Source organism: Streptomyces aureocirculatus (assembly GCF_000720475.1).
In the GTDB taxonomy this organism is placed as follows: domain Bacteria; phylum Actinomycetota; class Actinomycetes; order Streptomycetales; family Streptomycetaceae; genus Streptomyces; species Streptomyces aureocirculatus.
Genome location: NZ_JOAP01000003.1, coordinates 57,672 through 115,342 on the forward strand (window position 1 = coordinate 57,672; position 57,671 = coordinate 115,342).

General features: G+C 71.1%; 50 protein-coding genes, 3 tRNA genes and 1 pseudogene (2 of these 54 cut by a window edge). 26 read left to right on the plus strand and 28 right to left on the minus strand.

Annotated features, from left to right (window positions below; genetic code table 11):
• Positions 1–491, plus strand: the 3' end of a protein-coding gene (locus IG78_RS0103375; RefSeq protein WP_030559612.1) for an argininosuccinate synthase-related protein. It extends 760 nt beyond the left edge of the window; 491 of the gene's 1,251 nt are visible here — the last part of the coding sequence; the start codon falls outside the window, past its left edge; it ends in the stop codon at positions 489–491.
• Positions 485–2,224: an ATP-grasp domain-containing protein gene (locus IG78_RS0103380; protein ID WP_030559614.1), complete on the plus strand. Its 1,740-nt coding sequence runs from the start codon at positions 485–487 to the stop codon at positions 2,222–2,224. Before IG78_RS0103375 ends, IG78_RS0103380 begins: the two co-directional genes overlap by 7 nt.
• A gap of 120 nt (positions 2,225–2,344) precedes the next feature.
• Here IG78_RS0103380 and IG78_RS0103385 read toward each other — a convergent pair.
• Positions 2,345–2,431: transfer RNA gene (locus IG78_RS0103385), tRNA-Leu, on the minus strand.
• A 426-nt stretch (positions 2,432–2,857) separates the two neighbouring features.
• Between IG78_RS0103385 and IG78_RS0103390 the strand changes: the two genes are divergently transcribed.
• The 6 genes from IG78_RS0103390 to pknB all read left to right on the plus strand — a co-directional run bounded on the left by IG78_RS0103390 (position 2,858) and on the right by pknB (position 11,252).
• Complete coding sequence (locus IG78_RS0103390; RefSeq protein WP_030559615.1) at positions 2,858–3,748, plus strand: FHA domain-containing protein; 891 nt, start codon at positions 2,858–2,860, stop codon at positions 3,746–3,748.
• Between the two features lie 10 nt (positions 3,749–3,758).
• Entirely contained in the window at positions 3,759–4,268 is a 510-nt protein-coding gene (locus IG78_RS0103395; protein ID WP_030559617.1) for an FHA domain-containing protein FhaB/FipA, read from the plus strand.
• Between the two features lie 75 nt (positions 4,269–4,343).
• Positions 4,344–6,080, plus strand: a complete 1,737-nt coding sequence (locus IG78_RS0103400; RefSeq protein ID WP_030559618.1) for a Stp1/IreP family PP2C-type Ser/Thr phosphatase — start codon at positions 4,344–4,346, stop codon at positions 6,078–6,080.
• Positions 6,081–6,106: 26 nt separating this feature from the next.
• On the plus strand, positions 6,107–7,537 hold the full coding sequence (locus tag IG78_RS0103405) for an FtsW/RodA/SpoVE family cell cycle protein (RefSeq protein WP_030559619.1): 1,431 nt from the start codon (positions 6,107–6,109) through the stop codon (positions 7,535–7,537).
• Positions 7,534–8,997 (plus strand): peptidoglycan D,D-transpeptidase FtsI family protein, encoded by a 1,464-nt coding sequence (locus IG78_RS0103410; protein ID WP_030559621.1) that lies wholly within the window; start codon positions 7,534–7,536, stop codon positions 8,995–8,997. Before IG78_RS0103405 ends, IG78_RS0103410 begins: the two co-directional genes overlap by 4 nt.
• Positions 8,998–9,167: 170 nt before the next feature.
• Positions 9,168–11,252: a Stk1 family PASTA domain-containing Ser/Thr kinase gene (pknB, locus tag IG78_RS0103415; RefSeq protein WP_030559622.1), complete on the plus strand. Its 2,085-nt coding sequence runs from the start codon at positions 9,168–9,170 to the stop codon at positions 11,250–11,252.
• 78 nt (positions 11,253–11,330) lie between these two features.
• Here the strand turns inward: pknB and IG78_RS0103420 are convergent, their stop codons facing one another.
• From IG78_RS0103420 to IG78_RS0103445, 6 genes are read right to left on the minus strand one after another with little or no spacing between them, the layout of a single operon-like run.
• Positions 11,331–12,089: a class E sortase gene (locus tag IG78_RS0103420; protein ID WP_030559623.1), complete on the minus strand. Its 759-nt coding sequence runs from the start codon at positions 12,087–12,089 to the stop codon at positions 11,331–11,333.
• 26 nt (positions 12,090–12,115) lie between these two features.
• Entirely contained in the window at positions 12,116–13,297 is a 1,182-nt protein-coding gene (locus tag IG78_RS0103425) for a class E sortase (RefSeq protein WP_404827661.1), read from the minus strand.
• Positions 13,294–13,944, minus strand: coding sequence for an aminodeoxychorismate/anthranilate synthase component II (locus IG78_RS0103430; protein WP_030559626.1), 651 nt, complete (start codon positions 13,942–13,944; stop codon positions 13,294–13,296). Before IG78_RS0103430 ends, IG78_RS0103425 begins: the two co-directional genes overlap by 4 nt.
• On the minus strand, positions 13,941–14,102 hold the full coding sequence (locus IG78_RS0103435; RefSeq protein WP_107054808.1) for a hypothetical protein: 162 nt from the start codon (positions 14,100–14,102) through the stop codon (positions 13,941–13,943). Before IG78_RS0103435 ends, IG78_RS0103430 begins: the two co-directional genes overlap by 4 nt.
• A gap of 31 nt (positions 14,103–14,133) precedes the next feature.
• Complete coding sequence (locus IG78_RS0103440; RefSeq protein ID WP_030559628.1) at positions 14,134–14,832, minus strand: class E sortase; 699 nt, start codon at positions 14,830–14,832, stop codon at positions 14,134–14,136.
• A gap of 26 nt (positions 14,833–14,858) precedes the next feature.
• On the minus strand, positions 14,859–15,632 hold the full coding sequence (locus tag IG78_RS0103445) for a DUF881 domain-containing protein (protein WP_037685026.1): 774 nt from the start codon (positions 15,630–15,632) through the stop codon (positions 14,859–14,861).
• Positions 15,633–15,783: 151 nt separating this feature from the next.
• On the opposite strand from IG78_RS0103445, the gene crgA reads away from it, so the two are divergent.
• Positions 15,784–16,041, plus strand: coding sequence for a cell division protein CrgA (gene crgA / locus IG78_RS0103450; protein ID WP_030559631.1), 258 nt, complete (start codon positions 15,784–15,786; stop codon positions 16,039–16,041).
• Between the two features lie 320 nt (positions 16,042–16,361).
• Here crgA and IG78_RS0103455 read toward each other — a convergent pair whose 3' ends face one another.
• Together IG78_RS0103455 and IG78_RS0103460 are read right to left on the minus strand one after the other, a co-directional pair.
• Positions 16,362–17,258, minus strand: coding sequence for a rhomboid family intramembrane serine protease (locus tag IG78_RS0103455; protein ID WP_030559633.1), 897 nt, complete (start codon positions 17,256–17,258; stop codon positions 16,362–16,364).
• A gap of 139 nt (positions 17,259–17,397) precedes the next feature.
• A complete protein-coding gene (locus tag IG78_RS0103460) occupies positions 17,398–17,931 on the minus strand; it encodes a peptidylprolyl isomerase (protein WP_030559634.1) in 534 nt (177 codons plus the stop codon).
• 235 nt (positions 17,932–18,166) lie between these two features.
• Between IG78_RS0103460 and IG78_RS0103465 the strand changes: the two genes are divergently transcribed.
• Positions 18,167–18,886 carry a DUF5324 family protein gene (locus tag IG78_RS0103465; protein WP_030559635.1) on the plus strand — a complete coding sequence of 240 codons (720 nt, stop codon included), beginning with the start codon at positions 18,167–18,169 and terminating at the stop codon, positions 18,884–18,886.
• 277 nt (positions 18,887–19,163) lie between these two features.
• Here IG78_RS0103465 and IG78_RS0103470 read toward each other — a convergent pair whose 3' ends face one another.
• The gene (locus tag IG78_RS0103470; RefSeq protein WP_030559637.1) at positions 19,164–20,048 is read right to left on the minus strand and encodes an ANTAR domain-containing protein; all 885 of its coding nucleotides are present in this window, start codon (positions 20,046–20,048) and stop codon (positions 19,164–19,166) included.
• Positions 20,049–20,274: 226 nt separating this feature from the next.
• Here IG78_RS0103470 and IG78_RS0103475 point away from each other — a divergent pair, with 226 nt between their 5' ends.
• Together IG78_RS0103475 and IG78_RS0103480 are read left to right on the plus strand one after the other, a co-directional pair.
• A complete protein-coding gene (locus IG78_RS0103475) occupies positions 20,275–21,015 on the plus strand; it encodes a M23 family metallopeptidase (protein ID WP_225881963.1) in 741 nt (246 codons plus the stop codon).
• A gap of 284 nt (positions 21,016–21,299) precedes the next feature.
• Positions 21,300–21,578, plus strand: coding sequence for a chaplin (locus tag IG78_RS0103480; RefSeq protein WP_030559640.1), 279 nt, complete (start codon positions 21,300–21,302; stop codon positions 21,576–21,578).
• 85 nt (positions 21,579–21,663) lie between these two features.
• Here IG78_RS0103480 and IG78_RS0103485 read toward each other — a convergent pair whose 3' ends face one another.
• The 5 genes from IG78_RS0103485 to IG78_RS0103505 form a co-directional block, all read right to left on the minus strand.
• Entirely contained in the window at positions 21,664–22,533 is an 870-nt protein-coding gene (locus IG78_RS0103485) for a tyrosinase family protein (protein ID WP_030559641.1), read from the minus strand.
• A gap of 118 nt (positions 22,534–22,651) precedes the next feature.
• Complete coding sequence (locus IG78_RS41670; RefSeq protein ID WP_063760694.1) at positions 22,652–23,050, minus strand: tyrosinase family oxidase copper chaperone; 399 nt, start codon at positions 23,048–23,050, stop codon at positions 22,652–22,654.
• Positions 23,051–23,176: 126 nt separating this feature from the next.
• Complete coding sequence (locus tag IG78_RS0103495; RefSeq protein WP_030559644.1) at positions 23,177–23,833, minus strand: vitamin K epoxide reductase family protein; 657 nt, start codon at positions 23,831–23,833, stop codon at positions 23,177–23,179.
• Positions 23,833–24,336 carry a DUF5949 family protein gene (locus tag IG78_RS0103500; RefSeq protein WP_030559645.1) on the minus strand — a complete coding sequence of 168 codons (504 nt, stop codon included), beginning with the start codon at positions 24,334–24,336 and terminating at the stop codon, positions 23,833–23,835. Before IG78_RS0103500 ends, IG78_RS0103495 begins: the two co-directional genes overlap by 1 nt.
• 206 nt (positions 24,337–24,542) lie before the next feature.
• On the minus strand, positions 24,543–24,830 hold the full coding sequence (locus tag IG78_RS0103505) for a hypothetical protein (protein ID WP_030559646.1): 288 nt from the start codon (positions 24,828–24,830) through the stop codon (positions 24,543–24,545).
• 573 nt (positions 24,831–25,403) lie between these two features.
• On the opposite strand from IG78_RS0103505, the gene IG78_RS0103510 reads away from it, so the two are divergent.
• The 8 genes from IG78_RS0103510 (at position 25,404) to IG78_RS0103545 (ending at position 35,736) form a co-directional block, all read left to right on the plus strand.
• Positions 25,404–26,570: a glycosyltransferase family 4 protein gene (locus tag IG78_RS0103510; protein WP_030559648.1), complete on the plus strand. Its 1,167-nt coding sequence runs from the start codon at positions 25,404–25,406 to the stop codon at positions 26,568–26,570.
• Positions 26,567–28,387, plus strand: a complete 1,821-nt coding sequence (locus IG78_RS51010; protein ID WP_051852338.1) for a sugar transferase — start codon at positions 26,567–26,569, stop codon at positions 28,385–28,387. Before IG78_RS0103510 ends, IG78_RS51010 begins: the two co-directional genes overlap by 4 nt.
• 146 nt (positions 28,388–28,533) lie before the next feature.
• Complete coding sequence (locus tag IG78_RS0103520; protein WP_430738977.1) at positions 28,534–29,898, plus strand: O-antigen ligase family protein; 1,365 nt, start codon at positions 28,534–28,536, stop codon at positions 29,896–29,898.
• Positions 29,895–31,814: a lipid II flippase MurJ gene (locus IG78_RS41675; RefSeq protein WP_063760695.1), complete on the plus strand. Its 1,920-nt coding sequence runs from the start codon at positions 29,895–29,897 to the stop codon at positions 31,812–31,814. Before IG78_RS0103520 ends, IG78_RS41675 begins: the two co-directional genes overlap by 4 nt.
• Positions 31,804–32,622: a polysaccharide deacetylase family protein gene (locus IG78_RS0103530; protein ID WP_404827662.1), complete on the plus strand. Its 819-nt coding sequence runs from the start codon at positions 31,804–31,806 to the stop codon at positions 32,620–32,622. The genes IG78_RS41675 and IG78_RS0103530 overlap by 11 nt, the downstream gene beginning before the upstream one ends.
• On the plus strand, positions 32,619–33,767 hold the full coding sequence (locus IG78_RS0103535; RefSeq protein ID WP_030559654.1) for a glycosyltransferase: 1,149 nt from the start codon (positions 32,619–32,621) through the stop codon (positions 33,765–33,767). The genes IG78_RS0103530 and IG78_RS0103535 overlap by 4 nt, the downstream gene beginning before the upstream one ends.
• 257 nt (positions 33,768–34,024) lie before the next feature.
• On the plus strand, positions 34,025–34,615 hold the full coding sequence (locus IG78_RS0103540) for a YveK family protein (protein WP_037685073.1): 591 nt from the start codon (positions 34,025–34,027) through the stop codon (positions 34,613–34,615).
• Positions 34,612–35,736, plus strand: coding sequence for a GNAT family N-acetyltransferase (locus IG78_RS0103545; protein ID WP_404827663.1), 1,125 nt, complete (start codon positions 34,612–34,614; stop codon positions 35,734–35,736). The genes IG78_RS0103540 and IG78_RS0103545 overlap by 4 nt, the downstream gene beginning before the upstream one ends.
• Positions 35,737–35,812: 76 nt before the next feature.
• On the opposite strand, the gene IG78_RS0103550 is transcribed toward IG78_RS0103545, so the two are convergent.
• Positions 35,813–37,063 carry a glycoside hydrolase family 26 protein gene (locus IG78_RS0103550; protein WP_199813229.1) on the minus strand — a complete coding sequence of 417 codons (1,251 nt, stop codon included), beginning with the start codon at positions 37,061–37,063 and terminating at the stop codon, positions 35,813–35,815.
• Between the two features lie 272 nt (positions 37,064–37,335).
• Between IG78_RS0103550 and IG78_RS0103555 the strand changes: the two genes are divergently transcribed.
• From IG78_RS0103555 to IG78_RS0103570, 3 genes are all read left to right on the plus strand, one after another.
• The gene (locus tag IG78_RS0103555) at positions 37,336–37,845 is read left to right on the plus strand and encodes a DUF5949 family protein (protein WP_030559659.1); all 510 of its coding nucleotides are present in this window, start codon (positions 37,336–37,338) and stop codon (positions 37,843–37,845) included.
• 783 nt (positions 37,846–38,628) lie between these two features.
• The gene (locus IG78_RS0103565; protein WP_030559661.1) at positions 38,629–38,913 is read left to right on the plus strand and encodes a hypothetical protein; all 285 of its coding nucleotides are present in this window, start codon (positions 38,629–38,631) and stop codon (positions 38,911–38,913) included.
• Between the two features lie 307 nt (positions 38,914–39,220).
• Positions 39,221–39,424, plus strand: a complete 204-nt coding sequence (locus IG78_RS0103570) for a hypothetical protein (RefSeq protein WP_030559662.1) — start codon at positions 39,221–39,223, stop codon at positions 39,422–39,424.
• Positions 39,425–39,753: 329 nt separating this feature from the next.
• Here IG78_RS0103570 and IG78_RS0103575 read toward each other — a convergent pair.
• Positions 39,754–39,826, minus strand: a tRNA-Ala gene (locus IG78_RS0103575).
• A gap of 187 nt (positions 39,827–40,013) precedes the next feature.
• Between IG78_RS0103575 and IG78_RS0103580 the strand changes: the two genes are divergently transcribed.
• On the plus strand, positions 40,014–40,562 hold the full coding sequence (locus IG78_RS0103580; protein WP_030559663.1) for a helix-turn-helix domain-containing protein: 549 nt from the start codon (positions 40,014–40,016) through the stop codon (positions 40,560–40,562).
• Positions 40,563–40,609: 47 nt separating this feature from the next.
• Positions 40,610–41,896, plus strand: a pseudogene (locus tag IG78_RS52560) (serine/threonine-protein kinase); the annotation flags it as partial.
• Between the two features lie 776 nt (positions 41,897–42,672).
• On the opposite strand, the gene IG78_RS0103590 reads toward IG78_RS52560, so the two are convergent.
• Entirely contained in the window at positions 42,673–44,184 is a 1,512-nt protein-coding gene (locus IG78_RS0103590) for a hypothetical protein (protein ID WP_030559666.1), read from the minus strand.
• Positions 44,185–44,444: 260 nt separating this feature from the next.
• Positions 44,445–44,573 (minus strand): DLW-39 family protein, encoded by a 129-nt coding sequence (locus tag IG78_RS50480; RefSeq protein WP_003999697.1) that lies wholly within the window; start codon positions 44,571–44,573, stop codon positions 44,445–44,447.
• 243 nt (positions 44,574–44,816) lie between these two features.
• On the opposite strand from IG78_RS50480, the gene IG78_RS0103600 reads away from it, so the two are divergent.
• Positions 44,817–45,155, plus strand: a complete 339-nt coding sequence (locus IG78_RS0103600) for a DUF6344 domain-containing protein (RefSeq protein ID WP_030559667.1) — start codon at positions 44,817–44,819, stop codon at positions 45,153–45,155.
• 296 nt (positions 45,156–45,451) lie between these two features.
• Here IG78_RS0103600 and IG78_RS0103605 read toward each other — a convergent pair.
• From IG78_RS0103605 to dnaA, 9 genes are all read right to left on the minus strand, one after another.
• Positions 45,452–45,528: transfer RNA gene (locus IG78_RS0103605), tRNA-Ile, on the minus strand.
• Between the two features lie 98 nt (positions 45,529–45,626).
• Positions 45,627–46,301 (minus strand): DUF3566 domain-containing protein, encoded by a 675-nt coding sequence (locus tag IG78_RS0103610; RefSeq protein WP_078964784.1) that lies wholly within the window; start codon positions 46,299–46,301, stop codon positions 45,627–45,629.
• 18 nt (positions 46,302–46,319) lie between these two features.
• Positions 46,320–48,914, minus strand: a complete 2,595-nt coding sequence (gene gyrA, locus IG78_RS0103615) for a DNA gyrase subunit A (RefSeq protein ID WP_030559670.1) — start codon at positions 48,912–48,914, stop codon at positions 46,320–46,322.
• A gap of 56 nt (positions 48,915–48,970) precedes the next feature.
• On the minus strand, positions 48,971–51,079 hold the full coding sequence (gene gyrB, locus IG78_RS0103620) for a DNA topoisomerase (ATP-hydrolyzing) subunit B (RefSeq protein ID WP_030559672.1): 2,109 nt from the start codon (positions 51,077–51,079) through the stop codon (positions 48,971–48,973).
• A gap of 285 nt (positions 51,080–51,364) precedes the next feature.
• Complete coding sequence (locus IG78_RS0103625; protein WP_078964785.1) at positions 51,365–52,120, minus strand: DciA family protein; 756 nt, start codon at positions 52,118–52,120, stop codon at positions 51,365–51,367.
• On the minus strand, positions 52,117–53,241 hold the full coding sequence (gene recF, locus IG78_RS0103630; RefSeq protein ID WP_030559675.1) for a DNA replication/repair protein RecF: 1,125 nt from the start codon (positions 53,239–53,241) through the stop codon (positions 52,117–52,119). Before recF ends, IG78_RS0103625 begins: the two co-directional genes overlap by 4 nt.
• 88 nt (positions 53,242–53,329) lie before the next feature.
• Positions 53,330–54,214: a phosphogluconate dehydrogenase (NAD(+)-dependent, decarboxylating) gene (gene gnd / locus IG78_RS0103635; RefSeq protein WP_030559677.1), complete on the minus strand. Its 885-nt coding sequence runs from the start codon at positions 54,212–54,214 to the stop codon at positions 53,330–53,332.
• 107 nt (positions 54,215–54,321) lie between these two features.
• On the minus strand, positions 54,322–55,452 hold the full coding sequence (dnaN, locus tag IG78_RS0103640; RefSeq protein WP_030559678.1) for a DNA polymerase III subunit beta: 1,131 nt from the start codon (positions 55,450–55,452) through the stop codon (positions 54,322–54,324).
• 806 nt (positions 55,453–56,258) lie between these two features.
• On the minus strand, positions 56,259–57,671 hold the 3' portion of the coding sequence (gene dnaA, locus IG78_RS0103645) for a chromosomal replication initiator protein DnaA (RefSeq protein ID WP_030559679.1). 744 nt of this gene lie beyond the right edge of the window; 1,413 of the gene's 2,157 nt are visible here — the last part of the coding sequence; its start codon lies beyond the right edge, outside the window; it ends in the stop codon at positions 56,259–56,261.

The window sequence follows — 57,671 nt, forward strand, 5'->3', positions numbered from 1 at the left end:
CCCTCACCGACGTCATCGCGCGCCTGAACACAGCCGTGGGCGCCCACGGTCTCGGCAGGTACACGGGCCTGGAGCACCTGCCCGGCGGCGTCAAGGTCCTTGAGGTGCGCGAGATGCCGGCGGCCTGGCTGCTGCTCGCCTCGCGCCGCCACCTGGAGACCGCGGTGCTCGACGCCGAGGTGCTCAGGGAGAAGCTGCACATGGAGCAGCTCTGGGTCCGCGAGGCGCTCGAAGGGCGCTGGTTCGGCGAACTCCGCGCCGCCTGCCAGGCGTTCGTCACCGAGGCCGTGGCGCCCGTCACCGGCTCGGTGACCTGGCGGCTCGACGGCGCGAGGACCACGACCACCGCCATCGTCGCGGACGCCCCCCGCTACGTACGCGACCGGGAGCACTGGGAGCGGGCCTCCATCAGGGACGAGCTCTCGCACCTGGGCGAGGGTTCGCAGACCGCGTACACCGCGTACACCGCAGATAGGGACATGCAGTGGTAGACCCCGCAGAAGCCCCCGCCCATCTCGACCCGGCCGCCAGCCCCGCCCACCCGGACCGGCGCCTCGTCCTCATCGACGCGAGCGTGGCCGCGGCACGCACCGCGCACTCCTTGCCGTACCAGACGTTCTTCGTGCAGCGGTCCGGCTCCCCCGTACAGGACCTAGTCGACGACCACTCCGGGTACTACACGGCGGACTACACGGCGGACTTCGCGGAGGACTTCGCGGAGGACGGCGCGGGGGACGGCGCGGAGGACTCGGTACCAAAGGCGTTCACCGACTTCGTGACGCAGGTGCTGCGCCCGCTCGCGCCCATGGCGGTGGTCGGTCTCTCCCCGGCGGGGCGGCGAGCCGCGGCGATGGCGAACTCCCTGCTCGGGACGGCCGGTGTCCCGCCCGAGGACCTGGAGCGCCTGACGGAGCCCGCACCGGAAGCCCCAGCGGGAGCCGCACCGGAAGCCGCACCGCCCTCCGCCCCGACCGGCCTCCTCGGCAGCACCGGGACCCGGACGCCGAACCGGACATCGAAGCCCGCCGCCCTGTTCATCAACCACCACTCCTACGCGCACTTCCACCGCGGCGGCCGCCACTTCCTGCCGACGTCGGAGCTGGACGTCCACCTGGTGACCCGCAACCAGTTCCACGGGGGCGTGCGCGGGCTCACGGAGAACCCCGTCGCTCAGGTCGCCATGTGCGACCCGGAGGAGGAGGACCGCTGGCGCGCCGTCTGCGAGTGGACGCTGCGCAACCACCCCGTCGGCCGGGTCGTCGCCGTGCACGAGCGGGCGGTGCTGCTCGCGGCGGAGATGCGCTCGAAGTTCGGGCTGCCGGGGATGGACTTCGAGACGGCGACCCTCTTCCGCGACAAGCTGCGCATGAAGGAGGCGGTGCACGCCTCCGGGGCGGCCGAGGTGCCCGTTTTCTCCGCGCTGGACAGCCCGGACGACCTCCTGAACGTGGACTGGAGCACCGGCCGCAAGGTCATCAAGAGCCGCTGGGGCCTGGCGGCCAAGGACCTGTTCATGGTCGACACCCTGGACGAGGCCCGCGGCGTCGTCGCGGGCCTCGACCTGTCCGGTGCGCACTACGGCATCGAGGAGTTCGTCACGGGCCAGATCTACCACTGCGACTCCGTGGTGCGGGACGGCGAGATCCGCTTCAGCAGCGTCGGCCGCTATCTGACCGACCCCGCCGGGTACCGGCCCGGCGGCATCTTCGGCACCGTCCTGGTGCGCGAGGGCGAGCTGGCCAAGCGCATCACCGAACTCAGCGCCTCCGTGCTCTCCGCGCTGGGGATCAAGGACGGCACCACACATCTGGAGCTGTTCCACACGCCCGCGGACGAACTGATCTTCTGCGAGGTCGCGGGCCGCCCGCCGGGCGGCGTCATCCCGCCGGTCATCGAGTGGCAGTACGGCTTCAACATCGTCGAGGCGCAGATCCGCCTCGACGCGGGCCTGGACGTCTCCCTGGGCACGGACTCGGCGGCGCCGGGCGGCGGCACCTGCGGTTTCCTCGCGTTCTACCCGGGCGGCGGCGAGAGCCGCGCCATCACCCCCGGGCGCCTGGCGGAGCTGGGCGTCGTCGAGCACATCGCGACCAGCGGCGCGGGCAACGGCCGCGGCGGCGTCCGCCACTCGACGGACTTCCTCGACTCCTACGTGATCAGGGCGCCGGACGATGAGACGCTGCTGCGGCGGATCGACGACATCCAGGACGAGTACAGACGGTGAACGGCCGTGGGGCGGCCCCGCACGGCGCCGCCCCACCTGGGCATGACATAGGTCACAGCGATCGACACGCCCAAAGCGAAACGGCCGCCATCGTGAATCACGATGACGACCGTTTCGTCGTGGTGCGCGAGGGGGGAGTTGAACCCCCACGCCCTTTCGGGCACTGGAACCTGAATCCAGCGCGTCTGCCTATTCCGCCACCCGCGCATGGGTGTTGTCTTTGGGTCCCTCACTGAGTGGTGCGAGCGCCTGCCGACATCCAGAAGATTAGCACGCTGGACAGGGTGGATTCACATCCGTATTCGGGGGCACCTGCGAGCCGAGGAGCAGCCCCGGAGTACGCCACCCGGACGAGGGCGGGACGAGTTCCGGCCGAACCCCCCGCCCGAAGCAACCGAGCCGCCCGTCAAGTCCTCCTCCCAGGTCCACAGCCGCGTGCGGGACACTGTCATCGGACCCCCTCTACGATCCCTGTTAAGAGGGAACCCGGAGGATCGCGGAAGACCGGTGCGGGCAGGCCTTGTGAGAGGCGACACTCGTGGTCTGGGCGGACAGGGGGAACCACCTGATTTCCCGGCGCGTGGATACGATCAGTAAGCAGTACGAGGATGACAACGACGGAGGAGGTGCCTCATGGGAGTCCTGAAGAAGTTCGAGCAGCGACTCGAAGGTCTGGTCAACGGCACCTTCGCCAAGGTCTTCAAGTCCGAGGTCCAGCCCGTCGAGATCGCCGGTGCGCTCCAGCGTGAGTGCGACAACAACGCGACGATCTGGAACCGCGAGCGGACCGTGGTGCCGAACGACTTCATCGTGGAACTCAGCACGCCCGACTTCGAGCGTCTGAGCCCGTACTCCGGGCAGCTCGGCGACGAGCTCTCCGGCATGGTGCGCGAGTACGCCAAGCAGCAGCGCTACAGCTTCATGGGGCCCATCAAGGTGCACCTGGAGAAGGCGGAGGACCTGGACACGGGCCTCTACCGGGTGCGCAGCCGCACGCTCGCGTCCAGCACCTCACAGACTCCCGAGCACGCTCCCGGCGGCCCCGCGGGCCCCGGCGGAACCCCCGCACCCGCCGGCGGCGGCCCCACGAGCGCGGGCCGGGCCCCCGGTGGCTTCGGCTCCCCGCAGGGCCCTTCGGGCGCACCTCCCATGCCTGCCGCGCCGCCTCCCGGCGCGGGTGCGGGCCGCGGCGCGGGGCAGGCGCCGGGCAGACCGCCGGGTCCCGGCGCCGGCGCGGGCGGGCAGGTGCGGCGCTGGATCGAGATCAACGGCAACCGCCATCAGATCTCCCGCCCGACGCTGGTGCTGGGCCGCAGCACCGACGCCGATGTGCGGATCGACGACCCCGGCGTCTCGCGCCGGCACTGTGAGATCCGGACCGGAACGCCCTCGACGATCCAGGATCTCGGGTCCACCAACGGCATCGTGGTGGACGGGCAGCACACCACCCGCGCTACGCTCCGCGACGGCTCGCGGATCGTCGTGGGCAGCACCACCATCATTTACCGGCAAGCCGAAGGGTGAAGCGGGGGCAATGTCAGAGCTGACCCTGACGGTCATGCGGCTGGGTTTCCTGGCCGTTCTGTGGCTGTTCGTGATCGTGGCCGTCCAGGTCATCCGCAGCGACCTGTTCGGTACGCGCGTCACCCAGCGCGGCGCGCGCCGGGAGGGCGCCGGGCGGGCGGCGGCCCGCCAGCAGGCCGCGCCCCCGCCACAACGCGCGCAGAGCGGCGGCCGCCAGCGCCGCGGCGCCCCCACCAAGCTGGTCGTCTCGGAGGGCACCCTCACGGGTACCACCGTCGCCCTCCAGGGCCAGACGATCTCCCTCGGGCGGGCGCACGACTCGACCATCGTCCTCGACGACGACTACGCATCGAGCAGGCATGCCAGGATCTACCCGGACCGTGACGGCCAGTGGATCGTCGAGGATCTCGGGTCCACCAACGGCACGTATCTCGACCGGACCCGTCTGACCACCCCGACGCCCGTTCCCCTTGGCGCGCCGATCCGCATCGGCAAGACCGTCATCGAGCTGCGGAAGTAGTACGAAAATGAGCGAGCGGAGCGAGCGAGCCGACGCGGTCCAGGACTTGGACGCCAGCGCGCTCCCGACCGGAGGGTGGGCACCGTGCGGATGTACCCGGAGCCGACGGGCGAGGTGCGCATGAGTCTGTCACTGCGCTTCGCCGCCGGATCGCACAAAGGCATGATCCGGGAGGGGAACGAGGACTCCGGTTACGCGGGTCCGCGCCTCCTCGCCATCGCCGACGGCATGGGGGGCCAGGCGGCGGGCGAGGTCGCGAGCTCCGAGGTGATCTCGACGCTCGTCACGCTCGACGACGACGTACCGGGCTCGGACATCCTCACCTCGCTCGGCACGGCCGTGCAGCGGGCCAACGACCAGCTCCGGCTCATGGTCGAGGAGGACCCGCAGCTAGAGGGCATGGGCACGACGCTCACGGCCCTGCTGTGGACCGGCCAGCGCCTCGGCCTCGTACACGTCGGCGACTCGCGCGCCTATCTGCTGCGCGACGGCGTGCTCACGCAGATCACACAGGACCACACCTGGGTGCAGCGGCTCGTGGACGAGGGCCGCATCACCGAGGAGGAGGCGACGACGCATCCGCAGCGCTCGCTCCTGATGCGTGCGCTCGGCAGCGGCGACCACGTCGAGCCGGATCTGTCGATCCGTGAAGTCCGCGCGGGCGACCGGTACTTGATCTGCTCCGACGGCCTGTCCGGGGTCGTGTCCCACCAGACGATGGAGGACACCCTCGCCAGCTACCAGGGCCCCCAGGAGACCGTGCAGGAGCTGATCCAGCTCGCCCTGCGCGGCGGCGGCCCCGACAACATCACGGTGATCGTCGCCGACGTCCTGGACATCGACACCGGCGACACCCTCGCGGGCCGGCTCTCCGACACCCCCGTGGTGGTCGGCGCGGTCGCCGAGAACCAGCTCCAGGCGAACGACGACGGCGCCATGCAGACGCCCGCGGGCCGTGCCTCGGGCCTCGGCCGTCAGGCCTCGCCCCCTTCCGGCGGCGGCTTCGGCCCGCCCGGCAGCGGCGACGGCACTCCCGGGTACGACCCGGAGGGCGGTTCCTTCGGGGCGTACGGCGACGAGGACCTGATGAAGCCCGGCGGCGGCCGCAAGTGGCTGAAGAGATCGCTGTACACGGCGCTCGCCCTCGCCGTCATCGGCGGCGGCCTGTACGGCGGCTACCGCTGGACGCAGACGCAGTACTACGTCGGCACCAAGAACGAGCACGTCGCGCTCTACCGCGGCATCGACCAGGACCTCGCGTGGGTGAGCCTGTCGAAGGTCGAGAAGGACCACCCCGAGATCGAACTCAAGTACCTGCCGCCGTACCAGCGCAAGCAGGTCGAGTCGACGATCTCCGAGGGCAACCTCGACGACGCCGAGAAGAAGATCGGCGAGCTCGGCCTCCAGGCCTCGGCCTGCAAGAAGGACGCCGAGCGGCGCGAGATCGAGCGGGAGAACCGCGAGAAGGAAGAGCGCGAGAAGAAGGAACGCGAGAAGGAGAAGCGCGACGGCACGCCCGGCGCGGGCGGAGCGGGCACGGGCGGGGGCGGGTCCGGCGGCCAGGACGGCCAGGAACGCCAGGGGGAGTTCCCCGAGAACGCCGGCAGCTCCAAGCCCGACTTCCGCAACGCGAGCTTCGTCAGCGCCGCCACGCCTGTCACCTCGTACGCGTCGGTCACGTCCGTCGTCGACGAGAACGACGAGAACACCCGGGACGCCACGTCCAAGTCCACCGCCGCACCGACTCCCACACCCGGCCCCAGCCTCTCCGAGCAGGAGAAGGATCTGGTCCCGCAGTGCGGTAAGCAGTAAGCAGCCGTTGGGGGCCCTTGCACGCCATGAGCAGTAGTAGCAATTCACACACGTCGACGATCGGCGCCATCGGAGCGCCGAGCCGGCGCAACACCGAGCTCGCGCTCCTGGTGTTCGCCGTCGTCATCCCGCTGTTCGCCTACATGAACGTGGGCCTCGCCATCTCCGGCGAGCTGCCGCCCGGCATGCTCGGCTACGGCCTGGGACTCGGCCTGCTCGCGGGCGTCGCGCACCTGGTGGTGCGCAAGTTCGCACCGTACGCGGACCCGCTGCTGCTGCCCCTGGCCACGCTGCTCAACGGCCTCGGCCTCGTGGTCATCTGGCGGCTCGACCAGTCGGAGCGGCTGCAGCAGCTCGGCAAGGCCTCCTTCGGCGCGTACAACGCGGCGGCTCCCAAGCAGCTCCTGTACTCGGCGATCGGCATCGCCCTGTTCGTCGCCGTGATGATGCTCCTGAAGGACCACCGCGTCCTCCAGCGGTACACGTACATCTCGATGATCGCCGCCATGGGCCTGCTGCTGCTTCCGCTCGTGCCGGGCCTCGGCAAGAACATCTACGGCGCCAAGATCTGGATCCAGGTCGGCGGTTTCTCCATCCAGCCGGCCGAGTTCGCGAAGATCGTCATCGCGGTGTTCTTCGCCGGGTACCTGATGGTGAAGCGGGACGCGCTCGCCCTGGCCAGCCGCCGCTTCATGGGTCTGTACCTGCCGCGCGGGCGTGACCTCGGCCCGATCCTGGCCGTGTGGGCCATGTCGATCCTGATCCTGGTCTTCGAGACCGACCTCGGTACGTCGCTGCTGTTCTTCGGCATGTTCATCGTGATGCTGTACGTGGCCACGGAGCGCACGAGCTGGATCGTGTTCGGTCTGCTGATGTCGGCCATCGGCGCCGTCACCGTGGCCTCCTTCGAGCCGCACGTGAAGGTGCGTGTGGACGCCTGGCTCGACCCCTTCTCCAAGGAGGTCATCAACCAGACGGGAACCGACCAGATCGCCCAGTCCATGATGGCGTTCGGCTCCGGCGGCACCCTCGGCACCGGGCTCGGCCAGGGCAACTCCGACCTGATCGGCTTCGCCGCCAACTCCGACTTCATCCTCGCCACGTACGGCGAGGAGCTGGGCCTCGCCGGGGTCATGGCCGTCCTGCTGATCTACGGCCTGATCGTGGAGCGCGGTGTCCGCACGGCCCTCGCGGCCCGCGACCCGTTCGGCAAGCTGCTCGCGGTGGGCCTGTCCGGCGCCTTCGCCATCCAGGTCTTCGTCGTCGCGGGCGGCGTCATGGGCCTGATCCCGCTGACGGGCATGACGATGCCGTTCATCGCGTACGGCGGCTCATCGGTGATCGCCAACTGGGCCCTCGTCGGCATCCTGCTGCGCATCAGCGACACCGCGCGCCGCCCGGCACCGTCGCCCGCCCCGAACCCCGACGCCGAGATGACCCAGGTGGTAAGGCCGTGAACAAGCCCCTGCGCCGCATCGCGATCTTCTGTGGCCTGCTCGTCCTCGCGCTGCTCGTCCGCGACAACTGGCTGCAGTACGTCCAGGCCGACAACCTCGCCGAGCACGAGATGAACCGCCGCGTGCCCATCGAGCGGTACGCCCAGCCGCGCGGCGACATCATCGTCGACGGCAAGGCCGTCACCGGCTCCAAGAAGGTCGACGGCGGCGACTTCAAGTACAAGCGGACGTACAAGGACGGGCCCATGTGGTCGCCCGTCACCGGCTTCGCCTCGCAGCGCATCGGCGCCAACCAGATCGAGAGCATCGAGGACGGCATCCTCACCGGCAAGGACGACCGGCTCTTCTTCCGCCGCAGCCTCGACATGCTGACCGGCAAGAAGAAGGAGGGCGGCAACGTCGTCACGACCCTCAACCGGGACGCCCAGAAGGCCGCGTACGACGGCCTGAAGAGCAAGGGCAAGGGCGCCGTCGCCGCGATCGACCCCTCGACCGGCGCGATCCTGGCGCTTGCCTCCACCCCTTCGTACGACCCCTCCAGCTTCGCCGGCAACTTCAACAAGGACGCCGAGACCTTCGGGAAGCTGGACAAGGACCCCGACAAGCCGATGCTGAACCGCGCGCTGCGCGAGACCTACCCCCCCGGCTCCACCTTCAAGGTGGTCACGGCCGCGGCGGCGATGGAGCACGGCCTGTACACGGACATCGACGCCAAGACGCGCTCGCCGCTGCCGTGGACGATGCCGAACACCACCACGCCGCTGAAGAACGAGGGCAACATCCCCTGCAAGAACGCCACGCTGCGCGAGGCGCTGCGGGTGTCCTGCAACACCGTCTTCGGCAAGATCGGCTCGGACCTCGGCAAGGACAAGATGCTGGAGACGGCCGAGAAGTTCGGCTTCAACGAGCAGCAGTTCGTCCCGGTCCGCTCCAACGCCTCCACCTTCCCCAAGGAGATGGACCGGCCGCAGACCGCGCTGTCCTCCATCGGCCAGTTCGAGACCGCCACGACGCCGTTGCAGATGGCGATGGTGACCTCCGCGATCGCGAACGACGGCACGCTGATGGAGCCGTACATGGTCAAGGAGCTGCAGGCGCCGAACCTCGACGTGATCGAGAAGCACTCGCCCAAGGAGATGAGCGAGCCGCTGTCCAAGGAGAACGCGCAGAAGCTCCAGGACATGATGCAGACCGTGGTGAACGAGGGCACGGGAACCAGGGCCAAGATTCCCGGCGTCACCGTGGGCGGCAAGACCGGTACGGCGCAGCACGGCCTGAACAACAGCAAGAACCCGTACGCCTGGTTCATCAGCTATGCGAAGACCGACTCGGGCTCCCCGGTCGCGGTGGCCGTGGTCGTCGAGGACAGCGGGGCCTCCCGTGACGACATCTCCGGCGGCGGTCTCGCGGCGCCGATCGCCAGGGACGTGATGAAGGCGGTTCTCGACAGCAAGAAGTGACCCCTGTCACGGCCCCTTCGCATCGGTGCACGTTGCGATACCGGTCCTGTATCGGGTGACGGTTGCGGCCGGGTCACGTAGGGCGAGCCGGGTACGGTATGCCGGACAGCACACCGCCGGACCGCGCAACACGGTGCGGTCGGGGACCGACGGAGAGGGCTGGAATAGCTATGGAAGAGCCGCGTCGCCTCGGCGGCCGGTATGAGCTGGGCCAGGTGCTCGGCCGCGGCGGGATGGCGGAGGTCTACCTCGCGCACGACACCCGTCTCGGCCGGACCGTGGCGGTGAAGACGCTGCGGGTGGACCTCGCCCGCGACCCGTCGTTCCAGGCCCGGTTCCGCCGTGAGGCCCAGTCGGCCGCCTCGCTCAACCACCCGGCGATCGTCGCGGTCTACGACACCGGTGAGGACTACGTCGACGGGGTCTCCATCCCGTACATCGTCATGGAGTACGTCGACGGCTCCACGCTGCGTGAGCTGCTGCACTCCGGGCGGAAGCTGCTGCCCGAGCGCGCCATGGAGATGACCATCGGCATCCTCCAGGCCCTGGAGTACTCGCACCGCAGCCAGATCGTCCACCGTGACATCAAGCCCGCGAACGTCATGCTGACGCGCAACGGCCAGGTCAAGGTGATGGACTTCGGCATCGCCCGCGCCATGGGCGATTCCGGCATGACGATGACGCAGACCTCCGCGGTCATCGGCACCGCCCAGTACCTCTCCCCGGAGCAGGCCAAGGGCGAGCAGGTCGACGCGCGCTCCGACCTCTACTCGACGGGCTGCCTGCTCTACGAGCTCCTGACGGTCCGGCCCCCGTTCGTCGGCGACTCCCCGGTCGCGGTGGCCTACCAGCACGTGCGGGAAGAGCCGCAGTCCCCGAGCGTCTTCGACCACGAGATCACGCCCGAGATGGACGCGATCGTCCTGAAGGCGCTCACCAAGGACCCGGACTACCGGTACCAGTCGGCCGACGAGATGCGTGCCGACATCGAGGCCTGCCTCGACGGGCAGCCCGTCGCGGCGACGGCCGCGATGGGCGCCGTCGGCTACGGCGGCCAGCCCGGTGACTACGGTGACCAGGCCACGGCCATGCTCCGCCCGCAGAACGGCGCCGGGGGCCACGGCCAGACGTCCATGATGCCGCCGGTCAACCCCGACGACGGCTACGACGACGGGTCCCGGCGCGGCCGCCAGAAGAAGAGCAGCACCTCCACGATCCTGCTCGTGGCCGCGGGCATCCTCGTCCTGGTGGGCGCGATCCTCATCGGGAAGTGGGCGTTCAGCGGGACCAGCAGCAGCAGCGACGACAAGAAGGCGCCGAACTTCGTCGGGCAGACGCTGAAGGAAGCGCAGCAGGACGCGAAGAACGTCGACCTGAACGTCGCCGTGTCCAAGCGCGAGCCCTGCGAGAAGTACCCCAAGGGCGAGATCTGCTCCCAGGACCCCGGCGCGGACACCAAGGTCGAGAAGGGCGACACGATCAATGTGGTCGTGTCCACGGGGGCGCCGAAGGTAGCGGTTCCGAGCGTCATCGGCCTGGACGCCGACGAGGCGCGGGAGAAGCTTGAGGGCGACAAGTACCAGTTCAAGGTCGAGCAGAAGCAGAGGGTCTCCAGCGAGACCGAGGGCGAGGTCCTCGAACAGGACCCGACCTCGGGCGCCGAGCGGCAGAAGGGCAGCACGATCACCCTGATCGTCGCCAAGAAGCAGCAGAAGGTGACCGTCCCTGACGTCTCCGGTCAGAGCTGGGAAGCGGCGAAGAAGCAGATCGAGGCCAACGGTCTCACCGCGCAGCGCACCGACGTCGAGAGTGAGAGCGTCGACGAGGGCAAGGTCATCCAGACCTCGCCGTCGGCCAACACGCAGGTGGACCCGAACTCCACGGTGACGGTCCAGGTCGCGAAGGCGCCCGAGGAAGAGGAAGAGGAGAACGTCGCGGTCCCCGCGCTGGGCGGCCAGAAGCTCTCCGACGCCCGCGACGCCCTCGAGGACGCGGACCTGTCCGTCGGCAACATCACGGGCCCGCAGGACGACGACGCCACGGTGATCCTCTCCGACCCGCCCGGTGGCCAGCAGGTCAAGACCGGCACGTCGATCAACCTGGTGACCACCGGCGGCAACCCGGGCGGCGGCGACCAGGGCGGCGGCAACGGCAACGGCGGCGGTGACAACGGCGGTAACGGCAACGGTGGCGGTGACAACGGCGGCGGCTTCATCGAGGGCGCCGGCGGCTGGGGCCGCCACGGCCGGGACTGACCCGGTACGAGACACATGACGAGGGCCCCGGCACCGTGCAGTGCCGGGGCCCTCGTCATGTCCGGGGGGCCGTGAGCCCTAGTCCAGCTCGGGCGGCGGCGTCCGGTCGTTGTCGACCTTCTCCACGCGCTCCAGCTTGCCCCACACCACGTAGCGGTAGTTCGAGGTGAAGACGGGGGTGCAGGTGGTGAGGGTGATATAGCGGCCCGCCCGCTTCGCGCCGGACTCCTTGGGGACGGGGTCCAGGACACGGACGTTGTACTTCGAGGTCTCGGGGAGGGTCTTGAAGACCTTGTAGACGTACCACTTGTCGCGGGACTCGAAGACGATCGGGTCGCCTTCGTCGATCTTGTCGATCCGGTGGAACTTCGCCCCGTGGCCGTCCCGGTGGGCGGCCAGGGTGAAGTTGCCCTTCTTGTCCTGCGGCAGGGCGGACTTGATGGGCTTCGTGTAGTAGCCGGCCACACCGTGGTTGAGGGTCTTGGCGTTGGTGCCCTTGGTGACCAGGATCTCGCCACCGCTCATCGTGGGTACGTGCAGGAAGCCGATGCCGTCCTTGGTGTTGAAGGCCGTGGGGCCCTTGGCCTCCCAGTGGTCACGGACGCGGTTGCCCTGCTTCTTCGCCTCGCGGTCCGCTATGACGTTCGTCCACCAGAGGGAGTAGGCGACGAACAGGCCGAGGATCACGCCCGCGGTGATGAGGAGTTCACCGAAGACGCTGACGGCCGTCGCGATCCGGCCGCGGCCGCGCCGCGGCGCGACGGGCGCGGGCGCGGGGTCCCCGGGCGCGGGGTCCCCGGGCCGCTCCTGCTCGTCCTCTTCGGTGGTGGCTGCCACTGCTCTCGCCCCGTCCGTCTCAGCGCCTAGTCGACCAGCGCGGGCGGTTTGCCCTTGTCGCGCGGCCGTTCCTCGACCATCTTGCCCCACACGATCAGCCGGTACTTACTCGTGAACTCGGGGGTGCAGGTCGTCAGGGTGAGATAGCGGCCGGGTCTCGTGAAGCCGGAACCCGGCGGGACCGCGTCGAGCACCGCCGTGTTGGCGGGGGAGGTCTGCGGCAGCATGCTCGCCGTCTTGTAGACGAAGTACGTGTCCTGCGTCTCGACGACGATGGGGTCGCCCGGCTTCAGGCGGTTGATGTAGCGGAACGGCTCACCGTGGGTGTTGCGGTGTCCGGCGACCGCGAAGTTGCCCGGGTTCGCCTCCGGCATGGGGGTCTTGGTGCCGCCCTTGTTGTAGTGGCCGACCATGCCCCGGTCGAGGACCCGGTGCTTGTCGATGCCCTCGGCGACCGGCACGACGACGTCCAGCTTCGGGATGTGCATCAGCGCGAAGCCCTGCCCCGGTTCGAAGGCGCCCGGCTTGCCCTCGCCCTTCGCCCAGTCCTCCTGGAGCTTGCGCGCGGCCGCGTCGGCCTGCTGCTGAGCCCTTATGTTCGTCCACCACAGTTGGTACGTGACGAAGAGGAGCATCAGGACGCCGATGGTGATGAAGAGCTCCCCGACGGCACGGCTGGCCACCGTGGCGGGCCCCGGCCTGGCCGCACGTGCGGCACGCCGGGCCTCCACGCGGGTCAGGGGCCGCTCGGGGCGCTCCACCGTCCCCGCGGGCCCCGTAGCCCCCGTAGCCCCCGCTGCGGCCGTCGGCGCCCCGGCTCGGGCCCCGGTGCCACTCCCGGCGGACACCCCCGCCTTCGCGCCCCGGCGCCCCTTGCGCCGGGCGGCCTTGCGGCGCGCGGCGCGCCCACCCGGCACGACGGCCTCCGGCGGCCCGGCGGTCTCCGGCGGCCCTGTGGTCTCCGGCGGCACGACGGCCTCCGGCGGCCCTGTGCCCGCTGTTCGCCGCGTGTCCACCGTGCGCAGCGCGATGGTCTCGTCGTCGGCGGGCGCGGACACGTGGACGTACGCCACTTGTTCCGGGGGCTCAGGGCCCGCCTCAGAAGCCCCGGGCTCCCCGGGCTCCCCGGGCGGCGCAGCGCGGAACCACGGCGACGGATGCTCCCCCGCCCCGTCGGCGTCGGCGCCCCCGTGCGCCCCCGGGGTCACGCCGTGGCCCTGCCCACCACCGGGGCGAGCCCGCTCGACCGGGCGACGGCCCCGGTGTCGCCGCACTCCGCGAGCCAGTTGGCCAGCATGAGGTGGCCGTGCTCGGTGAGAACGGACTCGGGGTGGAACTGGACGCCCTCGACGGGCAGTTCACGGTGGCGCAGGCCCATGATGATGCCGTCGGCCGTGCGCGCGGTCACTTCGAGGTCGGCCGGGACCGTGGCGGGCTCGGCGGCGAGGGAGTGGTAGCGGGTGGCGGTGAACGGTGACGGCAGGCCCGCGAAGACGCCCCTGCCCTCGTGCGTGACCGGCGAGGTCTTGCCGTGCAGGAGTTCCGGCGCCCGGTCCACCACACCCCCGTACGCCACCGCCATGGACTGCATGCCCAGGCAGACGCCGAAGACGGGCACCCCGGTCGCGGCGCAGTGGCGCACCATCTCCACGCAGACACCGGCCTGCTCGGGCGTCCCCGGGCCCGGCGAGAGCAGCACGCCGTCGAAGCCGTCCTGGGCGTGCTTCAGCTCGACCTCGTCGTTGCGCACGACCTCGCACTCGGCGCCGAGCTGGTACAGGTACTGCACGAGGTTGAAGACGAAGCTGTCGTAGTTGTCGACGACGAGAATGCGGGCGTTGTTGCTGGTGCTCACTGGCCGTCCACCGTCACATCGTTGAAGGGCAGCAGCGGCTCCGCCCAGGGGAAGACGTACTGGAACAGCACGTAGACGACCGCGAGGGCGAGCACGAGCGAGAGCAGTGCCTTCACCCATGCGTTCCCCGGCAGATGCCGCCAGATCCAGCCGTACATGCCGTCCCTTCCGTCGCCGTACGGCACCAGACTAACGGCGCAGTGCCCCGGGTTTCCCGGCCTCCACCGGCTGGGTGGCGTCGAGGCGGGCCCAGGCGATCAGGCGGTGGCTGTGGCCCCACTCGGGTTCACAGGTGGTGAGGGTGAGGTACCGGCCGGGCTCGCGGTAGCCGGATTTGCGGGGTACGGGGTCGATGACGCCGGTGTCCCCGGGGAGGGTCCGGTAGGGCTCCCTGTCGATGCGGTACGTGAACCAGGTGGTGCCGTCGGTGAGGACCACGGCGTCGCCGGGGCGCAGCTCGGGGAAGTCCTTGAAGGGGTCCCCGTGGGTGCGGCGGTGCCCCGCCACGGCGAAGTTGCCCTTCTGGCCGAGCCGGGCGGTGCGCGCGTAGTGGCCGAGGCCCTTCTTCAGGGTGCCGGTGGCGGTGCCCTGGAGCACGGGCTTGTTCCACGTGAAACCGAAGCGGGGGACGTACATCACGGCGAAGGGGTCGCCGTCCTTGTAGGGCGCGTCGTTCCGGGCGAGGAGGGGGGCGTCGCCGTCGCCCTTGCCGTCGGCGCCGAGGGACTGCTCGGCCCACCGGTCCTGAAGGCGGTCGATCTGCCGGTCCATCGCCCGGTCGGCCCGCACGCCGGTCCAGAACAGCACGTAGACCACGAACAGCACGATCAGGGTGCCGACGGTGATGCACAGTTCGCTGAACGTCCTGACGATCACTCGCACCGGCACGGGGTCCCCCCAGGGGCTACGGCTGGTTACGGCTCCACGGGCTTCGCGTGGTGGAGATCCACTGTGCCCGAGTAGCCGGGAAGAGTCACCGCTCCGTCGTCGTCGACTTTCCAGCCGAGTCCATAGGCGTTGACGTACAGCATGTAGTTCTGGATCTCGGGGGAAGCGGCGAGGGCCTTCCTGAGCCGGTCCGGGTCGCCGACGGCGGTGACCTTGTACGGCGGGGAGTAGACCCGGCCCTGGAGGATCAGGGTGTTGCCGACGCAGCGCACGGCACTGGTGGAGATCAGACGCTGGTCCATGACCCTGATCCCCTCGGCGCCGCCCTGCCACAGGGCGTTCACCACCGCCTGGAGGTCCTGCTGGTGGATGACCAGGTCGTTGGGCTGAGGCTCGGGGTAGCCGGGGAGCTTGGCGGTGGCGTCGGGCGGGGCGTCGGCGAGGGTGACCGTGACGGCGTCGCCGCTGAGCTTCTTGGTGCCCGCGTTCCGCTCCAGGGCCCTGAGGCGGGCCTCGTCGGCCTTGGTCGCGGGGCTGTCGCGCTGGGCCAGGGAGTCGACGTCGTCGCGCAGGGAGCCGTTGGAGTCCTCCAGGTCCTTGTTCTCGCGGCTGCGTTCCTGGATCAGGTCGGAGAGCTTCAACAGGGAGGCGTCCGTACGGATGTTGGTGCCCTTGGCCGTGTTGAAGCTGGTGACGAAGATCAGACCGGCGAGGGCGAAAACGGCGATCGTCAGAAGCCGCACGGGCCGCCAGGGACCACGCCGCTTCGTGCCTCCGGGGAAGTCGGCAGAATTGCTCAACGTACCCTTATCTCCTTCACCGCCGCGGAAGCACTACGCTAACGGACGCCCGGGGGGAGGACTTGGCGCACCTGAGTGCCCCCAGTGCCCGCCCCGGCGCCACGCCCCGTTCCCTGCGCGGCCACGCAGCGCATCGACAGGAGAGACCCTCGTGCCGAAGTCACGTATCCGCAAGAAGGCAGACGACTACACGCCGCCGGCGAGCAAGAAGGCGACGACCATCAAGCTGACCAGCCGTAGCTGGGTGGCCCCGGTGATGCTGGCGCTGTTCCTCATCGGCCTGGCCTGGATCGTGGTCTTCTACGTCACGGACGGGGAGCTGCCGATCGACCCGCTCGGCAACTGGAACATCGTCGTCGGCTTCGGCTTCATCGCCGCGGGCTTCGGCGTCTCCACGCAGTGGAAGTAACGGTTCCACTGAGCTGAGGGCAGGGCGGGGCGGCTGACGCATGCCGTGGAGCGGGCGCTCCACGGGAGCGTACGCATGCCCCCGCCCGCAAGCCCTGGCCTGAGTTATCCACAGCGCGAGCACTGCCATCCACAGACCTGGGGAAAGGTCTGAAGATCTGTGGATAACTCTCCGGCGGTTGACGCCGGTGTGACCGGTTCCGCATCCGGGGCCGACCCACCATCCCCTGTCCTGCCTGGGGAAACCCGGATCAGCGACCTTCGGAACACGCGTTCCCCACTTCGTGCACAAGATCGGGCACAGACTGTGGACAACGTGCCTCAGCCGAGCTGGGCCGTCCGCACCACCACGACCACCACGATCGCCAGAAGCACCAGCGCACACGTGCCCCACTGCACCAGGGCCCGCCGCTCCCGCGGGGCGTGCACCATGCCGTACGCGATGGCGACACCGGCGATCAGTCCGCCGACGTGCGCCTGCCAGGCGATGCCACTCCAGGTGAAGGTGAAGAGCAGGTTCAGCGCGAGCAGGAACACGACCGGGCGCATGTCGTAGTTCAGGCGCCGCATCAGGACGGCCGTCGCGCCGAGCAGGCCGAAGATCGCACCGGACGCCCCGAGCGAGGCCTCGTGGTCGTTCGCCACCAGATATGTCAGGGCACTGCCCCCGAGGCCCGACAGCAGATAGAGCGCCAGATAGCGGGCGCGGCCCAGCGCCGCCTCCAGGGGTCCGCCGAGCCACCACAGGCCGAGCATGTTGAACGCGATGTGCCAGATCTCCTGGTGCGTGAACATCGACGTGACCAGGCGGTACGGCTGGCCCTCCGCGACGCCCTCGGTGGGCACGAAGGGGTAGGGCGGCCACTGGCCGATGAGGACCAGGTCGTTCAGGAGGCTGTCACCGCGCACCCGTACCGCGACGAACACCAGCAGGTTGACCGCCAGGATGATCTTCGTGAGCAGCCGGGGGTCCTGCGCGACGGTGCCGCCCGCGATCGTGCGCGGCCGGGCGGCGGCGGGCGAGTGCCCGGTGCCGGAACCGTCTCGGACGCACTCCGGGCACTGGAAGCCGACGGAAGCGCTGATCATGCACTCCGGGCAGATCGGACGCTCGCAGCGGGTGCAGGTGATGCCGGTCTCCCGGTCCGGATGCCGGTAGCAGCCCGGCGGCCCCTGTGCGTCCCGCGGCTCCTGCGGGTTGCCTGGCGCCTGGTCCATTGCGGTCCCCTCATTCTCCGTACGAAGGCGCGGCGTGACGAACGCGCCGCCCCGCCCTTCCTCTACGGACGGGCGGGGCGGTTTGGTTCCCTCGTGGGGCGCTGCCGCGCGGCCGCCCCCGGAGACCTCGCGTCGGCGCTCAGCCCTCGCGCGTCTCGATCACGACGGACTCGATCACGACGTCGTTGACCGGGCGGTCGGTGCGCGGGTTCGTCTGGATCCCCGCGATGGCGTCCACGACCTTCTTGCTCGCGTCGTTCGTGACCTCGCCGAAGATGGTGTGCTTGCGCGTCAGCCAGGCGGTCGGCGAGACCGTGACGAAGAACTGCGAGCCATTGGTGCCGGGGCCCGCGTTGGCCATGGCGAGCAGGTACGGCTTGTCGAAGGCCAGGTCCGGGTGGAACTCGTCCCCGAACTCGTAGCCCGGGCCGCCGGTGCCGTTGCCCAGCGGGTCGCCGCCCTGAATCATGAAGCCGCTGATCACGCGGTGGAAGACCGTGCCGTCGTACAGCTTGTCCGTGGACTTCTTGCCGGTGGCGGGGTGCGTCCACTCGCGCTCGCCCTTGGCGAGCTCAACAAAGTTCTTGACCGTCTTGGGCGCGTGATTCGGCAGCAGCCGGATCTCGATGTCGCCCTGGTTGGTCTTGAGGGTGGCGTAGAGCTGCTCGGCCACGATCTGCCTTCCGTTGTCGTCTGTGACTGCACGATCCTCGCACGGACTTGTTTGGGACCAGTAGCTGACGAGTACTCGCAGGGAAGGCTCCTCCGTCGGCGAACCGTGGCATTGTCGCCGGGGAACCCCCGTACCCGGATGCCCGCCCTCATATGCCGCGGAGCCATATGGCAGGCATGATCTTCGAAAGGGTGGAAAGGTGACATACCTATACGCCACCGAGGAGGAGGAACCCGTGACCCGCAAGGACAGCGTGCGCGCCGCGACGAGCACAGCCAAGGACAGCGTGCGTCACGCCGCAGAGGTGGTGGCGCCCTACGCCGGCACGGCCAAGGAGACGGCGGCGCAGTACGCGCACGAGACCCGGGCCAAGCTCGCGCCCAGGGTGTCGCACGCGGCGCACGAGGCGGCGGAGCAGGCCCGCGCCCAGTACGGCACCCATGTCGCGCCGCGCCTGGAGCAGGCACGTACGCATGTGCCGCCGAAGGTCGACCTCGCCGCGCACCAGGCCGCCGCCCGCACCCGCAGGGCGGCCCGGCAGGCCGCCGACTTCTCCAAGCCGCGCATCGAGCAGGCCGTGGCCGCGGCGGGCCCGGCCCGCGAGGAGGCCGCCGCCCGTGGCGCCGCGGCGCTCGCCGCGCTGCGCGGACAGGTCACCCCGCAGGAGATCGAGCGGCTCTCCCGCCGCCATGCGCGCCGGGCCCGCACCGGCCGGCTCGCCAAGCGCCTCGCCGTCGTCGGCCTGCTTGCCGCCGGCGCCGTCGCCGCCTGGAAGTGGTGGGACAAGCAGGCCAACCCGGACTGGCTCGTCGAACCCCCGGCCGCCACGGAGGTCCCCGACCGCGCGCCCCTGACCTCGGTCGACGGCAGCGCACAGGCGTCCCTCGACCCGGAGGTACAGGCCAAGCAGGCGGAGGCGGAGTCCGAGCCCGAGGGCCACGACAAGCGGAGCTGACGGCACCGCACGACGACCACCGCCGCGGCGCGCCCACGCTCGTGGCACACGAGTGGTAGGTGCGCCGTGGCGCAGGCGGGGTGGTGGCCGCGGTGGCGGCCGGTGCGAGCGCGGCGCCAGCCACAGCGGCCGGTCAGAGCCCGGCGGCCACCGCAATGATCAAAGCCCGGCACCAGCCGCAGTGCGCGGCGGCAGCCGCAGCGGTCGAAGCGCGGTGGTGGAGGTGCGGCGCGCGGTGGTGGAGGTGCGGCTCAGAGCCTGGTGCGTCGTGGCGTCGTCATGACGGCCCCTCCGGGGCGAAGCCCTCCGGGGCGAAGGTGAGGTCACCTGCGACGATCGCCCGGGTGAGAGCCTCCAACGGCATCCCGCGGGAGAACGCCCGTGCCTTGATCAGTGCCAGCGCGTCGTCGACGCGACAGCCGACGTGCACCGAGACCATGCCCGCGGCCTGCTGCACGCTGTCGCGGTGGTCGGTCCCCCCGTACAGCTCGGGGTCGGCGTCCGGGTCGCGGAGCACCAGCCGGGTCAGCGCGCCGACGAGCTCGTCGAAGGCGCGGGAGCCGACAAGGCCGGGGGGCGGGTCGAAGACCGCGAGGGCGCCGAGGCAGCGCGCCGAGGCAGCGGTGTCCAGGGGCGCCGCGGCGACCTCACGGACGCCGAGCGCGGTGAGCGCGGGCCCGTAACAGGGCCAGCGGGTCTCGATCGCGTCGCCCGTCGCGACGACGAGACTGCGGTGCGTCGTGGCGTCCCGGGAGGGGCCCTCGCCCAGTACGAACTCCAAGTCCTGTGCGGCCCGCGCGGGTTCGCCGGACGCGGCCACCGCGAGCTGGCTGTTGCGCGCGTCCACCAGGATGAGCGCCGCGCTGTCGGCGCCGCACGCCTCGGCGACACCGGCCATGAACCGGGGCGGCTCCCCGCGTCCCTGCGCCCACTTCGCCATGCGTCTGGCGAACGCCTCCTGGAGTTCCGCCGAGGAGCGGTGACAGGCGGCCGACCTGCGCAGCGCGGCGGCGAGGTCGGCGTTCGGCGCATGGCCGGACTCCAGCGCGTACGCCTCGTACCGTTCGGCTGACTCCTCGGCACGCTCCGCTCGCAAACGCGCCGCCGCGGCACGCCGCCAAGCGGCAGCCACCTGGCCGGCACAGCCGTCGCCCGGGGTCATGACTCAAGCCTACGCCCGGACTTTCGGGCTCCGCGGGCGTTATCGGCATGTCTTGCCGCAGGTCGTCCTGTTCCCTGAGCCCAGGGAGCGGGCCGGAACGGACGCTCTCCTTGGGCGAGTCGAGCGGGCCACCGGTCGAGGCGGCGACGGCCACGACCGCGCGGGATTAGCCCAGGCGGCGCAATCGGCCGTGCGGGCCGGTGCGCGCCCGGGTGTCCTTGCAGCTATGGGCTACCACATAGACGGCCCGCACCAAGCGGGCACCACACGACGGGACGCGCTCGGGCTTGCCGCGGGTCTGCTGGTCGGCGGGGCGCTGTCAGGAGCGATGGCGGCACCCGCGGTCGGCGACGAGGACGACTGGGTCCCGCGGGAGGAGGGCCGGCCGCCGCCCGAGGGGGACTGGGCGCTGCGGGACGCCGCCCCGGCCGCGCCGGGCGGGGACGGGTGCGTCGCGGACTTCGACGAGGAGTTCGAGGCCGACCTCGCCGCCGCCGAGGCCGCACTGCCACCCGGGGAGGACAGCCGGAGCCTCGGCGTCCCCGCGCGGCCTCCGGGCCGCTTCGCCCGGCCCCTGCGCCGCCGTTACCGCGTGACGTCGCGCTACGGCGTACGCGGCAACTGGGCCGCCGGGCACCACACCGGCATCGACCTCGGCGTGCCGAACGGCACTCCGGTGTACGCCGTTGGCAGTGGCGTCGTGGTGCTCGCACGCTGGTCGGGGGCGTACGGCAAGGCGGTGACGGTGCGGCTGCGGGACCGGCACTACGCCGTGTTCGGGCACCTGTCGCGCATCTCGGTGCGCCAGGGCCAGCGCATCCGCACCGGTACCCGGATCGGCTACAGCGGCGCCACCGGGCGTGCCACGGGCCCGCACCTCCACCTGGAGATTCGGGCCCGGCGCGGCTACGGCTCGGACGTCAACCCGGTGTCGTACCTCGCCAGACGAGGGGTGTGGCTGCGGTAGGCGATGCACCGGTCCGGCCACACCTTCGCCTGCCGTCAGGGCATGCGTGCCGCGCACGGACGACACGAACACCACGCGCATACGACGTGCGGACACATCCTCCCGGAGAGCGCTCCTCGGCATCGCGCACCAAGTATGAGCACGTGTTTCTCCCGGCGCCCGGCGCGCCGGTGGAAGGAAACCCACTCGGTCACGGACGCCGTGACCTCGCGTCAACACCGCGCGTTAAGGGACTACGGCCGTCCCCTATGCGGCCGCATAGTTCCCACTCAAAGGAGAACGTGATGTCTCGCATCGCGAAGGCAGTCGGCGTCACCCTCGGCGCGGGCGCCGTGGTACTCAGCGGCGCGGGTCTGGCCGCGGCGGACGCCGGAGCGCAGGGCGCGGCCGTCGACTCCCCGGGCGTGCTCTCGGGCAACCTGGTCCAGGTCCCCGCCCACATCCCGATCAACGCCTGCGGCAACACCGTCAATGTCGTCGGTCTGCTGAACCCCACCTTCGGCAACAAGTGCGTCAACAGCGACGCCGACCACCGCCACCACGGTCACGGATACGGTCACTGAACCGGCGCCGAGGCCCCCGGTATCGACCGGGGGCTTTTCCGTGCCCGGGAGACGGCGCCGGGCCCGTCGCGCACGGGTGGCGGCGTTACTCGGCGTACCGGTAGATCCCCTGGTGGCCGAGCATGTCCTGCGGTGTGGTCCGCCACGGCGGCATCGGCTCGCGACGCGCCACGACGCGTCGGTGCTGCGGCTCGTCGGGAGCGGGTGGCCGCTCCGGCAGGAACGGGGCGGAGTCCGGGTGCTGCCGCTGCCACCTGCTCCACAGCAGGTCCACGAAGGCGTGGTGCAGCCAGAACACCGGGTCGTTCACGGAGGCACCGCCGAGCATGTGGCCGCCGACCCAGCGGTGCACCCGGTTGTGGTTGCGCCACCGCGCGTCGCCGGTACCGGGTGCCCAGCCCTCGAGCCGGTTGCGGAACCCGCGCGACGCGGTGGAGTCCCAGGGCGACACGTCGTACACCGTCTCCCCCATCGCCCAGGCCACGTCCTGCCTGGTCGGCAGTGCCAGCGGGGCGGCGGGGCGCCCCAGGTCGCGGGTGAGGAAGTCTCCGTCGGTGACGCTCTCCTTGATGATCCAGCCGTTGCCCCGGGCGAACGGTCCCGTGCTCACCCGCCGGTCGCCCCGGCGGCCGGTCCCGCCCATCAGGTCCTCGCCCCACAGGGACGCGGCCGGCGTGCGGTCCTTCGTCCAGTCCCAGTACGGCACGGTGACGCCCGCGTCGACGCGGCGCAGGGCACGCTCGAAGTCCAGCAGGAAGCGGCGGTGCCAGGGCAGGAAGGTGGGGGTCATATGGGCGACCCGCCGCCGGTTCTCGCCGTCGGAGACGTAGTGGTCGATGTGCGTGCGGACGAACGCGTCGTACTCGCCGCGGCGCTTGAGCCGGAGCACGGCGTCGACGAACCGCCGCCGCTCGGCCCGGCTGAGACTCCGCTGGTTCCTGCGCGTGTACGCCATGTCCGTCCGCCCCGTCTGTTCTGTCCGCTCTGTATGCTCTGTCTGTTCTGGCCGTCTTGGCCGTCTTGGCCGTCCTTGCCGTCTTGGCCGTGCTCTGGTCAGGGACGCGGGGCGGGGCTCAGTGGAGACGGCCGGCCAGGGACTGGCGCGTGCCGAGTTCGTCGACCGCGCCGCGGGCGGCGGCCAGCGGCGTCGAGTACGACCGGTAGTGGTCGACCATGCTCAGATAACTGCCGTCGGCCCGGCGCATCAGACCGAGCGGCTTCCCGTCGACGGTGACCCGCCAGCCGCCCGGGCCGTGGACGCCCCCGCCCGTCGTCGGCTCACCCTGGATCCGCCGTCCCCGGTACGTCTCGTCGAACGCGGGCCCGCCCGGTGCCCCGGGCCGTCCCCGCTCTTCCTGCGCGGGCCCGCGCAGGACGCGGAAGGCGCCCGCGGCGCCGAGGGCGGCCGTGGCCGCGACCACGATCAGGTGACGGCGCCGCACTGTGCCGCTGCGTGTCCCCTTCGCCTCCACCGGCCCTCCCGATGTCCCCTTCGCCGTGTCTTTCGCCGAGCCTTTCGCCGTGTCCTCCGCTGTCCCTTCCACCGGGCCTCTCCACCATCCCTCTCACCGTCGGCCGGTACGCATGACGACAAGGAATCAGCTCATCCAGAAGTCCCACCAGCGCGTGAGGATCAACATGCCGACGACACCCGAATGCAGCACGGGAAGCACCCAGGTGAACTCGTCCAGGAAGGTACGCAGCCACGCGGGCGCCGGCAGGTGCGCGCGGCGCACGTTGTGCGAGGTCACGTACCAGAACAGGACGATCGTGGCCGCCCAGGCCAGACAGCACCACAGGCAGAGCGCGTTGATCCGGTAGAGGGACTGGAATTGCAGCCAGGTGCAGAAGCCCACGCCGAAGGCCGCGCCCGCGTTCAACGTCAGCCAGTACCAGGCCGGAAGGTGGGCCCCGGCCAGCAGGCTCATGCCGACGCAGCAGACGACGGCGTACGCGGCCAGCCCCAGCATCGGGTTGGGGAATCCGAACGCGGCGGCCTGCTCGCTCTTCATGATGCCGCCGCAGGCCACCACCGGGTTCATGCTGCACCCCGGTACGTAGTCCGGGTCCTGGAGCAGCTTGAACTTGTCGAGGGTGATGACCCAGGACGCGAGCAGGCCCGCCGCGCCCGTGAGCACGATCAGCAGCGCGAGTCCGCGCCCGGCCGCGGGGGAGGGATCCGGCCCGGCGGCGGTCGTGCGGACGTCGGCGGAGCCCTGGGCCGGTACCCGGCCCGCCGGAGTGACGGTGCGCATCAGCGGCGCGGCCCGGGTACGGGCAGCAGGCAGTGGGCCGCGTTCAGCATGGTGTCCTCGGAGCCCGCGAAGTCGCGTAGAGCTTTCTCGGAGACGGGACTGCCGGGTGTGCCCTCGGGCCAGGCCCGGGTGGTGATCATGAAGTAGGCATGGCCGCGCTGCCGGACAGCGGCGAGCCACTCCGGCGGGACGACACACTCCGCCCGGACGTGCGGCATGTGCACCAGTGCCTGCTCGTCCTCGATGCGGAGGCTGACGGGCAGGGAGGGGTTGCGGGCGCCATCGAGGACGGGGCCGCCGAGCGGCAGTTCCTCACTGCGCAGGAGGGTGCGCATGGCCTCGGCCGTGGCCTCGGGGCCACCTTCGGTGTCTCCCAGGGAGTAGGCCAGGAGGAAGGCCATGTCCTTCTCGTCCTCCGGGTGTTCACCGCTCCAGGCGAGGACGGCGAGGGTGCCGAGGTCGGTCACCCGGAAATCGCGCTGCTGGTCGGACGTTGAGGTCATGGGGTGCACGCTATAGACGCGCGGGGGCCATCCGGCCCCTTTTGTCACCTGTCTGGCGGAACGCGGCGACGGCATCACCCGATGGGGTCACGGGGCGCGGACGCTTGACATCGCCATCCCGGAAACACCGAAGGGCCGACCCGGCGGTGAGGCGCGGGGACCGGCCCTTCACGGTCGGGCGAGACAGCCGGGTGCGACAAGTGCCCTTACTTGGCGAGCGGAAGCCCGCCGAGGAGCTTCGCTGGACCGTTGCCGGAGTTGACGCTCTTGGCCGCGTCGCTGACGGTCTTGACGACGGAGTCCTTCTTCTTGCCGTCCAGCGCCTGCTCGGCGTTCGCGGTCACCGGCTTGGTGGTCTGCACGGCCTTCTCAAGAACGGGATTCAGGCCGACCTTCGGGCTGGTGGGCTTCACGTCGGTCGCGAAAGCGGGCGCGGCGGCACCGGCGATGACGATCGAGCCGGCCAGGACAGCGGCAGCCTTGAGGGACTTCATCGTGTTCCTTTCTTCGGCGACTTCGGTCGCCTGTAGGGGCACCGTTCAGGCAGTCATTGCCTGTCGTCTCACTTCCCTACGCCTAACGAGCGCAGGACGGTACGGAAACCCCTGTGCGGGAAACTTCCAGGGGCCCGCACGGCTGACAGCGGGCCGCCTTATCTCATATCAACCGGTGTACTGCCCGGCGGCGTCGCCCTCCGTCACGGCGCCTCACACCGTGGGCCTGCGCAACTCGGCGAGGCCGGGGAACTGCCGTGCCGGCCATGCGTCCGGACGAGTGACGCGCCGCTCTCGCCGAGCGGCCACACGCTTCACCTCTCGACACACGCGGACAAATAGGCAGTAAATCTCGTAAAAGGGGCTACTGTTGCGCTTCCTTCTCAGTCTATTTACGTCATAAGCGGTCAGATACACGCATTTAATCTGATCAACCCTTCTCCGCTGGGGTTCGCGCCTCTTCACACATGGAAGGCAGGTGCCGCCATGCGCCACCCTCCGGGCCCGCGTCGCGACGCGCGGCGGTAGCGCGCGTCTTCGTCGTCCTGGCTCACGGAACTCAGGGAGTCGTGCATGCGCCCGCCCTCGAACTCCTCCCCCGCGCCGCGGGTCCTGCACATCAGTCAACCGGCCGACGGCGGTGTGGCCCGCGTGGTCACCGACCTGGTCAGGGCGCAGCGCGCCGCCGGTCTTGACGTGCGGCTCGCCTGCCCGGGCGACGGCACCCTGGCCCGCTCGGCCGGTCCCGTGCCCGTGCACACCTGGGCGGCGGCCCGTTCCCCCGGACCCGGCCTGTGGTCCGAGGTTCGCGACCTCGCGCGCCTTGTCGACGCCGTCCGGCCGACGCTCGTGCACGCGCACAGCGCCAAGGCCGGGCTCGCCGCCCGTGCCGCCGTGCGCGGCCGGGTGCCCACCGTCTTCCAGCCACACGCCTGGTCGTTCGAAGCGGTCGACGGCGGTGTCGCGCTGCTCGCCCGCGCCTGGGAGCGGCACGCGGCCCGGTGGACGGCGCGCACCCTCTGCGTCAGCGAGGCGGAACGCGAGACCGGCCGCCGTGCGGGCATCACCGGCCCCTTCTCGGTCGTTCCGAACGGCATCGACCCGGAACGCTTCGTACCGGCGGACGATCCGTACGAGGCGCGCGCCCGGCTCCTCGCCCCGGACCGCTCCGTCGCCCGCGCCCCGCTCGTGGTGTGCGTCGGACGACTGTGCAGGCAGAAGGGTCAGGACGTCCTGCTGCGCGCCTGGTCCGAGGTGGTCGCGCGGCTGCCCGGGGCCCGTCTGGTGCTGGTCGGCGACGGCCCGGACGCGGCGGCCCTGCGCGGTCTCGCGCATCCGTCCGTGACGTTCGCGGGCGCGGCCGAGGACACGGCGCCCTGGTACCAGGCGGCCGACGTGGTCGTCCTGCCGTCCCGCTGGGAAGGCATGGCGCTCGCCCCGCTGGAGGCCATGGCCTGCGCCAGGACGGTCGTCCTCACCGACGTGGACGGCGCCCGCGAGAGCCTGCCGGCCGCCCACCACGACCGCGCCCTGGTCCCGCCGGAGGCACCGGCCTCGTTGGCGACGGCCCTGACCGCCCTGCTGCGGGACCCGGTCCTGCGCGACCGGCTGGGCCGCGAGGGCCGCGCGCACATCCTGGACCACCACGACGTGCGCCGCACGGCGGCCGCCGTCGAAGCGGTGTACCGCGAACTTCTGGGCACGGCGCCCACCGAACACAGGGAGTGCAGTACCACGTGAGTGCGGAAAGAACCGTCACCTCGTCGTCGGGACAGCCCCGCCAAGCCGAGCGCCACCGGACCGGCTCACTCGTCGTCGCCCCCCGGGGAGCACCGGTCGGCCGTGCCGGGCGCCGGAGCGGCCGGCCCTCCCCCCACCGGCGCCGGGCCCTGCCCCTGCTGGCCGCCGACGCACTCGCCGCCCTGACGGCGACCCTGCTGCTCCCCGGCCCGCTCCGCTCCCCGGCGCTCATGGCACTGCTGCTCGCCGGTGTCCTCGCCCTCAACCTCCAGGGACAACTGTACGAGGACACGCTCGCACCCTCCCTGCTCACCGAACTGCCCGCGCTGGGCGGCCGGATCGCCCTCGCCTGGTGCGCCACCGCCGTCCTCACCCCCGCCGCCACCCCGGCGCTGACTCCCGCCCTGGCCCCGGACCTCGCCCTGGCACCGGAACTCGTTCCGACCGTGCCCCCGCTCACGCCTCTTTCCCTGTCACCGGCCACCCTGCTCAGCGCGGTCGCCCTGCACGGGGTACTGGGGGCGGGTGGCCGTGCCCTGGTGCACTGGCACCGGCGGTCGGTGGTCCGGCGCCGGCCCCGACCGGTCCTGGTGCTCGGCCACGGTGGACAGGCGCGGAGCGTGGCGACGGCGCTGCTGCGGCGACCGCGGTGCGGGCTGCGGCCGGTGGGCGTGGTGGGGGAAGCCACCGACGGCGAACAGGGGCCGGGTGCGGGCCGGGGCCCGGCCGCCACCGGCACGGGCGTGGGCACGGGCGGCGCAGGGAGCGCGGGCGGGGCCTCCCCGGACGCGGGTGCGGGCATGGCCCCGGTCACCGGTGCGGGCGTGGCCGGGGGCGCGGGCACGCCCTCGGGCACAGGCGCGGGCATGGTCCCGGGCACAGGCGCGGGCACAGGCGCGGGCACGGTCCCGGGCACCGGCGCGGGCACGACCATCGGCACGACCATCGACACGGCCCCCGACGAGGAGCAGCAGGCGGGTGCCATGCCCGGACTCCCCCTGCTGGCCGACGACGACGAGCTGAACCGCGCCGTCATCCAGAACGACGTCCGGACCGTGCTCCTCCTCGCCGACCGTGCCCCCGACCACGAGTCACGGCTGACCACCCTGCGCGCCCTCGGCTGCGAACTGTGGGAGATCGATCCGCGCGGACCGACCGCCCCCACCCCGCGCGCCCCCACCCGCCCCCTGTACGTCGCCGGGTTCCGCTGCCACCCCCTCGTGTCCACGCACCGGCCGCGGCCGAGCGTGGGCAAGCGGGCGCTCGACGCGGCCGTGTCCGGCACCCTGCTCCTGCTGACCGGGCCGCTGCTCCTGACGTGCGCGCTGGTGCTGCGCGTCACCGAGGGGCCAGGGGTGATCTTCCGTCAGGAACGCGTGGGCAAGGACGGCCGGCTGTTCACCCTCCTGAAGTTCCGCACCCACCGCCCCGCCGACCCGCAGGAGTCCGCCACGCGCTGGAGCGTCGCCGACGAGCACCGCATCAGCCCGTTCTGCCGCTTCCTGCGCAGTACCTCACTGGACGAGCTGCCGCAGCTCTGGAACGTCCTTCGCGGCGACATGAGCCTGGTCGGCCCGCGCCCCGAGCGCCCCTTCTTCGTGGACCGGTTCAGCAGGCGCTACCCGCACTACGCGCACCGCCACCGGATGCCGACCGGCGTCACCGGCCTCGCCCAGGTGCACGGCCTGCGCGGGGACACCTCCATCGAGGACCGGTGCCGCTTCGACAACGCCTACATCGACAGTTGGTCGCTCTGGCAGGACCTGTGCATCCTGCTGCGCACCATCGGGTGCCTGCTGCGCCGCACGGGGAGTTGAGACCCGTGGACCACGCCCCGCCGTGCCGGAGCGGGCCCCTTCTCCCCGCCCGGGCCGCCCTCCCCTCACGCACCACTGCGGTTTCTTCCGCTCAGCCCCTCCGGGCCATCCGAACCGTCCTGACGGTCCTGCCCGTCGTTCTCCTGGTGGCGCTGCTCGCGCTGCCCGTCCCTACCGACGGCGGCGCGGGCCCCGGGGGCACACCGGCCGACGCGTTCTCCGCCGTGGTCGTCGGCTGCGCCGTCCTGAACGCCGTCCGCGGCGCGCGCCGCCCCCTGTCCCGGACCGCCGCCGTCGTCCTCGGCCTCCCCGTCGTCGGCATCACCGCGGCCGCGTGCGCCTCCTCGTCGGCGGCCACCGCGCTCACCGGGACCGCGCGCTACCTCCAGGTCTTCGTCCTGGTGCCGGCGGCCGTCCTGCTCCTGATCCGCGACGCACGCCAGTTCCGGGTGCTCGCCTGGGCGTTCGTCGGACTCGCGCTCGTCCAGGGCGCCATCGGCGTGCACCAGAACCTCACCGGGACCGGGGCCTCGTACATGGGCGCGGACATCCGGGCCGTGGGCACCTTCGGTCCCACGGACGTCATGGGGATGGCGACGGTGGTGTCGTACGGACTTGTCGCCGCCCTGGCCCTCGCCTTCCGCCCGCACGCGCCCCGGCAGCGGGCCGCCGCGCTGACCTGCGCGGGCCTGCTGACCGTGCCGCTCGCGGTGTCCTTCAGCCGGGGCGCGTGGATCGCCACGGCGGTGGCCTGCGGCGTGGTGCTGCTGCTCGCGGGGGCCCGGCACGCGCTGCGGGCGGCGCTCGCGGCGACGGCGGCCGCCGTGGTCCTGGTGGCCGGGCTGGGCCTGGGCTCCCAACTGCTCCAGGACCGGCTCAGCAGCATCACCCAGGTCACGGACGCCCCCGACCAGTCCGTCACCGACAGGTACGCGATGTGGGCCGCCTCCGTCGACATGTGGCGGGACCACCCGGTGACGGGCGTGGGCCTCAAGGGCTTCCCCGAGCACCGCGACGGCCACGCCTCCCTCGCGCTGTCCTCCGGCAGCGACACCGCGGGCGCCGGCAGCGGGTTCCGGCGCCAACCGCTGCTGTCCCCGCACAACATGTACCTTCTCGTCCTCAGCGAACAGGGCCTCCTCGGTCTGCTCACCCTCGCGGGCGGCTGGCTGGCGCTGCTGGTGTGCGCGGTGCGCCGGTGGGCGCGGGTACGGGACCGGCGGGGCAGTCCGGTCAGCGGCACGGGCGGACCGGGCCGTCCGGCGGGCCGGGGGGAGCTGGACTGCGCGCTTCTCGCCTGCGGGCTGCTGGTCTGGCAGTTGGCCGACTTCATGTACGCCGACATCGGCGGGCCTTCCACGGTGCTGACGGCGGTCGCCCTCGGGGCGTGCGGCTGGTGGGGGCTGCGGCCCCGGGCGGCCGAAGGGGCGGCCCACGAGGCGGGCGTACCGCACGAGGCGGGCGTACCGCATGAGGCGGGCGTACCGCAGGCAGCACCGGGGGCACGATGACGACGTCTCCGTCACCCGCCGCCGCACCGCGGGAACCGACCGCCGGAGCGGATGCCGCACACGGCAGGAAGGTCGCACAGGGCACCGACGCCGCCCCCGGCACGAGCGCCACCCGCGGTGACATCCACACCGCCGCCCTCCTCACCCGCCTCGACACCGCCCCCGGAAACGGCCCCGCATCCGGCCCGGGAACCGCATCCGGCCCAGGAACCGCGCCCGGCCCGGGAACCGAACACAGCACCGGTCCCAGCACCGACCCCGACCCCGGCGCCGACCCCGGCAACGCCTTCCTCGCCAGGGCCGCCGTCGTGACCGCAGCGCTGACCGTCGCCGGGTCGCTCCTCGGGCTCGTGCGCGACCAGGCGCTCGCCCACTTCTTCGGGGCCGGGAGAGACACCGACGCCTTCCTGGTGGCGTGGACCGTGCCGGAGATGGCGGCGACGCTGCTCATCGAGGACGGGCTCGCCTTCTTCCTGGTGCCCGCGTTCAGCCTCGCCCTGGCGCGCCGTGCCGCGTCCCCGGACCCGGATCCGGTACGCGCCCTGGTCGCCGCCTCGCTGCCGCGGATGGCCCTGTGCTTCGTGGCCGCCGGCCTCGCCCTCGCCGCCACCGCCCCGCTCCTGGTCGCGCTGCTCGCGCCGGGCCTCCCGGACCCCGGGCTCGCCGTGGACTGCACCCGGCTGACCGCCACCTGCACCCTGACCTTCGGCCTCGCGGGCTACTGCAGCGCGGCGCTCCGCGCCCACCGGCGCTTCGTGGCCCCCGCGTCCGTGTACGTCGTCTACAACACCGCCATCATCGCCGCCCTGTTCCTGCTCGCCGCGCCCTTCGGCGTGCGCGCGGCGGCGGTGGGCGTCGCCCTCGGCGGGGCGTTCATGGTCGCCGTACAGGCCCCCTCACTGTGGCGGCAGTTGCGCCGCCGGGCCGTAACCGCGCCACGGACGGAGAAGGCGACCGCCGTGCGCCTGGAGACCGCCGTCATCTGGACGGTGCTGCTGTTCGCGCTGTGCCGCCAGTCGCAGGTCCTGATCGAGCGCTTCCTCGCGTCCTCGCTGCCCGCCGGGGCGATCTCGCACCTGAACTACGCGCAGAAGGTCGCGCAGATGCCGATGGTCCTGTCGCTGATGCTGTGCACCGTCACCTTCCCGGTGGTCGCGCGGGCGCTGGCCGAGGGCGACACGGACCGGGCGCGCGACCGCGTCGAACGGGACCTGGTGCTCGCCGGGTGCGTGGTGCTGTCCGGCGCCGCCGCGATCGTCGCGTGCGCCCCCGCCCTGGTGCAGTTGCTCTTCCAGCACGGCGCGTTCACCGGCGCGGACACCGCCGCCACGGCGGGCGTGATGCGGGTGTACGCGCTGGGCCTGCTCGGCCACACCCTTGTGGGCGCCCTCGCCCGCGCGCACTTCTCCGTCGGCAGGACCACCTGGGCGCCGCTGGCCGCGATGGGCGTCGGCATCGTCACCACGGCCGGCCTCGGCTTCCTGAGCGTGGGCGCCTGGGGCGTGTACGGGATCGCGGGCGCCAACGCGACCGGCATCTGCGTCACCGCGCTGCTCCTGCTGCTCGCGCCGGGGCCGCGCGGCGTACCCCTGCGCACACGCGCCGTCACCGGACAGCTCGCCCGGCTTGTCCTCACCGCCGCCGCGTCCGCGGCACTGGGCGCCGCGTGCGCCCACCCGGTCCGGCCGCCCGCACTCGCCGTCCTGGTCGGTGGCCTGGTGGTGGCGACCTCGTTCCTGCTCGTCGGCCGGGCCCTGGGGGCGGGCCCCTGCGGGTCGGCCCTGCGCTTCTTCGGGACCCGGCTGCGCGGCTCCGGTCCCGCACCGCGCGGGTACGGGGCCGCCGCGCTGCGCGCCGCCGTCGTACGCGCCCGTGCCCTTCGCCCCGACACACGAAAGCGACGCCATGACCGTTGACCTCACGCCGACCGGTGACCACCGGCGCCCCGAGGACCACGGGCACCACGCCCGCCACGCCACCGCGCCCGCGTCCCGCGCCCCCTGGGTCGCCATGTACCACTCCGTGGCCGACCCCGCCGACGACCCGTACAGAATCACCGTCTCCCCCGCGCGCCTGGACGCCCAACTGGCCTGGCTGCGCCGCCGGGGCCTGCGAGGGGTCTCGATGGAGCAGCTTCTGGCAGCCTGCCGGCAGGGGCGCGGGCGCGGCCTGGTGGGGCTCACCTTCGACGACGGGTACCGCGACTTCCTCGACCACGCCCTGCCCCTGCTGCACCGGCACGACTGCACCGCCACCGTCTTCGTCCTGCCCGGCAGGCTCGGCGGCGACAACGCCTGGGACCCGCTCGGCCCCCGCAAGGCCCTCCTCGACGCCGACGGCGTCCGCCGCGCCGCCGGACACGGCATGGAGATCGCCGCGCACGGCCTCACCCACATCGACCTGACCCGGGCCGACGACCGCACCCTGCACCGTGAGGTCGCCGGCAGCCGGGCCGCCCTCGCGGAGCTGACGGGACGGGGCGTACACGGCTTCTGCTACCCGTACGGCCTGGTGGACCGGCGCGTGCTGGCCGCCGTGCGCACGGCCGGGTACTCCTACGCCTGCGCCATCGACCCCGGGCCGCTGACCGGCCCGTCCGCCGGACCCTTCGCGCTCCCCCGCATCCACATCGGCCAGAACGACACGGCCTGGCGGCTGCGCCTGAAGCAGGCCACCGGCGGCCCGCGCGGTCGCACCCTGCGCCCCGCGGCGGTGACCGCGTGAGGATCCTGCACGTCATCACGGGGCTCGGCATGGGCGGGGCCGAGCAGCAACTGCGTCTGCTCCTGCGCCACCTGCCGGTCACCTGCGACGTCCTGACGCTGACCGACGCGGGCAGCGTGGCCCGCGGCATCACCGCCGACGGCACCCGTGTCACCGACCTCGGCATGGCGGGCAACCGGGACATCGGCGTCCTGCCCCGCCTGACCCGGCTCATCCGCGCGGGCCGCTACGACGTCGTCCACACCCACCTCTACCGCGCCTGCCTGTACGGGCGGCTCGCGGCCCGGCTGGCGGGGGTGCGCGCGGTGGTGGCCACCGAGCACTCGCTGGGCGACTCGCAGATGGAGGGACGACCGCTGACCGCGGGGGTCCGTGCGCTGTATCTCGCGGGGGAGCGGCTCGGCAGGCTGACCGTCGCCGTATCACCGGCCGTCGGCTCCCGCCTCCACCGGTGGGGCGTGCCGTGGCAGCGCATCCGGGTGGTGCCGAACGGCATCGACACGGACCGCTTCCGCTTCGACCCGGCCGCCCGCGCCGCCGCGCGCGCCCGGATGGGCCTGCCCGCCGACGCGTTCGTCGTGGGCGGCGTCGGCCGTCTCACCGAGGGCAAGCGCTTCGACGTCCTGCTGCGCGCCGCCGCCCGGCTCCCGGAGGACGTCCGGGTCCTCCTGGTGGGCGCGGGACCGCGGGAGCGGGAACTGCGCCGTCTCGCCGGGCGGCTCGGCCTCACCGACCGGGTGCGGTTCGCGGGCGAGACCGCGCACGACGACGGCGGTGCCGAGCAGGCTGCCGCGGACCTGCCGTCCCTGCTCGCGGCCATGGACGTGCTGGCCTCCCCCTCACCGGAGGAGGCGTTCGGGCTCGCGCTCGTGGAAGGCCTTGCCTGTGGGCTTCCCGTCCTGTACTCGTCCTGCCCCGCCATCGAGGGGCTGCCCGCGGGGGAGCGCGTCAACTCCTCGTACTGCGCGAGCCACCCCGACTCCTTCGCGCGGGCCCTCCACGGCCTGCGCCGGTCCGGCGCCCCACGGCACCGTCCCGCGGCGACCGCGGTGCGCCACTACGACATCACCCGCAGCGCCGGTCGGCTGACGGACGTCTACGCGTCCTTGCTCTCCGGCCCGAACCAGGAGGTGAAAACCCGATGAGCGCCCCTTCGAACACTTCTCGAAACACTCCTCGCACCAGTCCCCGGACCAATCCCAGAACCAGTCCTCGCACCAGTCCCCCGGGCAGCGCACGCGACGGCTCCTCCGACAGCGCCCCTTGCGGCTGCTCCGCGCAGACCGCGGCCGGCGCCCCGCCCGCCCCCGCCACCGACACGTCCGGGCCCCCGTCGGGCCAGGCCCCGCCCCCCGGCTCCCCGCGCGCCCGCCTCACCCGCGCTCTCGCCTTCCTCACCCGACTGCCGCGTTGGACCGTCCTGCCCGCCTGCGCCCTCCTGGGGGCCCTGGCCGGCAGTGTGTACGGACTGGGTCAGACACCGGTGTACACCGCCACGAGCTACGTCGTCGCGGTGCCGCGGGCCAAGAGCGACCCCGCCACGGCCCTGGGCTTCGCACAGGCCTACGGCAAGGTCGCCACGCAGCTCGCCGTCCTCGGTGACGCGCAGGTCGCCGCCGGAGTGTCGCCCGCCGAGCTCCGGGACAGAGTCAAGGTCGCCACCTCCCCCGACGCGCCGATGATCTCTGTCTCCGCCTCGGACACCCGGCCCGACACCGCCGCCACCCTCGCCAACGCCGTGTCCCGCTCGCTGACCACCAGCGCCAACCACACCGTGAAGAGCACCAAGGTCGAGCTGCTGCCGTTCTCACGCGCCGTCGAGCCCACCGCGCCCTCCTCGCTCTCCACCCCGGTGAGCGCGCTGGTCGGTCTGTGCGCGGGCGGGCTGCTCGGCGGCCTCGTCCTGCTGGTACGCCCCCGTGCCGCCGCCCGGCCGGGCCCGGGCACCACCGTGCCGGGCCCCGCGTCCGCCGGGATCCGGGGGAGCGCATGAGCACCATGGCTGAAGGCACGCTCCCCGTCGCCACCGGTGGCCCGCTCACCACCGGGCTCTGTGTGGACGAGGCCGAGTTCGCGTCCCTCTCCGGCTCGTGGCAGCGGCTGTACCGGGTGTGCGGGGAGGCGACGCCGTTCCAGAGCCACGCGTGGCTGACCTCGTGGTGGCGGTCGTACGGGCGGCCGGGGCGACTGCGGGTGCTGCTGGTGCGTGACGGCGGTGAACTGGTCGCCGCCGCGCCGTTGATGCGCGCCCCCGGACCGGTCCCCGTGCTGCGCCCGCTGGGCGGCGCCATCTCGGACTTCGCCGACGTCCTGCTCGCCCCGGACTGCCGCGAGCGGGCGGCGGACGCCCTGACGGCGGGCCTGCGCGGGCTCGCCCGCACCGCGCTGATCGACTTCCGTGAGGTGCGGCCGGGCGCCTGTGTGGAGAGCGTCCACGAGCGGTGGCGGGGTCCGCGCCGCGAACTGGCCGACTCCGTCTGCCTCGAACTGCCTCCGCTGCCCATGGCCGGACTCGCGGAGCGGCTGCCCGCGGGGACCGCGCAGCGCGCCCGCGCCAAGTTGCGCAAGCTGGCCGCGGCCGGCGTGCGCGGACGTGTCGTACCCGCCGACGAGGTGGAGAGGTCCCTGGGCACGCTGCTGCGGCTGCACGAACTGCAGTGGCGGGGACGCAAGGTGACGTCCGAGCACCTGCGACCGCGGTTCCGCGAGCACCTGCTGCGCTCGGTGCGGCCCATGGTGGCGGCTGGCGACGCGGTGGTGACGGAATTCCAACTGGACGGTGAGGTGCTCGCCGCCGACCTGACCCTGCTGTCCTCCCGGCTCGCGGGCGGCTATCTCTACGGCGCGCACCCGCGCCTGCGCGAACTCAAGATCGACGTGGCCACGATGCTGCTCGACGCGTGCACTCGGCACACCGCGGGCGAGCAGCCCCGCACCCTGAGCCTGCTGCGCGGCGACGAGCCGTACAAGCACCGCTGGCGGCCCGAGCAGGTCACCAACCGGCGCTTCCTGCTGGCCCGTGGGCGTACTGCCCCGCTCCTGGCGGCGGCGATGGGTGAGGCGTCGGCGCGGGAGTGGGCACGGCGCAGGCGTGCCGCCGCCCCGTCGTCGTGACGCGTACGCCGCACCGGGCACGGACGGCGGCGGTGGCCGCGCACGACACGTCCACCGCCGCGCCCACCCCCGGCTCTCAGGTGCCCGGCCGCTCCCACCAGTCGACCCGCAGGCACAGCTTGCCGCCCATCCAGTACTCGATCCACCGGCCCAGGTCGAGCGGCGAGCAGCGCCGCGCCCCCTCCAGCTCCGGTCCGGTCGGCCGGGGCGTCGGGTTCACCGGGGAACCCGAGAGCGCCTCCCGGTAGACCTTCGCGGACCGGGGGTTGTCCTCGCACTGCCACACGCCGTGCGGGCAGTAGTCCGTGACCGTGTTGTACAGCGGCTTGTGCTCGTCCATCCACTTCAGCATCCGGCGCATGTACACGTCGTTGTCGCCGTTGCGGAAGAGCCCCCATTCGGGATACGAGACGGGCTTCTTGTGCTCCTTGGCGAAATCGACGTGGTGCTGGAGGCCGTATTCCTCATTCACCTGCTCGTCGAAGGTCATGCCGCGCGGCTGGTCGTACGCGTCCATGCCGATGATGTCGACCTGGTCGTCCCCCGGATAGCACCGCGTCCAGGGAATGGCGTCCCGCCCCCGGCTCGGCGCGAAGTCGAACGAGAACTTCTGTCCCGGGACCGAGCGCATCACCGTGACGATGCGTTTCCAGTACGCCTTCCAGGACTCCGGGTCCGGACCGCAGCGATGGGTGTACGTGATGCCGTTCATCTCCCAGCCGAGCACCACCACCGTGTCCGGCACCTCCAGGTCGACGAGGCGCTTCGCCAGCACGCGGAAGTGCTCGTCGAAGGCCCCGGCCGCCCCCTGCCGCAGCAGTCCGCGCACCTCCCGGTCGCTGACACCCTCCTCGTTGCGCTCCAGCATCGGCACGTTCAGGACGAAGAGCCGGTCGTCCTCGGCCTTGCGCCAAGCCGCCCAGCTCTCCAGGAAGCGCGGCGCGCCCTCGATGTTGCTCCACCGGTCGCCCGGCAGATACGTGTGCCCGACCCGCAACTCGGTCCCGCCGAGCCACTTGCCGAGTTCGGCCATGCGGTCGATGCCGCGGGGGCCGTAGTCGAGGTAGGCGCCGATGGCCGGGGATTTCACGGGCGGGGGTGCGGGCGAGTCGGGGGCCGGGGGCGGACCCGCGGTCGACGACTCGGCCGGGGCCGGGACCGGGGGCGGGGCCATTGGATTCCGTTCCGGCACGCCCACCGCGTCGGCGGTGTGTCGGGGCACGGCGACGACAGCCGTCGACGCGATGATTCCGGCAGCGATAAAAGCCAGCCGCCTGCCACACGGGCCCGGTGTCCGCTTGCCGCGCTTTCGAGGTCGTGGGGTCATGCCTGCTCCTCATGGACCGGCCGCACTCTACTGACTTTCCGTCATATGTATTTCTATTGCGCCAATCGATTCCTTAATCCTCCGCGACAGCGCTTCGCCCCCTTTGGGCGAGCGACCACGGTGCGGCGGCAGATGCGGCGCCGGGGCGGGGGGCCGTAGCGGACATGCCGGTACCGGTACACCTCGCCAGGTGAATCACGGCACCGATGTATCGGCCGAACGGGTGGAAACGCACCTGAAGGCACCGGAAACCGCCACTACCATCCGGGCGCATGACCTCAACCACCGCCGTGAAGCCAGAGCAGCAGGGTTCCCTCCTGGGCACCCTCATCATCGTCCCTTGGGCCAATGAGACCGCGTCCGCCTCGGGCGGCACCGTGACACCGTTCCTCCTGGTGTGCTCCCGCGGGGACGGGCGTGAGGGGCCCGAGGCGGGGGCGGAGGCGCTGCGGACGGAGCTGGAGAAGTCCGGTCTCACGATCGGCGGCGGGGCCACGGACCTGACCCGCAGTAGCAGGACCCCGATCTCGCTGCTGGTGGAGGCCGGACAAGCCGTGCTCCACCTGCCCTTCCTGCGGGTTCAGTGCCCGGTTTCCCCGCAGTGGCAGCAGGCGGCCCACGAGGGCGGCACGGCCCACCTGATCTGCGCGCTGCGCCCCTGGCCCGAAGCCGTGCAGGGAAGGACGCTCGCCGCCGACGAGCTGCGCGCGTTCGTCTCGGACGAGCAGATGGTGCCGACCAGCGCCCGCTGTCTGCTGCCGGTGCGCAGGGTACGCACCTGACCGAGGCGCGCACTTGACGTGACCGGGGTGCGTACCTGACGCGCGGGACCTGACACCCGCCCCTGAGCATCCGAAGGCCGGAGCGGCGCCGTCCACACGAGCGCGCCGCTCCGGCCGTACTTCGTCACCGGGGCTGCCGTACTTCGCCGGGGCTGCCGCACTTCGCCACCGGGGCCTTGGCCGTAGGCCCCCCACAAAAGACTTCGCCCCGGAGGCGGAGGTGATCGTCCGCGCTCCGGGGCAGCCGCCGGGTACCGTTGAGGCCTCACCTGGCGGTACGGAAGCCGAGGTGTTCAGGAACGGGTCAGTTCTGAACCTTGCCCAGCAGCGGCAGCGCGGGGGCGGAGGAGTCGTCGATGACCTTCGACTTCTGCCGGATCTCGTTGCACTGGAAGGCACGGGCCTCGTCCAGCACCTCGATCGTGAGGACGTCGATGTCCTGGAGTCGCGGCCAAGGTCAGCATCGACCCGGCAAACACCTTCTTGGCGTTCATTATTACTGAGCCCTCCTAGCTGGGATGACGTGTCACCCGACCCGGGTGCAGTCGCCAGACCCAACCGTGGTGTCGAGCCGGAAGTTGCGTGCCGGACGCTTTTTCACCCGGTTGCCGGGATTCGCGGCGCCCGAGAAATACGATCGTGGACTTAACCGTAAAGACACACCGCTGCGGCAATTGGGTGATCGTTGCGCCCATACAGAAACGCAACGACAAGCGCCCCCGTTATGCGGTGTGCTGGCGCACTCACTGGGAGACGCCCACATATGCGAGGAAGGTACACACCATGAGTGTGAAGAAGCTTGTTGCCGGTTCCATGCTGACCCTGACGGCTACCGGTATGGCTGTCACGCCGGCCATGGCTGACGAAGAGGCGCACGGGCACTACTCGCAGAATATCGAGATCATCCGCGACATCTGCCCGACCGTCCAGGACATCGACGTCCTCACGATCGAGGTGCTGGACGAGGCCCGTGCCTTCCAGTGCAACGAGATCCGGCAGAAGTCGAAGGTCGTGGACGACTCCGCGGCCCCGGCGCTGCCCCTTCTGGGTCAGGTCGTGGACCAGTAATTCCGAGCACCCGTGCGGCGCTTCTGAAAACCCTTATCACGAGGGTAATTGTGCCCCGAGTCGGCGTTTACCGCACGCTCGGGGCACAGGTGTGCGGAAACCCGGACGACGCGTATCCGCCGCACCGCGAGTACCACCCCATTCCCCTGTAAAAAAATATCTGCATTGCCGTCACCGGCACCCGCTGCTGCAAAAGGGTGAATGAGTTTTATCCGTCGGAACCCCGGGCACGGCAAGGCAGTTAGGAAAGCTGTCGACGCTTACTCATCGGCGTCGCAGCTACCGGACGCAAGGAAGGCACATCCCCGTGAACACCAAGAAGATTCTCGCCGGCTCGATGCTGACGCTCGCCGCCACCGGCATGGCGACCACCCCCGCCCTGGCCGACGAAGAGGCCCACGGGCACTACTCGCAGAACATCGAGATCATCCGCGACATCTGCCCGACCATCCAGGACATCGACGTCCTCACGATCGAGGGGCCGCTGCCTTGGCAGCGGCCCCGGCGCTAATTCCCTCAAGTTGTCATGCTCATGACTTACAGCCACAGCGGTGCCCGTGGCCCGCCGACTGATCCAGCTTGGTCCTCGGGACGTTCCAGGCTTGGTCCTCGGGACGTTCCAGGCTTCAGCCGACAGGAGCCAGGGACACGAGCCGGGTGCGCGACTGTATGCGACTTGGACCTCGGCACGAGTGGCGACCTGCTCGCAGCCCGCGACGTCACGGTCGAGCACGGTTCGCAGGACGGTACGCGGAGATACTGCCGGAGCACGGGCCGCGGGGCTGGTCGAAAAAACACCCCTCTGACCGCGTTTCCGCAGGTCAGAGGGGTGCGTACAAGTGGAGCCTAGGGGAGTCGAACCCCTGACATCTGCCATGCAAAGACAGCGCTCTACCAACTGAGCTAAGGCCCCGTGAACGCCGATGCCAGGGCGAAAAAATCGCGCCTCGGCGGGCGTCGGAGTCCAGAGTACCGGGTCTCCCCCCGGATCTCGCAAAAAGGATTGGGGGTCCCCGTGCGCGACCACTCTCCGTAAGATGCTCGACGTGGTTCGCGGCAGCGAACTGCGGTCCTATGGGGAAGCGATGGGGAGACGCAACATGGACGCAGCTCAACAAGAATCGACTGCGAGAGCACGGGAGCTCCAGCGGAATTGGTACGGGGAACCGCTGGGGGCACTCTTCCGTCGCCTCATCGACGATCTGGGCCTGAACCAGGCCCGGCTCGCCGGGGTGCTCGGCCTTTCCGCACCCATGCTGTCGCAGTTGATGAGCGGTCAGCGCGCCAAGATCGGCAATCCGGCCGTCGTCCAGCGCGTCCAGCTCCTGCAGGAGCTGGCGGGGCAGGTCGCGGACGGCAGTGTGAGCGCCGCGGAGGCGACCAACCGCATGGACGAGATCAAGAAGTCTCAGGGGGGTTCCGTACTGACCAACACGGCTCAGTCCACCACCAGTTCGGGCGCACCCACGGTGAAGCGTGTGGTGCGTGAGATCCAGTCGCTGCTGCGCTCCGTCGCGGCGGCGGGCGACATCATCGATGCCGCGGACACGCTCGCCCCGACCCACCCGGAGCTGGCAGAGTTCCTTCGGGTGTACGGAGCGGGCCGCACCGCGGACGCCGTCGCCCACTACGAGGCGCACCAGAGCTGAGCCGTCGACCGGGCCGCTGCCGGGCGGCCCGGAAGGGGGGCACGACCATGGGTGAGGTCTTCGCCGGCCGGTACGAACTCGTCGACCCGGTCGGCCGCGGGGGAGTGGGCGCCGTGTGGCGTGCCTGGGACCATCGCCGGCGCCGCTATGTGGCCGCCAAGGTCCTGCAACAGCGGAACGCTCACACACTGTTGCGCTTCGTTCGGGAGCAGGCACTGCGGATCGACCATCCGCACGTGCTTGCTCCCGCCAGTTGGGCCGCCGACGACGACCAGGTCCTCTTTACCATGGACCTGATCACCGGCGGCTCCCTCGCCCATGTCATCGGTGACTACGGGCCGCTGCCCGCCCGCTTCGCCTGCACCCTGCTCGACCAACTCCTCGCCGGTCTCGCGGCGGTGCACGCCGAGGGTGTCGTGCACCGTGACATCAAGCCCGCCAACATCCTTCTGGAGGCCACCGGAACGGGGCGGCCGCACCTGCGGGTGTCGGACTTCGGCATCTCCATGCGCAAGGGCGAGCCACGGCTCACCGAGACGGACTACGTGGTGGGAACACCCGGTTACTTCGCGCCCGAGCAGATGATGGGCGCCGAACCGGACTTCACAGCGGACCTCTTTGCCGCCGGTCTGGTCGCGCTGTATCTCCTACAGGGTGCCAAGCCGGACGCCAAGGCCCTCGTCGAGCACTTCGCGGCGCACGGCACCCCGGGGGCACCGCGGGGCGTGCCCGAGCCGCTCTGGCAGGTTCTCGCCACGCTCCTTCAGCCCGATCCGCAGACGCGGTTCCGTACCGCCACGGGGGCGCGCAAGGCGCTCGCCTCCGCCGTCGAGATGCTGCCCGAGGCCGGGCCCGACGACGAGATCGTCGAGATCTTCGACCAACTCGCGCCGCTGCCCACGGGGTTCGGCCCCGACGGCCCCCTCACACGCGCCCCCCAGCCACCACCACAGCAGCCACCTCCGCCCCCACCCCGCACACCGGGCCCCGCCACGCTCTCACCCCGCACGCCGGGCCCCGCCCCAGCTCCGCCTCCGCCGACGGGCCTCGCCACAGGCCCCGCCGCGGTCCAGCCGTCCACGCCCCCTTCCTTCACGCCACAGCCCCACGCACCGCGGCCCCACACACCGCGGCCCTCCGGTTCTCAACCGCCCCCGCCGCAGCCGTCCACGCCGCAGTCCTTCGCGCCACAGCCCCACGCACCGCAGTTCCACGCGCCACAGTCCTCCACGCCGCAGCCGTCCACGCCTCAGCCCCACGCGCCACAGCCGCGCGCAGCGCAACCCTCCACGCCTCAGCCCTTCACGGCACAGCCGTCCACACCGCCCCCCGTGGCCCAGGACCCGATGGGCCAAGCCCAGGTGACACAGGACCCGATGGGCCAAGCCCAGGTGACACAGGACCCGATGGGCCAAGCCCAGGTGTCACAGGACCCGGTGGCCCAAGCCCCGCTGTCACAGGCCCCGATGGGCCAAGCCCCGGTGTCACAGGCCCCGGTGGCCCAAGTCCCGGCGTTCCAGGCCCCGATGGCGCGCCCTCAGGTGACACAGGCCCCGGTGGCACAGCCGGGCGCACCCACCGCACCCAGCACCCCCAGCGCCGTACCCGTACGCCCTCCGGCGCCCCCCGCGCACCCGCCGATGCCGCACCCGGCGATGTCGGAGTCCGGCAGCTTCCCGCTGCCCCCACCGGCCCTGCCGCCGCAGGCGCCGCCTCCGCACCCCGCGCAGCCCCCCACTCCCCCCACACCGCTTCCGACGCACCCCCCTGCCTCTGCCGCTGCCTCTGTCCCTGCTCCTGGCCCGGCCCCAGCCCCGGTGGTCGCCGAACCCGCCTACGCCGCCGTCTCTCCGTACGCCGCGCAGCCCGAGCCCGTGCACGTCGGCGGCGGCCCCACACCCGGCCCCCTGCCGGAAGCCAAGCCCCCGGCCCGGCGTCAGGCGCGCCACGCCGCCGGTGCCGCCGCACGCACGGCGCGTCCCGGGCCGCCCGCCAAGGTGGCTCTGCCGATGCTGCTGGCCGCCCTGGCCTGCTTCGCGCTCGGCTTCTGGGCCCTCAGCCGGATCTGATTCCCGTACAGGGAGACGTCTCTGACGCTCCATCAGGACCTTCAGGCCGACGTACGTACCCGCCGCCGCGCCACGGCCCGCCACACCCCGAGAACCGCGAGCAGCACGGTCCCCGTACCGAATCCGGCCCCCGCGAGCACCTTCATGGCCATGCCGCCACCCTCACCGCCTGACGCCCCCGAGGCACTGTCCCCGTCCGCCCCGGGCCCGGCGGAACCATCCCCACCGTCCCCCTTTCGCGCTGCCGATTCGTCACGCTCCGTAATGGTGAACGCGTCGGCGGGCCGCGGCGTTCCCGCGTACGCGGGTCCAGAACGGTGTGCCCCGTCGACATTCACCCGCAGCGTCAGGCCGACGGCATCCGTGCCGAACCGGGTGCCCACGTCGCGGTCGAGGTGCACCGCGAGGTAGTACCACCCGGCGAACCGCATTCCCGAGACCCGGTTGAGGGCCTCGTAGCGGTTCTCGTGGGCGACCGGCGGCAGCGCGGGCAAGGAGGTCCTCCGCTGACGGCCGTCGTACGCGGAGTCGACGTCCTCGACCCGGCTCCGTACCGGGTTGAACAGCTCCATGACGAGCGCGGACGTCACATAGTCACCGCTGCGCGCGCCGCCGCCGATCTCCAGGGTGGCGGAGAGGCGCCTGCCCCATCCGACGGGCACGCGGTAGTAGCGCGTCTGTCCGGCCCGGACGCGGTCGGCCCACGCGCCCGCGCTCAGAGCCCTGGCGGTGGCGAAGCCGCTGCCGCCCTCCCTGGGCAGCGGTGCCCCGGCGGGCGGCTCCGGCGGGGCCGAGTCCCAGGTCTGCGGTGGGGTCGTCGGGCCCGCCTTCGCCAGGGCGGGCTCCGAGGCGACGTACAGCTCCAGATCCCAGTCCTCCGGAGAGGACGGTTTCTCCGTGGGCGCCGACGACACCGGCGACCTGGAGGAGGTGGTCCGCTCGACCACGACGTAGTACGTACCGGCCGTCCCGCACCGCCTCTCCTCCGGTCCTGCCCTGCGGACCGCGGACGCGGTGAGGGGCCGCGGATCGAGCGACGCACCGAACCGCGCGGAGCCGTAGTCGCAGGCGAACCCGTCGGCGTCCTGCACGGACACCTTGATGCCGTCGGCGAAGACGACGCGGCTGCCCGGCGCGGGCAACGCGGTGACGGAGACGTACACGGTGTCCCGGGCCCCGAGTTCGAGCCGGTAGAAGAGCTCGCTCCCCCGAGCCGCCCCTGACGACGAAGCCCCCGAAGGGGCGGACCCCGAAGGGGCGGACCCCGAAGGGGCGGACTCCGAAGACGTCGGCCCCGGCCCCGGGTGCCCGATGGCGCTCTTGTACGTCGCCCCGGGGACGAGCATCCGGCTCCCCGCCGTACTCGTCGCACCGGCGACGCTCTTCACATCGTCGGCGAACGCGTACGGATCCGGTTCGGCCCGGGCCACGGCCGCCGCCCCCTGAGACCGGGCCACCGCGCCGTCCACCAGCAACGTTGTCGCGCAGAGCACCCCGCCAAGCACCGCCCCGGCGAACCGCACCGCCTGGGCCCGCGCGCCCCGACCCCCCACCGCTCACCCTCCACTGATTCGCTCAAGCAAGGAATGAAATAACGCGAGTGAACTATCCGGGTGACGTCACGAAGGGCAGGTGGCGAGAAGGCGGCCCACCCGCACCGCGCCGGGAATCGCGCTCGCGTCGCCAGCCCTTTTACACGCGGCGGAGGAACCCCGCCACCCGGGAGAAGAAGCGGGGCAAAAGGGCCCCGGAACGTCACAGGGCCCCGACCGCTCTTGCGGTCGGGGCCCTGTGACGAGACTGCTGTCGATGCTCACGAACCCGTGGGCACGGAGTCAGTCGCCTCCGTCCACAGATCCTGCTCGGCGCGATCCGCCTGGATCTGGCGGTACACGAGGAGCCCGCCGATGGCGGCCAGTGCGACCAGGAGAAGCTTCTTCACCGCGCGACCTCGTCTTTCCTTTGACGTAGGGGACTTCTGCCGCCCGACTATACACACCGCCCGATACCGGTCGGTGACCTGGATCGGCCCTTCCTGCCGCCCTCAACTCCCGGGCCGCTTGCACCCATCCGGGTGGTGTTCATCTGAACATCGACGGCGCGGCGGCGTCGGTCCCGCACTTCGGGCTCGACATACACATCATGAGGAAAGTACGCAAATCGCCCAACCTGAAAGTGAGGGGCCATGACCGCCTCCGCCTCCAAGGCCATGAAGCTGTGGACCGCACTCGTCACCGCCGTGCTCGCCCTGTTCGCGACGCTGGGACTCACGACGAACGCCACGGCGGCCGCCCCGGCAGAACGGGCCACGACGACGTGCGAGAGCCCCGCGAGCCCGACGGCCGCGATGGCGGCCCTGTGGACGGCGGCGTACGAACGGTCCTTGCCCCCCACGATGAAGCAACGCATCCGTGCCGAGGCCCACGGCGCCACCCCGAGCTGCCGCCACCTGCCGACGACGGACACAGAGGCCCAGGACGAAACCCAGGTGCCCACGGAGGAACATCTGGCCCCGGAGCCGTAGGCACACGCTCCACCTCCCAGGGAGAAGCCCCCCGGCCGATGAGGCCGGGGGGCTTTTCGCTGCCCTCGGGGGCTTTCACTGCCCTCGGGGTCTTCTTCGCTGCCCTCAGGGGCTGCCGGGGCGACTTACGACTGGCCGCCGACCACCCCCCTGGCCGAGACGTCACCCGTACACGCCGGGGACCGTGCACGCCGAGGCCCTCCCCAGCCCGCGCGCGTACGACAAGCCCCTGCATGCCGCCGGAGGCCCCCGCACGCCAAAGACCCCCAGTCGTAACCGACTGGGGGTCTTCTGGCTGGTGGGGCTAACAGGATTTGAACCTGTGGCCTCATCCTTATCAGGGATGCGCTCTAACCAACTGAGCTATAGCCCCGCCGCGCTTTGCGGGATCGCCCCGCGCGCTGACCACTGAAGATTAGCGCACGTCCGGGCCAGTCCCAAAATCGATGAGTTCCGGCGCCCGCGGAACCCTTATTCGTCCTCGGCGAGCGTCAGCTCGATGCCGCCCACGAAGCCCGCCGACAGGTTGTAGATGAACGCGCCGAGCGTCGCGAGGGCCGTCGCGAGGACGACGTCGATGACCGCGATGATCGTGGTGAAGATCAGCACGCGCGGCAGCGAGAGGAACGCCTGCAGGTCGAAGCCGTTGGACTCGTTCGAGCCCGTGGCCTCGGAAATCGTGCCGCCCACCGTGGAGAAGACGCCCATCGCGTCCATGACCATCCACAGCACGGCCGCCGCGACGATCGTGCAGATGCCGAGCGCGATGGACAGCAGGAAGCTGACCTTCATCACCGACCACGGGTCGGCCTTGGCCACCCGCAGCCTGGCCTTGCGCGTACGCGGGGTGGTGCGCGCCCCGGTGCGGGGGCGCTTCACCGAGCCGGTGGGCGCCGCCTGGTACGCCTGCGGCGGATGGTACGGCTGGCTGCTCTGCTGCGGCTGCCGCTCGCCCGGCAGGGCACCGGAGGCGCCGGAGGCACCGTCGTCGGTGTCCGTACCGACGCGGCCTCGGGTGTCTGTCACAGTCCCCCCCTGGGATCCATGAGACTCATGCGAGTCGGGTGCATCGGTGGCTGAGCCACGGGCACCTTCCGTACCGGTTCCACTCGTCCCAGCGGCTCCGGTGCCCGTGGCTCCACTCACGATGACTCTCTCCTCGCGCTACTCGGCGGGGGACTCGGTGCCCTCGTCCGTACCGACGGCCGGCTCGCCGTCGGACGACTCGTCGACGACGATGTCACCGTCGACTTCCTCGGCCTCGCGCCCGGCCTCGGCATTACGAGCGATACCGACCACGGCATCGCGCTTGCCCAGGTTGATCAGTTGGACGCCCATGGTGTCACGGCCCGTCTCCCTGACCTCGTTGACTCGCGTGCGAATCACACCGCCGGAGAGGGTGATGGCGAGGATCTCGTCGGTCTCCTCGACCACCAGCGCGCCGACGAGCTCGCCGCGGTCCTCCACGATCTTGGCGGCCTTGATGCCGAGGCCACCGCGGCCCTGGACGCGGTACTCGTCGACGGCGGTCCGCTTCGCGTACCCACCATCGGTGGCGGTGAAGACGAACGTACCGGGCCTGACCACATTCATCGAGAGCAACTGATCGCCGTCGCGGAAGCTCATGCCCTTCACGCCGGAGGTCGCGCGGCCCATCGGACGCAGTGCGTCGTCGGTCGCCGTGAAGCGGATCGACTGGGCCTTCTTGCTGATCAGAAGGAGATCGTCCTCGGCCGACACCAGTTCGGCGCCGATCAGTTCGTCGTCCGCGCCGTCGTCCGTCTCACGCAGATTGATCGCGATGACGCCGCCGGAGCGAGGCGAATCGTAATCCTTCAGTGGCGTCTTCTTGACCAGGCCGGCCTTGGTGGCGAGAACCAGATAGGGCACGGCGTCGTAGTCGCGGATCGCGAGGATCTCGGCGATCTGCTCGTCCGGCTGGAAAGCGAGCAGGTTCGCCACGTGCTGGCCGCGGGCGTCCCGGCCCGCGTCGGGCAGCTCGTAGGCCTTCGCGCGGTAGACACGGCCCTTGTTGGTGAAGAAGAGCAGCCAGTGGTGCGTGGTGGACACGAAGAAGTGGTCGACGATGTCGTCTTCCTTGAGCTTCGTGCCGCGCACGCCCTTGCCGCCGCGCTTCTGCGAGCGGTAGTCGTGCGTCTTGGTGCGCTTGATGTAGCCGCCACGGGTGATCGTGACGACGATGTCCTCCTCGGCGATCAGGTCCTCCATGGACATGTCGCCGTCGAAGGGCACGAGGGTGGAGCGGCGGTCCTCGCCGAACTTGTCGACGATGGCAGCGAGTTCCTCGCTCACGATCGACCGCTGCCGCTCGGGCGAGGCCAGGATCGCGTTGTACTCGTTGATCTTCTGCTGGAGGTCGTCGTGCTCGGTGACGATCTTCTGGCGCTCCAGGGCGGCCAGGCGGCGGAGCTGCATCTCCAGGATGGCGTTCGCCTGGATCTCGTCGATCTCCAGGAGGTCCATCAGGCCCCCGCGCGCGACCTCGGCGGTGTCACTGCGCCGGATCAGCGCAATGACCTCGTCGATGGCGTCCAGGGCCTTCAGCAGGCCGCGCAGGATGTGGGCGCGCTCCTCGGCCTTGCGCAGCCGGAACTTGGTGCGCCGGACGATGACCTCGATCTGGTGCGCGACCCAGTGCCGGATGAACGCGTCGAGGGACAGCGTGCGCGGGACGCCGTCGACGAGCGCCAGCATGTTGGCGCCGAAGTTCGACTGCAGGTCCGTGTGCTTGTAGAGGTTGTTCAGTACGACCTTGGCGACCGCGTCGCGCTTGAGCACGATGACCAGTCGCTGGCCGGTGCGCGAGGACGTCTCGTCGCGGACGTCCGCGATGCCGCCCACCTTGCCGTCCTTGACCAGGTCGGCAATCTTCTGCGCGAGATTGTCCGGGTTCGTCTGGTAGGGGAGCTCGGTGACCACCAGGCACTGGCGGTTCTGGATCTCCTCGACCTCGACGACCGCGCGCATCGTGATGGAGCCGCGTCCCGTGCGGTACGCCTCCTCGATGCCCTTGCGGCCGACGACCAGGGCGCCGGTCGGGAAGTCCGGACCCTTGATGCGCTCGATGAGGGCGTCGAGCAGCTCCTCGTGCGTGGCCTCGGGGTGCTCCAGGGCCCACTGGGCGCCCGCGGCGACCTCGCGCAGGTTGTGCGGCGGGATGTTGGTCGCCATGCCGACCGCGATGCCCGCCGAGCCGTTGATCAGCAGGTTCGGGAAGCGGGCAGGCAGGACGGTGGGCTCCTGGGAGCGGCCGTCGTAGTTGTCCGTGAAGTCGACGGTCTCCTCGTCGATGTCCCGGACCATCTCCATGGACAGCGGCGCCATCTTGCACTCGGTGTAGCGCATGGCGGCGGCGGGGTCGTTGCCCGGGGAGCCGAAGTTTCCGTTGGAGTCCACGAGCGGCATCCGCATCGACCACGGCTGCGCGAGGCGGACGAGCGCGTCGTAGATCGAGGAGTCGCCGTGCGGGTGGTAGTTACCCATGACGTCGCCGACGACGCGGGCACACTTGTAGAAGCCCTTCTCGGGGCGGTAGCCACCGTCGTACATCGCGTACAGGACGCGCCGGTGCACGGGCTTCAGACCGTCGCGCACGTCGGGCAGCGCACGGGACACGATGACGGACATCGCGTAGTCGAGGTACGAGCGCTGCATCTCCGTCTCGAGCCCGACGGGCTCGATCCGCAGCGTCTGGCCCTCGTCGTCCTCGGGCGTGGTGGGGTTGTTCTCGTCGGCCATGGCCGGTCAAGATCCTTTCGTACGTCAGTCAGCAGCCGTCGGGGCGCCTGACCGGCTCAGATGTCGAGGAAGCGGACGTCCTTGGCGTTGCGCTGGATGAACGAGCGGCGCGCCTCGACGTCCTCGCCCATGAGGACCGAGAAGAGGTCGTCGGCCTGGGCGGCGTCGTCGAGCGTGACCAGACCGAGCACGCGGTGCTCCTGGTCCATGGTCGTGATGCGCAGCTCCTCGGCGTTCATCTCGCCGAGACCCTTGAAGCGCTGGACCGAGTCCTCGCGGATGCGCTTGCCCGCCTGGCGGCCGATCTCGATCAGCGCGTCGCGCTCGCGGTCCGAGTACGCGTACTGGAAGTCGTCCTTGGTCCACTTGATCTTGTAGAGCGGCGGACGGGACAGATAGACGTGTCCGGCCTCGACGAGCGGCCGCATGAAGCGGAACAGGAACGTCAGGAGCAGGGTGTTGATGTGCTGACCGTCGACGTCGGCGTCCGCCATCAGGATGATCTTGTGATAGCGGAGCTTCTCGATGTCGAAGTCCTCGTGGACCCCGGTGCCGAAGGCCGAGATCAGCGCCTGGATCTCCTGGTTCTGCAGGATCTTGTCGACGCGGGCCTTCTCGACGTTCAGGATCTTGCCGCGGATGGGCAGGATGGCCTGGTACTGCGGGTTACGGCCGGACTTGGCCGAGCCGCCGGCGGAGTCACCCTCGACGATGAAGATCTCGCACTGCGTCGGGTCGCTCGACTGGCAGTCCGAGAGCTTGCCGGGCAGTGAGGCGGTCTCCAGGAGGCCCTTGCGGCGCGTGAGGTCGCGGGCCTTGCGGGCGGCGACGCGCGCGGTGGCGGCCTGGATGCCCTTGCGGATGATGTCCGCGGCCTCGTTCGGATTGCGGTCGAACCAGTCCGTCAGGTGCTCGTGCACCACCTTCTGCACGAAGGTCTTGGCCTCCGTGTTGCCCAGCTTCGTCTTGGTCTGGCCTTCGAACTGCGGCTCACCGAGCTTGATCGAGATGATCGCGGTCAGACCCTCACGGACGTCCTCACCAGTGAGGTTGTCGTCCTTCTCGCGGAGCAGCTTCTTGTCGCGCGCGTACCGGTTGACGAGGCCGGTCAGCGCGGCGCGGAAGCCCTCTTCGTGCGTGCCGCCCTCATGCGTGTGGATGGTGTTGGCGAAGGAGTAAACGCCTTCGCTGTACTGAGAGTTCCACTGCATCGCGATCTCGACCGAGAGCATGCGCTCCTTGTCCTCGGCCTCGACGTCGATGACGGTCGGGTGGATGACCTCGCCCTTGCGGGAGTTGAGGTACGTCACGAAGTCGACGATGCCGCCCTCGTAGTGGTACGTGACCGTGCGGACCTCTTCGACGGTGTCGTCGACGGCCTCGGTGGAGTCGGCGCCCACCGTGGCCTTGGCCGACTCACGCTCGTCGGTGAGCTTGATCGTCAGGCCCTTGTTGAGGAACGCCATCTCCTGGAAGCGCCGCGACAGCGTCTCGAAGGAGTACTCGGTCGTCTCGAAGATGTCGCTGTCGGCCCAGAAGGTGACGGTCGTGCCCGTCTCCTCGGTGGCCTCGTGCCGCTCCAGGGGGGCCGTGGGGGCGCCGCCCTTGTAGTCCTGCGTCCAGCGATAGCCGTCGGTCCTGATGTCGACGGAGAGCTTGGTGGAGAGCGCGTTCACCACGGAGACACCCACACCGTGCAGACCGCCGGAGACGGCGTACCCCCCGCCACCGAACTTGCCGCCGGCGTGCAGCACGGTGAGCACGACCTCGACCGCCGGCTTCTTCTCGACGGGGTGGATGCCCACCGGGATGCCACGGCCGTTGTCGACGACGCGCACGCCGCCGTCCGCCAGGATCGTCACGTCGATGGTGTCCGCGTACCCGGCCATGGCCTCGTCGACGGAGTTGTCGACGACTTCCTGCACCAAGTGATGCAGACCACGCTCACCGGTCGAGCCGATGTACATGCCCGGCCGCTTGCGGACGGCGTCCAGACCCTCGAGGACGGTGATGGCACTGGCGTCGTACGACGACGTGACCCCGCCGGAGGCGTTGCCCCCGGCGGGTGTGCCACCGGCACCGGCACCGGCGCCGGCAGAAGTGGACGGGATGTTCTCGTTGGGGTTGCCGGAATCGGCCACGAAGCGCCCTTTCTGGCACAGCACAAGCCAAGCTCCCGGCGCTCGCCGGAGCGGCTGCGGCGTGTTGCGTTGGTAAGCCTGGTTCAGCTCTTGCTCAGCTTCTCCCGTCGCTCCCCACGCTTGGGGCGGGATTGGCTTCCAGTCTACCGGTAGCTCTGACAGTGATGGGGGTTTGCCGGTACCTGAGTCCGCATGTGCCGCCCTGAACCGGGCTCAGCCGACTCCCCATATGCGGCCCCGGGGTCCCAGAGGCTCACAGCGGCACTCAGCGCTTCGGGAGGTCAACCGCCAGCTACAGCCCGGACCACGTCATCCGTAGGTGTCGCCGGGGCCCGTGCTGCCGGGGGCGCGCAGGGGCCCGTAGCGGTGCCCGGGACCGCCGGGGCCGAGCACCTTGATGATGCGTACGGTGCCGTGGCCCAGGTCCTCGTTGAGCCGCGCGACCAGTTGCGGAGCAAGCAGGCGCAGGTTCGTCGCCCAGGCGGTGGAGTCGCAGAGGACGGTCAGGACGCGCTCGTTCTCGTCGTACCGCTGTGGCACGCAGTGGTTGGCCAGGTCGTCGCCGACGATCTGCGGCCAGCGGCCCATCACGCCGCCCACGGCGGCCGGGGTCTCCCAGCCGCGCTCGGTGATCAGACGGTTGATGGCGGACCCCAGGGGCAGTGGGTCGCGCCCGTCAGCCCGCGCACCCGAGCGCAGGCCGCCGCGTCGCGCCTGCTTCTTCTGCTGCGTCGCGTCACCACGCGCGCGTGCCTGCTCCTTGGCGGCGCGCAGGGCGACCCGGGCGAGATCGACGCCGGAGGGCTCGGGGGGCTTGGGAGTGTCGGGAGCACCCGGAGCACTCGGGACGTCCGGGGGCCCGTCGCCGGGGGCGCGCCCGGAGCTGCCGGGCGCGGTGGGCCCGGATGCGGTGGGCCCGGACGCGGTGGGCCCGGGCGCGGTGGGCCCGGACGCGGTGGGCCCGGACGCGGTGGGCCCGGGCGCGGTGGGCCCGGACGCGGTGCGGCCGGATGTGGTGGGCCCGGGCGGTCCGTCGCCGCCCTGCCACGGCCCTGCGCCGGTCATACGCGCTCCACCGCGCCCTCGGCCACCGAGTACCGCGCGCCGCTGAGCACGCCCGGCACGTCGTCCTCCACGGCGGCGGTCACCAGGACCTGCTCACCCGGGGCCACCAGCTCCGCGAGCCGCTCCCGGCGCCGCGTGTCCAGCTCGGCGAAGACGTCGTCCAGGACGAGGACCGGTTCGTTGCCCTCGGCCCTGAGCAGGTCGTAGGAGGCCAGGCGCAGGGCGAGGGCGTACGACCAGGACTCGCCGTGGCTCGCGTACCCCTTCGCGGGGAGCTGGCCGAGCTTGAGGAGCAGCTCGTCGCGGTGCGGGCCGACCAGCGTCATGCCGCGCTCGATCTCCTGCTTGCGGGCCTCCACGAGGGCGGCGGTGAACTGTTCGTACAGCTCCTCGCGCGCGTGGCCGACGATTTCCGCGCTGGAGGGCTTGTACTCGAGGGCGAGCGGGCCGCCGCCGGGGGCAAGCTGCTCGTACGCCTTGTCGGCGAGCGGCTGGAGCGCGGCGATCAGGTCCAGGCGCTGGGCGAGCAGCTCGGCGCCCGCGCGGGCCAGGTGCTGGTCCCATACGTCGAGCGTGGACAGGTCCATGGAGCGGCCGCCGTGGCGGCGCGCCAGCGCGGCCGACTTCAGGAGGGTGTTGCGCTGCTTCAGGACGCGGTCGTAGTCGGAGCGCACACCGGCCATGCGCGGCGAGCGCGCGGTGATCAGCTCGTCCAGGAAGCGCCGACGCTCCCCGGGGTCGCCCTTGACCAGCGCGAGATCCTCGGGCGCGAACAGGACCGTCCGCACGATGCCGAGTACGTCACGGGGCTTGACCTGCGAGGACCTGTTGATCCGGGCACGGTTCGCCCTGCCCGGGTTCAGTTCGAGCTCGATGAGCTGCTGGCGCTCGCCCTGCCGGACATTGGCTCTGATGATCGCGCGGTCGGCGCCCATCCGTACGAGCGGCGCGTCCGAGGAGACCCGGTGGCTGCCGAGGGTGGCCAGATAGCCGACGGCCTCGACCAGGTTGGTCTTGCCCTGGCCGTTGGGGCCCACGAACGCGGTGACGCCCGGGTCGAGCGGGACCTCGACCCGGGCGTAGGAGCGGAAGTCGGCGAGGGACAGGTGCGTGACGTGCATGGTGTGCCCGGACCTCCCCCGGCCTACTTCATCTGCTTCTCGGTGCTCCGCCCCCGCACACAGGCTGTGGACGGAAGACCGGGCTCGATCAGTTCTCGCTCTTGGACTCGACCGCGTGGCCGCCGAACTGGTTGCGCAGCGCGGCGATCATCTTCATCTGCGGCGAGTCGTCCTGCCGCGAGGCGAACCGGGCGAACAAGGACGCGGTGATCGCGGGCAGCGGCACCGCGTTGTCGATCGCCGCCTCGACCGTCCAGCGGCCCTCTCCGGAGTCCTGCGCGAAGCCGCGCAGCTTGTCCAGGTGCTCGTCGTCGTCGAGGGCGTTGACCGCGAGGTCGAGCAGCCAGGAACGGATGACCGTGCCCTCCTGCCAGGAGCGGAAGACCTCACGGACGTCGGTGACCGAGTCCACGGCCTCCAGGAGCTCCCAGCCCTCGGCGTAGGCCTGCATCATCGCGTACTCGATGCCGTTGTGGACCATCTTCGCGAAGTGGCCCGCGCCGACCTTGCCCGCGTGCACCGAACCGAAGTCGCCCTCGGGCTTGAGCGCGTCGAAGACCGGCTGCACCTTGGCGACGTTCTCCTTGTCGCCGCCGTACATCAGCGCGTAACCGTTCTTCAGGCCCCAGACGCCGCCGGAGACGCCGCAGTCCACGAAGCCGATGCCCTTGGCGGCGAGCTCCTCGGCGTGCTTCTCGTCGTCCGTCCAGCGGGAGTTGCCGCCGTCCACGACGACGTCGCCCGGCTCCAGGAGCTCGCCGAGCTCGTCGACGGTGGACTGGGTCGCGGCTCCGGCCGGCACCATCACCCACACCACGCGCGGGCCCTTGAGGCGGCCCACCAGCTCTTCGAGGCTGTCGACATCCGCGAGGTCCGGGTTGCGGTCGTATCCGATGACGGTGTGGCCTGCGCGGCGGATGCGCTCGCGCATATTGCCGCCCATCTTGCCGAGACCGACGAGACCGAGCTCCATCAGTGCTTTCCTAACTAGCGACGTGGCGTGGGGGCACCTGCAGTGCCCGCGGCACTTTCGTACCCGCGTCCGAGCCTACGCCCGGACGCGGCCACACACCTGTGGGCTCAGCCGCTCAGACGTACGGGCATGATCAGGTACTTGTACGCGTCGTCGGCCTCCGCGTCGAAAGCGGGCCTGCCGCTCAGGAGCGCGGGCTTGGTGGAGGTCGTGAACGACAACTGGGCGACCGGCGAGTCGATCGCGCTCAGGCCGTCGAGCAGGAACGTCGGGTTGAAGGCGATCGAGATGTCGTCGCCCTCGAGCTGGGCGTCGACCCTTTCCACAGCCTGTGCGTCGTCGCTGGAGCCTGCCTCCAGGATGAGCACCCCCTGCTCGAAGCTGAGCCGCACCGGGGTGTTCCGCTCGGCGACGAGGGCCACGCGCTTGACGGCCTCCACGAAGGGCGGCGTCTCGATGACGGCGATCGAGTTGAACTCCGTCGGGAACAGCGTGCGGTACTTCGGCAGGTCGCCTTCGAGCAGCCGCGTGGTGGTGCGGCGGCCCGCGCCCTCGAAACCGATCAGACCCTCGCCCGCGCCGGAGCCGGAGAGCGCAAGGGTGACCGTGTCGCCGCTCGTGAGCGCCTTGGCGGTGTCCTGGAGCGTCTTGGCGGGCACCAGGGCGACCGCGGAGGCCTCCGGGTCCTCCGGCTTCCACAGGAACTCACGGACCGCGAAGCGGTAGCGGTCGGTGGACGCCAGGGTGACCTTGTCGCCCTCGATCTCGATGCGCACGCCCGTGAGCACCGGGAGGGTGTCGTCGCGTCCTGCGGCGATCGCGACCTGGTTCGCGGCGGCGGCGAAGACCTCACCGGGGACCGTGCCGGTCGCGGTGGGCATCTGCGGCAGCGCCGGATACTCCTCCACAGGCAGGGTGTGGAGTGTGAACCGGGAGGAGCCGCAGACCACCGTCGCCCGTACACCGTCTGTGGAGATCTCCACCGGGCGGTTGGGCAGGGCGCGGCAGATGTCGGCGAGCAGCCGGCCGGACACGAGGACCGTGCCCTCCTCGTCGACCTCCGCGTCCACGGAGACCCGCGCCGAGACCTCGTAGTCGAAGCTGGACAGGGAGAGGGCGCCCTCCTCGGCCTTCAGCAGCAGGCCCGCGAGGACGGGCGCTGGCGGCCGAGCCGGGAGGCTGCGTGCCGCCCACGCCACCGCCTCCGCGAGTACGTCGCGTTCCACCCGGATCTTCACTTAGCCGCCCTCCTGCTGTTGCTGGCACTGGGGACCAGTCTGACGCACCGCACTGACAGGTGGTGCCCGTCAGGGTCAAGTCGTGCCGAGAGGCGGAAGCGGGCCGAGCGGCGAGTTGTGCACAGGCCCCACTTCGAAACGGATTCTCAGCTCACTCTAGGGGGTAGTAGTAGTAGGGCCTGTGGAAACCGTGGATAACCGCGAAAGCGCAGGTCAACACCGGTTTTTTGTCCACCGACCCTGTGGGTGGCGGCGGTGGATAACCGGTGGAATCTGTGGACGGGCGAAAGTTCTGCACACCCGATGCACAGGGAAGGGCCACTTCTCCCCAGCCCTGTCCCCAGTTTTACCCAGCTTCCCCACAGGCCAACCCGGCACCTTGGTGTGACGCCTTTCACTCGTCACGGTGAGAGGGCGCGTCGCGTTGCCGAACAGTGGACAGGCCTGTGGGGAAGCTGTGCACAACCGGCCTCCGCCTGTGGGCCGCCGGTGGACAACCCTTCGGAGGCCCTGTGGACACGACCTTCATCCACAGCCTGTGGAAAGTCTTCGTCCACGAATCCACAACCCATTGACCTGGTCTGATGAACATTCAGCAGGGTCCCCTGTGGACACGATCTGGACAACTCGCCTCTCCCCAGGGTGTGGAAGGCGCAAAGGCCGCACTTCTGTGGAGAACGTGCCGTCGGTGACCCGTAATCGAACAGCAGGTGTCGGCGAGGTCGCGCCCACAGGCGTGTGGACAACGCGAAGGGCGCTCCGGAATGCCTTCCGGAGCGCCCTGAAGCCGCGTGACGGGCTTGCTGTCAGCCGTTCTTGATGCGGTTGGTGAGCTCGGTGACCTGGTTGTAGATCGAGCGGCGCTCGGCCATCAGCGCGCGGATCTTGCGGTCGGCGTGCATCACGGTCGTGTGGTCGCGGCCGCCGAACTGCGCGCCGATCTTCGGCAGGGAGAGGTCGGTGAGCTCCCGGCAGAGGTACATGGCGATCTGTCGTGCCGTCACCAGGACCCGGCTGCGGGAGGATCCGCACAGGTCGTCCACCGTGAGGCCGAAGTAGTCCGCGGTCGCCGCCATGATGGCCGTCGCCGTGATCTCGGGTGCGGCGTCCTCGCCGCCGGGGATCAGGTCCTTCAGGACGATCTCCGTGAGACCGAGGTCCACCGGCTGCCGGTTGAGCGAGGCGAACGCCGTGACCCGGATCAGCGCGCCCTCCAGCTCACGGATGTTCCGCGAGATGCGCGACGCGATGAACTCCAGGACCTCCGGCGGGGCGTTGAGCTGCTCCTGCACCGCCTTCTTACGGAGGATCGCGATACGCGTCTCCAGCTCGGGCGGCTGGACATCGGTGATCAGACCCCACTCGAAGCGGTTGCGCAGCCGGTCCTCCAGGGTCACTAGCTGCTTGGGCGGCCGGTCACTGGAGAGCACGATCTGCTTGTTCGCGTTGTGGAGCGTGTTGAAGGTGTGGAAGAACTCCTCCTGCGTCGACTCCTTGTCCGCGAGGAACTGGATGTCGTCGACCAGGAGGATGTCCATTTCGCGGTAGCGCTTGCGGAAGCTGTCGCCCTTGCCGTCGCGGATGGAGTTGATGAACTCGTTGGTGAACTCCTCCGAGCTCACATAGCGCACGCGCGTGCCGGGATAGAGGCTGCGGGCGTAGTGCCCGATCGCGTGCAGCAGATGCGTTTTGCCGAGTCCCGACTCCCCGTAGATGAACAGCGGGTTGTACGCCTTCGCCGGTGCCTCCGCCACGGCCACCGCGGCCGCGTGCGCGAACCGGTTCGACGCGCCGATGACGAAGGTGTCGAAGAGGTACTTCGGGTTCAGGCGCGCGGTGGGCTCGCCAGGGCCGGTCGCGGGTGCGGGCTGCGCGGCCAGCGGTCCCGGTGCGCCGCTCGACGCGGGCAGGGGGGTGCCGCCGCGGCCCATGGGTGGTCCGCCCGGTCCACCGCGGCCGCCCTGCCCTCCGGGGCCGGAGGGGCCTGTGTGGCCTGTGTGGCCTGTGTGACCCGAAGGGCCGGTGTGACCGGATTGGCCGCCGGAGCCCGTGCCGCCGGACGGCTCGTTCCGGTCGTGCCGCTCCCGGCGCTCGTGCCTGTCCTGCGACTGCCGCTCTCGTTCCCGCTCCTGGCGCTGGCGCTCCTGGTCGTACGGTCCGCGCTCGGGCGGCTGCGAGCGGTAGTCGTGCTGCGGCTGCTGCGGCGGGTTCGCGTACGG

What these genes read in the sequence shown, in the direction of transcription:
- IG78_RS0103555 (WP_030559659.1), top strand. Translation starts at nt 37,336, where the DNA reads ATGACCTCAACCACCGCCGTGAAGCCAGAGCAGCAGGGTTCCCTCCTG.
- IG78_RS0103480 (WP_030559640.1), top strand. Translation starts at nt 21,300, where the DNA reads ATGTCTCGCATCGCGAAGGCAGTCGGCGTCACCCTCGGCGCGGGCGCC.
- IG78_RS0103510 (WP_030559648.1), top strand. Translation starts at nt 25,404, where the DNA reads ATGCGCCCGCCCTCGAACTCCTCCCCCGCGCCGCGGGTCCTGCACATC.
- IG78_RS0103550 (WP_199813229.1), bottom strand. Translation starts at nt 37,063, where the DNA reads ATGACCCCACGACCTCGAAAGCGCGGCAAGCGGACACCGGGCCCGTGT.
- IG78_RS0103545 (WP_404827663.1), top strand. Translation starts at nt 34,612, where the DNA reads ATGAGCACCATGGCTGAAGGCACGCTCCCCGTCGCCACCGGTGGCCCG.
- IG78_RS0103455 (WP_030559633.1), bottom strand. Translation starts at nt 17,258, where the DNA reads ATGGACCAGGCGCCAGGCAACCCGCAGGAGCCGCGGGACGCACAGGGG.
- IG78_RS0103485 (WP_030559641.1), bottom strand. Translation starts at nt 22,533, where the DNA reads ATGGCGTACACGCGCAGGAACCAGCGGAGTCTCAGCCGGGCCGAGCGG.
- pknB (WP_030559622.1), top strand. Translation starts at nt 9,168, where the DNA reads ATGGAAGAGCCGCGTCGCCTCGGCGGCCGGTATGAGCTGGGCCAGGTG.
- IG78_RS0103580 (WP_030559663.1), top strand. Translation starts at nt 40,014, where the DNA reads ATGGACGCAGCTCAACAAGAATCGACTGCGAGAGCACGGGAGCTCCAG.
- recF (WP_030559675.1), bottom strand. Translation starts at nt 53,241, where the DNA reads ATGCACGTCACGCACCTGTCCCTCGCCGACTTCCGCTCCTACGCCCGG.
- IG78_RS0103405 (WP_030559619.1), top strand. Translation starts at nt 6,107, where the DNA reads ATGAGCAGTAGTAGCAATTCACACACGTCGACGATCGGCGCCATCGGA.
- IG78_RS0103470 (WP_030559637.1), bottom strand. Translation starts at nt 20,048, where the DNA reads ATGACCCCGGGCGACGGCTGTGCCGGCCAGGTGGCTGCCGCTTGGCGG.
- IG78_RS0103505 (WP_030559646.1), bottom strand. Translation starts at nt 24,830, where the DNA reads ATGAAGTCCCTCAAGGCTGCCGCTGTCCTGGCCGGCTCGATCGTCATC.
- IG78_RS0103495 (WP_030559644.1), bottom strand. Translation starts at nt 23,833, where the DNA reads ATGCGCACCGTCACTCCGGCGGGCCGGGTACCGGCCCAGGGCTCCGCC.
- IG78_RS0103625 (WP_078964785.1), bottom strand. Translation starts at nt 52,120, where the DNA reads ATGACCGGCGCAGGGCCGTGGCAGGGCGGCGACGGACCGCCCGGGCCC.
- IG78_RS0103600 (WP_030559667.1), top strand. Translation starts at nt 44,817, where the DNA reads ATGACCGCCTCCGCCTCCAAGGCCATGAAGCTGTGGACCGCACTCGTC.
- IG78_RS41675 (WP_063760695.1), top strand. Translation starts at nt 29,895, where the DNA reads ATGACGACGTCTCCGTCACCCGCCGCCGCACCGCGGGAACCGACCGCC.
- IG78_RS0103435 (WP_107054808.1), bottom strand. Translation starts at nt 14,102, where the DNA reads ATGTACGGCTGGATCTGGCGGCATCTGCCGGGGAACGCATGGGTGAAG.
- IG78_RS0103475 (WP_225881963.1), top strand. Translation starts at nt 20,275, where the DNA reads ATGGGCTACCACATAGACGGCCCGCACCAAGCGGGCACCACACGACGG.
- IG78_RS0103500 (WP_030559645.1), bottom strand. Translation starts at nt 24,336, where the DNA reads ATGACCTCAACGTCCGACCAGCAGCGCGATTTCCGGGTGACCGACCTC.
- IG78_RS0103530 (WP_404827662.1), top strand. Translation starts at nt 31,804, where the DNA reads ATGACCGTTGACCTCACGCCGACCGGTGACCACCGGCGCCCCGAGGAC.
- IG78_RS0103390 (WP_030559615.1), top strand. Translation starts at nt 2,858, where the DNA reads ATGGGAGTCCTGAAGAAGTTCGAGCAGCGACTCGAAGGTCTGGTCAAC.
- IG78_RS0103395 (WP_030559617.1), top strand. Translation starts at nt 3,759, where the DNA reads ATGTCAGAGCTGACCCTGACGGTCATGCGGCTGGGTTTCCTGGCCGTT.
- IG78_RS0103565 (WP_030559661.1), top strand. Translation starts at nt 38,629, where the DNA reads ATGAGTGTGAAGAAGCTTGTTGCCGGTTCCATGCTGACCCTGACGGCT.
- gnd (WP_030559677.1), bottom strand. Translation starts at nt 54,214, where the DNA reads ATGGAGCTCGGTCTCGTCGGTCTCGGCAAGATGGGCGGCAATATGCGC.
- gyrA (WP_030559670.1), bottom strand. Translation starts at nt 48,914, where the DNA reads ATGGCCGACGAGAACAACCCCACCACGCCCGAGGACGACGAGGGCCAG.